The organism is Pseudocolwellia agarivorans (genome assembly GCF_002000085.1).
Lineage (GTDB): Bacteria > Pseudomonadota > Gammaproteobacteria > Enterobacterales > Alteromonadaceae > Pseudocolwellia > Pseudocolwellia agarivorans.
The window spans coordinates 1-57,671 of the sequence record NZ_MUZU01000006.1; the positions used below are offsets into that span (position 1 = coordinate 1).

49 protein-coding genes and 1 pseudogene are annotated in these 57,671 nt (G+C 35.9%); 19 read left to right on the forward strand and 31 right to left on the reverse strand.

Annotation, left to right across the window (positions count from 1 at the left end; genetic code table 11):
- Nucleotides 1–325: 325 nt before the first annotated feature.
- The 4 genes from B0X80_RS10605 to B0X80_RS10620 all read right to left on the reverse strand — a co-directional run bounded on the left by B0X80_RS10605 (nucleotide 326) and on the right by B0X80_RS10620 (nucleotide 6,047).
- Nucleotides 326–2,017, reverse strand: a complete 1,692-nt coding sequence (locus tag B0X80_RS10605; RefSeq protein ID WP_217697144.1) for an arylsulfatase — start codon at nucleotides 2,015–2,017, stop codon at nucleotides 326–328.
- A gap of 342 nt (nucleotides 2,018–2,359) precedes the next feature.
- Complete coding sequence (locus tag B0X80_RS10610; RefSeq protein WP_077340150.1) at nucleotides 2,360–3,754, reverse strand: amino acid permease; 1,395 nt, start codon at nucleotides 3,752–3,754, stop codon at nucleotides 2,360–2,362.
- A gap of 88 nt (nucleotides 3,755–3,842) precedes the next feature.
- Nucleotides 3,843–4,679 carry a PDR/VanB family oxidoreductase gene (locus B0X80_RS10615; RefSeq protein ID WP_245825435.1) on the reverse strand — a complete coding sequence of 279 codons (837 nt, stop codon included), beginning with the start codon at nucleotides 4,677–4,679 and terminating at the stop codon, nucleotides 3,843–3,845.
- Nucleotides 4,680–4,922: 243 nt separating this feature from the next.
- Nucleotides 4,923–6,047 carry an aromatic ring-hydroxylating oxygenase subunit alpha gene (locus tag B0X80_RS10620; RefSeq protein ID WP_077340154.1) on the reverse strand — a complete coding sequence of 375 codons (1,125 nt, stop codon included), beginning with the start codon at nucleotides 6,045–6,047 and terminating at the stop codon, nucleotides 4,923–4,925.
- 706 nt (nucleotides 6,048–6,753) lie between these two features.
- Here B0X80_RS10620 and B0X80_RS20445 point away from each other — a divergent pair.
- The gene (locus B0X80_RS20445; RefSeq protein ID WP_175623925.1) at nucleotides 6,754–6,915 is read left to right on the forward strand and encodes a hypothetical protein; all 162 of its coding nucleotides are present in this window, start codon (nucleotides 6,754–6,756) and stop codon (nucleotides 6,913–6,915) included.
- A gap of 244 nt (nucleotides 6,916–7,159) precedes the next feature.
- Here the strand turns inward: B0X80_RS20445 and B0X80_RS10625 are convergent, their stop codons facing one another.
- Nucleotides 7,160–9,400: a TonB-dependent receptor gene (locus B0X80_RS10625; RefSeq protein WP_077340156.1), complete on the reverse strand. Its 2,241-nt coding sequence runs from the start codon at nucleotides 9,398–9,400 to the stop codon at nucleotides 7,160–7,162.
- Nucleotides 9,401–10,059: 659 nt separating this feature from the next.
- On the opposite strand from B0X80_RS10625, the gene B0X80_RS10630 reads away from it, so the two are divergent.
- Complete coding sequence (locus B0X80_RS10630; RefSeq protein ID WP_077340158.1) at nucleotides 10,060–10,611, forward strand: TetR/AcrR family transcriptional regulator; 552 nt, start codon at nucleotides 10,060–10,062, stop codon at nucleotides 10,609–10,611.
- A 223-nt stretch (nucleotides 10,612–10,834) separates the two neighbouring features.
- On the opposite strand, the gene B0X80_RS10635 is transcribed toward B0X80_RS10630, so the two are convergent.
- The 3 genes from B0X80_RS10635 to B0X80_RS10645 all read right to left on the reverse strand — a co-directional run bounded on the left by B0X80_RS10635 (nucleotide 10,835) and on the right by B0X80_RS10645 (nucleotide 12,329).
- A complete protein-coding gene (locus B0X80_RS10635) occupies nucleotides 10,835–11,164 on the reverse strand; it encodes a DMT family transporter (RefSeq protein ID WP_077340160.1) in 330 nt (109 codons plus the stop codon).
- 351 nt (nucleotides 11,165–11,515) lie between these two features.
- Nucleotides 11,516–11,950: an EVE domain-containing protein gene (locus B0X80_RS10640; RefSeq protein ID WP_175623926.1), complete on the reverse strand. Its 435-nt coding sequence runs from the start codon at nucleotides 11,948–11,950 to the stop codon at nucleotides 11,516–11,518.
- A 1-nt stretch (nucleotide 11,951) separates the two neighbouring features.
- Complete coding sequence (locus tag B0X80_RS10645; protein WP_077340164.1) at nucleotides 11,952–12,329, reverse strand: VOC family protein; 378 nt, start codon at nucleotides 12,327–12,329, stop codon at nucleotides 11,952–11,954.
- 59 nt (nucleotides 12,330–12,388) lie between these two features.
- Here B0X80_RS10645 and B0X80_RS10650 point away from each other — a divergent pair, with 59 nt between their 5' ends.
- From B0X80_RS10650 to B0X80_RS10665, 5 genes are all read left to right on the forward strand, one after another.
- The gene (locus B0X80_RS10650; protein ID WP_077340166.1) at nucleotides 12,389–12,823 is read left to right on the forward strand and encodes a MarR family winged helix-turn-helix transcriptional regulator; all 435 of its coding nucleotides are present in this window, start codon (nucleotides 12,389–12,391) and stop codon (nucleotides 12,821–12,823) included.
- Between the two features lie 280 nt (nucleotides 12,824–13,103).
- Nucleotides 13,104–13,823, forward strand: coding sequence for a hypothetical protein (locus tag B0X80_RS10655; protein ID WP_077340168.1), 720 nt, complete (start codon nucleotides 13,104–13,106; stop codon nucleotides 13,821–13,823).
- A 138-nt stretch (nucleotides 13,824–13,961) separates the two neighbouring features.
- On the forward strand, nucleotides 13,962–15,131 hold the full coding sequence (locus B0X80_RS20580; protein WP_245825437.1) for a GGDEF domain-containing protein: 1,170 nt from the start codon (nucleotides 13,962–13,964) through the stop codon (nucleotides 15,129–15,131).
- A 33-nt stretch (nucleotides 15,132–15,164) separates the two neighbouring features.
- Nucleotides 15,165–15,920 carry a putative bifunctional diguanylate cyclase/phosphodiesterase gene (locus tag B0X80_RS20585; RefSeq protein WP_281253011.1) on the forward strand — a complete coding sequence of 252 codons (756 nt, stop codon included), beginning with the start codon at nucleotides 15,165–15,167 and terminating at the stop codon, nucleotides 15,918–15,920.
- A gap of 72 nt (nucleotides 15,921–15,992) precedes the next feature.
- A complete protein-coding gene (locus tag B0X80_RS10665; protein ID WP_077340170.1) occupies nucleotides 15,993–16,781 on the forward strand; it encodes a class I SAM-dependent methyltransferase in 789 nt (262 codons plus the stop codon).
- Between the two features lie 110 nt (nucleotides 16,782–16,891).
- Here the strand turns inward: B0X80_RS10665 and B0X80_RS10670 are convergent, their stop codons facing one another.
- Nucleotides 16,892–17,623, reverse strand: a complete 732-nt coding sequence (locus B0X80_RS10670; protein ID WP_077340172.1) for a PEP-CTERM sorting domain-containing protein — start codon at nucleotides 17,621–17,623, stop codon at nucleotides 16,892–16,894.
- Nucleotides 17,624–17,967: 344 nt separating this feature from the next.
- On the reverse strand, nucleotides 17,968–18,288 hold the full coding sequence (locus B0X80_RS10675; protein ID WP_077340174.1) for a winged helix-turn-helix transcriptional regulator: 321 nt from the start codon (nucleotides 18,286–18,288) through the stop codon (nucleotides 17,968–17,970).
- A gap of 116 nt (nucleotides 18,289–18,404) precedes the next feature.
- Between B0X80_RS10675 and B0X80_RS10680 the strand changes: the two genes are divergently transcribed.
- Nucleotides 18,405–19,520: an oxidoreductase gene (locus tag B0X80_RS10680; protein WP_077340177.1), complete on the forward strand. Its 1,116-nt coding sequence runs from the start codon at nucleotides 18,405–18,407 to the stop codon at nucleotides 19,518–19,520.
- Between the two features lies 1 nt (nucleotide 19,521).
- On the opposite strand, the gene B0X80_RS10685 is transcribed toward B0X80_RS10680, so the two are convergent.
- From B0X80_RS10685 to B0X80_RS10695, 3 genes are all read right to left on the reverse strand, one after another.
- The gene (locus B0X80_RS10685; protein ID WP_077340179.1) at nucleotides 19,522–20,253 is read right to left on the reverse strand and encodes a hypothetical protein; all 732 of its coding nucleotides are present in this window, start codon (nucleotides 20,251–20,253) and stop codon (nucleotides 19,522–19,524) included.
- Between the two features lie 77 nt (nucleotides 20,254–20,330).
- Nucleotides 20,331–20,606, reverse strand: a complete 276-nt coding sequence (locus B0X80_RS10690; RefSeq protein WP_076420378.1) for a hypothetical protein — start codon at nucleotides 20,604–20,606, stop codon at nucleotides 20,331–20,333.
- Between the two features lie 148 nt (nucleotides 20,607–20,754).
- Entirely contained in the window at nucleotides 20,755–21,498 is a 744-nt protein-coding gene (locus B0X80_RS10695) for an AraC family transcriptional regulator (protein WP_077340181.1), read from the reverse strand.
- Between the two features lie 202 nt (nucleotides 21,499–21,700).
- On the opposite strand from B0X80_RS10695, the gene B0X80_RS10700 reads away from it, so the two are divergent.
- The 3 genes from B0X80_RS10700 to B0X80_RS10710 all read left to right on the forward strand — a co-directional run bounded on the left by B0X80_RS10700 (nucleotide 21,701) and on the right by B0X80_RS10710 (nucleotide 26,185).
- Nucleotides 21,701–22,873, forward strand: coding sequence for a Gfo/Idh/MocA family protein (locus tag B0X80_RS10700; RefSeq protein WP_245825438.1), 1,173 nt, complete (start codon nucleotides 21,701–21,703; stop codon nucleotides 22,871–22,873).
- Nucleotides 22,874–22,875: 2 nt separating this feature from the next.
- Complete coding sequence (locus tag B0X80_RS10705; RefSeq protein WP_077340182.1) at nucleotides 22,876–23,931, forward strand: sugar phosphate isomerase/epimerase family protein; 1,056 nt, start codon at nucleotides 22,876–22,878, stop codon at nucleotides 23,929–23,931.
- Between the two features lie 310 nt (nucleotides 23,932–24,241).
- Nucleotides 24,242–26,185 carry a TonB-dependent receptor plug domain-containing protein gene (locus B0X80_RS10710; RefSeq protein ID WP_077340183.1) on the forward strand — a complete coding sequence of 648 codons (1,944 nt, stop codon included), beginning with the start codon at nucleotides 24,242–24,244 and terminating at the stop codon, nucleotides 26,183–26,185.
- Between the two features lie 134 nt (nucleotides 26,186–26,319).
- Here the strand turns inward: B0X80_RS10710 and B0X80_RS10715 are convergent, their stop codons facing one another.
- Entirely contained in the window at nucleotides 26,320–29,754 is a 3,435-nt protein-coding gene (locus B0X80_RS10715) for a ThuA domain-containing protein (RefSeq protein ID WP_077340184.1), read from the reverse strand.
- A gap of 545 nt (nucleotides 29,755–30,299) precedes the next feature.
- Between B0X80_RS10715 and B0X80_RS10720 the strand changes: the two genes are divergently transcribed.
- The 3 genes from B0X80_RS10720 to B0X80_RS10730 all read left to right on the forward strand — a co-directional run bounded on the left by B0X80_RS10720 (nucleotide 30,300) and on the right by B0X80_RS10730 (nucleotide 35,329).
- Complete coding sequence (locus B0X80_RS10720; protein ID WP_077340185.1) at nucleotides 30,300–33,068, forward strand: methyl-accepting chemotaxis protein; 2,769 nt, start codon at nucleotides 30,300–30,302, stop codon at nucleotides 33,066–33,068.
- A gap of 545 nt (nucleotides 33,069–33,613) precedes the next feature.
- Nucleotides 33,614–34,492 (forward strand): LysR family transcriptional regulator, encoded by an 879-nt coding sequence (locus tag B0X80_RS10725; protein WP_175623933.1) that lies wholly within the window; start codon nucleotides 33,614–33,616, stop codon nucleotides 34,490–34,492.
- 105 nt (nucleotides 34,493–34,597) lie between these two features.
- A complete protein-coding gene (locus B0X80_RS10730; RefSeq protein ID WP_076420358.1) occupies nucleotides 34,598–35,329 on the forward strand; it encodes a YebC/PmpR family DNA-binding transcriptional regulator in 732 nt (243 codons plus the stop codon).
- A 110-nt stretch (nucleotides 35,330–35,439) separates the two neighbouring features.
- On the opposite strand, the pseudogene mazG reads toward B0X80_RS10730, so the two are convergent.
- The 3 genes and pseudogenes from mazG to rlmD form a co-directional block, all read right to left on the reverse strand.
- A pseudogene (gene mazG / locus B0X80_RS10735) lies at nucleotides 35,440–36,252 on the reverse strand (nucleoside triphosphate pyrophosphohydrolase).
- Nucleotides 36,253–36,288: 36 nt separating this feature from the next.
- Nucleotides 36,289–38,484: a GTP diphosphokinase gene (relA, locus tag B0X80_RS10740; RefSeq protein ID WP_077340187.1), complete on the reverse strand. Its 2,196-nt coding sequence runs from the start codon at nucleotides 38,482–38,484 to the stop codon at nucleotides 36,289–36,291.
- A 6-nt stretch (nucleotides 38,485–38,490) separates the two neighbouring features.
- Entirely contained in the window at nucleotides 38,491–39,843 is a 1,353-nt protein-coding gene (rlmD, locus tag B0X80_RS10745; RefSeq protein ID WP_077340188.1) for a 23S rRNA (uracil(1939)-C(5))-methyltransferase RlmD, read from the reverse strand.
- A gap of 142 nt (nucleotides 39,844–39,985) precedes the next feature.
- Between rlmD and barA the strand changes: the two genes are divergently transcribed.
- Complete coding sequence (barA, locus tag B0X80_RS10750; RefSeq protein ID WP_077340189.1) at nucleotides 39,986–42,784, forward strand: two-component sensor histidine kinase BarA; 2,799 nt, start codon at nucleotides 39,986–39,988, stop codon at nucleotides 42,782–42,784.
- Nucleotides 42,785–42,797: 13 nt separating this feature from the next.
- Here the strand turns inward: barA and B0X80_RS10755 are convergent, their stop codons facing one another.
- From B0X80_RS10755 to rpoE, 12 genes are all read right to left on the reverse strand, one after another.
- Entirely contained in the window at nucleotides 42,798–43,049 is a 252-nt protein-coding gene (locus tag B0X80_RS10755) for a hypothetical protein (protein WP_175623927.1), read from the reverse strand.
- Nucleotides 43,050–43,259: 210 nt separating this feature from the next.
- Nucleotides 43,260–43,640, reverse strand: coding sequence for a holo-ACP synthase (gene acpS / locus B0X80_RS10760; protein ID WP_077340190.1), 381 nt, complete (start codon nucleotides 43,638–43,640; stop codon nucleotides 43,260–43,262).
- 27 nt (nucleotides 43,641–43,667) lie between these two features.
- A complete protein-coding gene (gene pdxJ / locus B0X80_RS10765) occupies nucleotides 43,668–44,405 on the reverse strand; it encodes a pyridoxine 5'-phosphate synthase (RefSeq protein WP_077340191.1) in 738 nt (245 codons plus the stop codon).
- Between the two features lie 59 nt (nucleotides 44,406–44,464).
- Nucleotides 44,465–45,145 carry a DNA repair protein RecO gene (gene recO, locus B0X80_RS10770; RefSeq protein WP_245825439.1) on the reverse strand — a complete coding sequence of 227 codons (681 nt, stop codon included), beginning with the start codon at nucleotides 45,143–45,145 and terminating at the stop codon, nucleotides 44,465–44,467.
- A gap of 18 nt (nucleotides 45,146–45,163) precedes the next feature.
- Nucleotides 45,164–46,075, reverse strand: coding sequence for a GTPase Era (gene era / locus B0X80_RS10775; protein ID WP_077340192.1), 912 nt, complete (start codon nucleotides 46,073–46,075; stop codon nucleotides 45,164–45,166).
- Nucleotides 46,072–46,758 (reverse strand): ribonuclease III, encoded by a 687-nt coding sequence (gene rnc / locus B0X80_RS10780; RefSeq protein ID WP_425439712.1) that lies wholly within the window; start codon nucleotides 46,756–46,758, stop codon nucleotides 46,072–46,074. Before rnc ends, era begins: the two co-directional genes overlap by 4 nt.
- Entirely contained in the window at nucleotides 46,759–47,679 is a 921-nt protein-coding gene (gene lepB / locus B0X80_RS10785) for a signal peptidase I (protein WP_077340193.1), read from the reverse strand. It abuts the gene before it with no gap.
- A 31-nt stretch (nucleotides 47,680–47,710) separates the two neighbouring features.
- Nucleotides 47,711–49,501 carry a translation elongation factor 4 gene (lepA, locus tag B0X80_RS10790; protein WP_077340195.1) on the reverse strand — a complete coding sequence of 597 codons (1,791 nt, stop codon included), beginning with the start codon at nucleotides 49,499–49,501 and terminating at the stop codon, nucleotides 47,711–47,713.
- A gap of 87 nt (nucleotides 49,502–49,588) precedes the next feature.
- Nucleotides 49,589–50,056, reverse strand: coding sequence for a SoxR reducing system RseC family protein (locus B0X80_RS10795; protein ID WP_077340197.1), 468 nt, complete (start codon nucleotides 50,054–50,056; stop codon nucleotides 49,589–49,591).
- Nucleotides 50,056–51,021 carry a MucB/RseB C-terminal domain-containing protein gene (locus tag B0X80_RS10800; RefSeq protein WP_077340199.1) on the reverse strand — a complete coding sequence of 322 codons (966 nt, stop codon included), beginning with the start codon at nucleotides 51,019–51,021 and terminating at the stop codon, nucleotides 50,056–50,058. Before B0X80_RS10800 ends, B0X80_RS10795 begins: the two co-directional genes overlap by 1 nt.
- On the reverse strand, nucleotides 51,018–51,641 hold the full coding sequence (locus B0X80_RS10805) for a sigma-E factor negative regulatory protein (protein WP_077340201.1): 624 nt from the start codon (nucleotides 51,639–51,641) through the stop codon (nucleotides 51,018–51,020). Before B0X80_RS10805 ends, B0X80_RS10800 begins: the two co-directional genes overlap by 4 nt.
- A gap of 40 nt (nucleotides 51,642–51,681) precedes the next feature.
- The gene (gene rpoE / locus B0X80_RS10810) at nucleotides 51,682–52,260 is read right to left on the reverse strand and encodes an RNA polymerase sigma factor RpoE (RefSeq protein ID WP_076420332.1); all 579 of its coding nucleotides are present in this window, start codon (nucleotides 52,258–52,260) and stop codon (nucleotides 51,682–51,684) included.
- Between the two features lie 216 nt (nucleotides 52,261–52,476).
- Here rpoE and nadB point away from each other — a divergent pair, with 216 nt between their 5' ends.
- The gene (gene nadB, locus B0X80_RS10815; protein ID WP_077340203.1) at nucleotides 52,477–54,078 is read left to right on the forward strand and encodes an L-aspartate oxidase; all 1,602 of its coding nucleotides are present in this window, start codon (nucleotides 52,477–52,479) and stop codon (nucleotides 54,076–54,078) included.
- A gap of 26 nt (nucleotides 54,079–54,104) precedes the next feature.
- Here nadB and B0X80_RS10820 read toward each other — a convergent pair whose 3' ends face one another.
- Nucleotides 54,105–54,515, reverse strand: coding sequence for a hypothetical protein (locus B0X80_RS10820; protein WP_139345310.1), 411 nt, complete (start codon nucleotides 54,513–54,515; stop codon nucleotides 54,105–54,107).
- Nucleotides 54,516–54,561: 46 nt separating this feature from the next.
- Entirely contained in the window at nucleotides 54,562–54,813 is a 252-nt protein-coding gene (locus B0X80_RS10825) for an FAD assembly factor SdhE (RefSeq protein WP_076420326.1), read from the reverse strand.
- 132 nt (nucleotides 54,814–54,945) lie between these two features.
- Here B0X80_RS10825 and ygfZ point away from each other — a divergent pair, with 132 nt between their 5' ends.
- The 3 genes from ygfZ to B0X80_RS10840 all read left to right on the forward strand — a co-directional run bounded on the left by ygfZ (nucleotide 54,946) and on the right by B0X80_RS10840 (nucleotide 57,665).
- The gene (ygfZ, locus tag B0X80_RS10830) at nucleotides 54,946–55,926 is read left to right on the forward strand and encodes a tRNA-modifying protein YgfZ (RefSeq protein ID WP_077340207.1); all 981 of its coding nucleotides are present in this window, start codon (nucleotides 54,946–54,948) and stop codon (nucleotides 55,924–55,926) included.
- Nucleotides 55,927–55,943: 17 nt separating this feature from the next.
- The gene (locus tag B0X80_RS10835) at nucleotides 55,944–56,432 is read left to right on the forward strand and encodes an FKBP-type peptidyl-prolyl cis-trans isomerase (protein WP_077340209.1); all 489 of its coding nucleotides are present in this window, start codon (nucleotides 55,944–55,946) and stop codon (nucleotides 56,430–56,432) included.
- A 600-nt stretch (nucleotides 56,433–57,032) separates the two neighbouring features.
- Nucleotides 57,033–57,665: a hypothetical protein gene (locus tag B0X80_RS10840; protein ID WP_077340211.1), complete on the forward strand. Its 633-nt coding sequence runs from the start codon at nucleotides 57,033–57,035 to the stop codon at nucleotides 57,663–57,665.
- Nucleotides 57,666–57,671 lie beyond the last annotated feature (6 nt).

The window sequence follows — 57,671 nt, forward strand, 5'->3', positions numbered from 1 at the left end:
TAGCACAGGTTGCAAAAACCTCTTCTGTTGCTGGATTAATAACACTCAATAAATTTGATGATGTTACTGATTGACCATTAATAGTCATATTAAAATTTAGCATTGAATTCCCCTTTATCGTTAACAAGGAGAGCAATTAAAGCTCTCCTACTGAACATTTAAAAATACCACTCTAAAACTAAACAACCACAGTCTAAAGACAGAGGATTAAACCATTTCTGCAGACGCATTAATTGCTTTCCTAACACGCTCTAGGGCAAAAGGTATGGTTATACAAAATTAACTCTTACGTATAACCGTCTATGCTGCCTTTAGTTGTAACTTGTTAATCAATCGGTTCAATAACACCATTTTCTTTCACATAGGTACCCCAAAGCTCAAGCATTTCTGCCAATTTTTTAGGATGTTTATCTGCTAGATCCATCATTTCTGTTGGATCATCTGCTAAGTTAAATAACTGCCATTTCTTCACTTTTACTAAAGGCTCTGCGGCAGCTATTGGTGAATAATAAATTTTCCAATCACCTGAGCGTAACGCTCTGTAATCATAGAGTTCCCAACCAGTGTAATTCAGTTTTCGATCAATACTTTTATTACCGTTTATTAGCATGGGTACTAAGGAATCTCCTTGCATTGCTACAACTTTTCTACCTTTGTAGTTACCTGCACCTGGATGTTTAATATTGGCTAATTCCAATAAGGTTGGCATCACGTCTTTTACGCTGACAAAACTTTTATTATTCGTTTGAGCATTAAACTTCTTCGGATAATGAAAAAATGCTGGTGTCCGTAAACCGCCTTCAGATGTATAACCTTTAAACATACGTAATGGTGCGCTACTTGCTCTTGCCCAGTTAGGACCTAGCCATGTATACGAGTCAGCATTACCAAGGTTATCAAATTCATTATTACAGCATTTCTCTAACCACTCGGGCATCCATGGAAAATATGCCGAAATATCATTACCTTCTGGGCCGTTATCTGACATAAAAACAATAACTGTATTATCGTATTGCTTACTTTCTTTTAAATAGGTCACAACCTTACCAATATACTGATCAAGATCATCTACCATAGCCGCATAGATTTCCATCGTTCTTGCTTGACGACGTTGCTCTTCAGGGTCTAACTCTCTCCAAGGTTTCTCACCAAGTAGCTGTGGATAAACGGGAACGTCTTTACTGATAAACCCCAAAGCTTGTAGGTTTTTAATGCGTTGCTCAGTTAAAACATCATAACCTTGATCATATTTACCGCGATATTTTTCAATTGAGGCACGTGGTGCTTGCAACGGCCAGTGAGGCGCTGTGTAGGCTAAATAAGCAAAGAAAGGCTTGCCAGTATCACGTTCATTATCAATATAATTAATCATGGTCTCGGTATAAAATTTAGTGCTGTAAAAATCTTTTGGCAATTTTTCTATTTTCGTTTTGCCTTCACGATAATTTGCTTCACCGTCACCAAATAAGCGCAATTTATTATTAAACGCCCCCGCACCAGCATCCATTAGAGCATAGGATTTTTCAAATCCACGAGCAGTAGGACCATTACTCTCTTCTTGACCTAAATGCCACTTTCCTGTCATGTAAGTACGATAACCGGCATCCTTAAATAATTCAGGTAACGCAGCTACACTAAAATTCAAATAGCCTTCATAACCCGGCTTACCTTCAAATTCAGGCGGAAAACCTTCTTCCATTACGCCCATACCAGCAATATGATTATCTGTACCCGACAACAACATCGCACGCGTTGGAGAGCAAGTTGGGGCTGTATAAAAATGAGTTAAGACAACTCCTTGTTTTGCCAAAGAATCTAGATTAGGTGTGGAGATTTCACTACCGAAAAAACCAAGATCATTAAAACCTAAATCATCTGCAACTATTAGCAATACATTAGGCTGTTTTGGTTCTTGATGTGCATAGGCGTTATTCATAAGGGCTAAGTAAAAGCCACTCATTGCTATTGTTATGGTTACAATTAAATCAGTACATCTATTTAGCCATCTAATTCGCATTATTTTCCCCTTTATTTACTATTAACATTCTGTAGTTATTATTTAAATTTTTTTTCAAACATCCGCACAACACTTACACAAAACATATATTAATCATCGTATTACAATGTAATCTAGTACTATTACAATGATAAAAATACTAATAGAACCCAGCATGTTCAGAGTTTGTTACTAAAACTATCAACACAGCAGAAAGAACAACTATTTTGTATGGTGTTAGTACTTCTATTTTTTAATTTATTCGTATCTGTTGTTATGTTTCATTTTCTCAATTAATTTTCAAATTAAACTAAATGCCTATAAGTGTTTTTTTGTATTGCAAGATCCAATTTATTTAATGCGTTAATCATGTGAAACCGATGAGCTCGTAGTTGGAACTGAAACTGGCTTAAAGAATTCTTCCTTCATGTGAAACTTAACCCAGAGCGCACCTATTACAGTTATTAAAAGCAATAATGTTCCAGTAATACTATAAACTTGTAATGACATTTCAGGAGTAGGTGAGCAATTTATGGCTATATAAGCAAAACCTACAATCCCTAAAACCTGAGGCAATGGGTAAAATGGTGTTTTGAAAGGACGCGATATTTCTGGTTTTCTACAACGTAAAACGATTACATTAATGTGAGCGATGATGTATGCAATAAACCAAGATACAGAAGCGGCTATTAATAGGAGCATGATACTGTCAATTTCACTCTGCATGAATGCCAGAGGTACTGAAATTGATAGGCTTAAGAATAAAATTCCCACCCAAGGGGCGCCATATTTATTTAATTTTTTAAACTGAGGAAACACCTGACGGTTTTTCGCCATGCCATAAAGCATATGAGGTATTGACGCCATTACAGCATTTACGCTACTTGCGCATGCTGTAATGGCAATAGCTGCAATCAGTGCACTACTTCCTTCTCCGAATACTGTTTTAGCTAATAATGCATGCGGAGCTGTAGATTCTAGTATTTGCTGAGCAGGTAATACGTGTAAAGCGCTGTACCCTAATATTAAATAGAGTACAAAAATGAATGATAATCCAATCAGCATTGATTTAGGTATATCACGATTAGGTTTTTCAGCTTCTTCAACTAAAGGGCATACAAATTCAGCACCTACCATGCACCAAATAGATAGAGCAATCACAGAGAAGACTCCTAGCCCCATAGGATTGAAATTAGAAAAGTCAGTAATATTTAATGAGCCTTCTACAGGTGTTGTAGTTGTTAATGCAGAATATGCAAGAAATGAAATTGCAAGTATCATTACGATTACGATCAAACTCTGTAATCTAGCGAACATATCTATTCCGAAGCAGTTCATAATCGCAAAGGTGGCTAAAGTCATGTAGCCCAAAAATAGCGGTGAGAAAGCTCCTGGGTATAATTCATTCATTAGAGTATCTAACAGAAAGATCTCCGCTCCAATTCCTAGCATTGGAGGAATGACATATGCCGAGAAAACAGCAACTATAGCGGGAAGGTTTCCTATTGCAGCTTCAGTGTAAGTAGCGAGCCCCCCAGCTCTGGGGAACATTAGAGCGAGTTCTGAGAAACTCATAACATATGTTAACGCTAGGAGATAAGCGCAGCCTAGAGCAATAATAAATCCTGACTCGCTTATCGCTGCAGTTTGTAATAATGGTACAAACCCGGATTGCGCTATAATCAGTCCTATTGCCACTGAGAATAACGAGAAAAAACCCAGTTTAGATGACACTTTTGTTGTTTTACCCATGCTCATTAATACACCTTTATTATTGTTTTTTATAGGGAATATATTTACTAGACAGCTAAAATATTATTATTTACTTACTCAGTATCACTGGCTTTTACATATCAATAATTAACTCCCCTCCTTTTTCAGTTCTCGAAACACATGCACACATCATGTCACCATCTTCTATTTCTTCTTTTGTAAGAAATGAATCTCTATGATCAATATCGCCGGAAATAACTGGAATTAAACAAGTGCCACATACACCTTCACAACATGATGTTGGTATATCAATGCCTAGTTTTTCTAATGCATTAATTAGGGTTTCATCTTCGGCTACTTCACAAGTGGTGTCTGTACTGGCTAATCTCACACGAAATGGATAATTAACTTGATCGTTTATTTTTTTTGCTTGAAAAGCTTCTAAGTGAATTTGTCTTTCTGGAATATACTGACTCCCCAGCTCAACTACCGTATCCATAAAAGAGCTAGGTCCACAGGTATACACATTAGTGCCTGAATCAACTCCCTTCAATATAGCTTCTAAAGGTGAGTGAATTTCACCTCTATTAGCAACCAAATGGAGAAAAAAGTAATCTTTAAAGGGGGGCTGTGACAGTAGTTCAACAAATGCAGCTTGAGCTTTTGATCTGGTAAAATAATGAAGCTGATAAGGTTTTTTTTCCATCACACACTGGTATGCCATACTTAATAACGGAGTTATTCCTATACCTGCCCCGATAAGAATATGGTGGTCAGCATCATTAGATAACTTAAAATGACAACGAGCATCACTAATCTTGATGAAATCACCTACCTCTACATTCTCATGCATTGATTTGGATCCACCTCTAGATGCATCTTCTTTTTTAATTGCAATAGATAAAAACTCATTAGTTTGTGGATCACCACACAGTGAATACTGGCGAATTTCCCCCGAAGGTGTTTCCACATCGATATGAGAACCAGCCTCATAAGAAGCAAATTTTTCACCATTTACATTTTTAAATTCAAATGTTCGAATTAGATCTGTTTCATCGATTATTCGATTTACGATAACGTTTTTCATAGTAAACTCTTAAATTCAAATCTTCGGACTAGTTCTGTTTCACAACTATCCAATTGACGGTAATACATTTCATAATAAACTCTTAAATACTAATGCGAGATGTGGATGTCTCTCGTACGTACTTATTTATTCAGCCTCTAATACTGCAAGGATTTTACGATGAAAATGGTGTACGGCATGTTCACTCAAATAGCTGCGCTGTGGGTTTACAACAAATCGTCCATCCTTAAAACCTTTGGACTTAAGTCCACGCTGAACGTTTTCAACAAGTCCAATATCTTCTTCAGTTAGAACATTTACCACCCAGTCAATTTCAGCACGCGTTTCTTCCGTTATCTCAGCTGAAGGCATATAAAACTCAAAAATATCGAGGCATGTTTCAGTATCAATAGGTATAGCGATAAACAACATGAGTTCATTATCACGACCAGGGAAAAAGTTTATAGTCATGTTTGGCCATAATTGAGCTCCTGCAAAACTTTCATTTACCGTTTGCTCAGCTTCATTTGAATTCGGATCGGGAAACCCTGGACCTTGATGCCAAGACCAGTTGTCATATGGCGTAGTGCTATAACCCTCCATATCAACAAGTTCACAAAATCTTTTATGTGTAGATTTGCAGTGATAACACTCTAAGTAGTTATCCATCATGCACTTCCAATTAGCTTTAACTTCTCGAGTGGCACGGTGAGCTAGAACAAGTTCTTCTGGATGTGGTACATAAGAGAGAATTTTCTCTTTTAAACCATCAACTTGCCCTGCGAGTGGTTCAGCGTCGTTATCTAAGTTTACAAACACCAACCCACAGAATTCTTCAACTCTCACTGATGTAAGACAAACTGAAGAAGTAGAAAAATTGGCCAGCTCGTTCAAACCAGGTCCCGATCTTAGTTGGCCATTCAGCCCGTAAGACCAACTATGTGCAGGACAAGTAATAGCAAGTGCACGTCCCTCTCCTTCTAGAAGCGTATGTGCACGATGTTGGCATACATTGTAATAAGCGCTAATTGAATTCGCATTTTCCTTAATAATGATGATGCTTTGATCGTGTACATCAACAGTGATGTAGTCTCCACGTTTTGAAAGTTTGCTAATGTGGCCAGCATATACCCATGACTTGAAGAAAATTTTCTCGATCTCTGCATCGAAAACGCTTTGAGTGGTGTAGTACTCCTTTGGAAGACAGTAGCTATTATTCGGGTCCTCTGTAACTCGATGCACAGGGAGTTCGCTTTGCTGCTTTAAATTCATATAAATCACTCTTCTATTTTGTTAATAAGTTCAGTCGACGCCCAGATAGAATTTATAAACGATATTTTCAAGTTAACATTCATAGTGAGATTATCTTGATTTACATCAAAGATTATTTTCTTCATACGAATATACTGTACCGTCTGGACGGTTTACATTATATACAGAATAAACTGACTATGTAAACTACTTTCGCTTTGGCACTCCTAGATGCCTAAAACTAATCTCAATCAGTATCTATCGATAATTTTTTTCAAAGACAAAAGTGATTCAATAAGCTAATCAGCTACCTTTTCAGATAAAGATTTGATGCATTAGTTTTTTAAAAGGCATGGTAAAACGGTGTAATTAATTTCACAAAAAACATAGCTATCATGCCAGGAATAACATTTATAGATGCTCTGCGGGTGAAAGTTATTATTGCTTATTCATCATACAGGTCGGATTTATAACAAACATGAACACAGGAAAATGTTTAAAGATATCTTCTAGGATTACCCTGAGTGTGATGTACCTGATTACTTATGGATTGTAGTGCTGTTTATAGGTATTAATCTAAAAAGGAGCTTTAATAAAGTTACTAAGCTACTCAATACAAAACCAAGTATGGCGTGACAATTTTTTGATGGTAATATCGTCAAAATCCACCACCAAGTACAGTGCCGCATTAAAATGTATTTAGCGCTAGATCACTATAACTTATACAATGTTGAATATTACAAGTGGTAAATCTATTCATGACCAAATAAAAAAAGAACAGCGACACCAAGAAAAAAATGCCAAGGAAAGTAATGCTAATATCGATTTGCATTTAATTGGAGGCGCTTTTACAGAAGGAAACATTATTGATACACATGCATCATGGTAAATTGCAATACATCAACGGTTTACTTTAAACAGTTGTTTAATATAGCTACCAATAAATACGAGGAGTATGTATTCAAGTATAAATACTGTTCATCAATGGAATATGAAGCGCTAACAGCGTAAAAATAAATGTGGTCGTTTTATTGGGGAAGATTACATATTAAACTGCTCATGCTTGCTTATATCAAACATGAGCAGTAAATAAAGTATCATCGCCCTATACTAAAAATAGAGCATTGTTAGCACTACCAATTATATGAAGCAGTAATGCCGACCCAACGAGGTGATTCATACTGACGTACAACAAATCCGCCAACATCTAAGCTATAAACTGCATTTTCAGCATTAGTTATATTTTTAATCCATAAACGAACACCCCAATCTCCTTCCTTAGCGTTATAATTAATACTGGCATTTGCTCGACCATAAGCTTCTTGTAAAGAAGAAGCAGAGTTGTGCCCTTCTATATACTGTTTATCATTATAAACACCATCAAGTTGGACTGAGAACTCTCCCTCTAATGCTTCCCAGTAGTAACGAAATAGGTAGTTGGCACTGTATCTAGGAGCATTTGGAAACTCTGCTCCTTCTACAATACTACCGGGTATTGCACCTAAAACTTCATCAACTTCCGAATCAATAACAGAAAGACCAAGTAAAATATCCCAGTTATCCGTTGGTGTTAGTGTCAATTCAATTTCCCCACCAATACTTGTTGCGTCAGAATTAGAAATTTGAGGTACAAAGCTTACTAATGAAAAAGTCTGGTAGTCTTCATAATCATAATAAAAGGCGGTTGCATTTAAACGAGCATCATCATCCCAAAATGACGTTTTAATGCCAAGTTCATACGAATGTAAAGTTTCAGCCTTATGCTTGAAATTTTCAATTTTAACATTAGAGTTAGGTGACCAGTTACCTCCTTTAATCCCGCGGTTATAAGACAAAAAGACCAATGTATCATCTAACTGCCAATTTAACTGTAAACGCGCAGCATAATCACCGTAATCAATTTCAGGAACACCTGCATACTCTCCTACTGCTTCATTATCTAAATCAAAAAGAACAGTACCATCTGGTAGATTTAAAGCGCCCGCTCGAGCACGGTTAACAAACTCAAAATCCTTATCGTCTTCAGACCAGCGATATCCTGCAATAACAGTAAGCGAGTCATTTAAATCATATTCAGCTTGACCAAAAATAGACCAATTGGTTGAATTTAATTTGCTAGCACCTTCAAAATAAGCACCTGCTGGCCCACCATTACCATTAGTAACTGCATTACTGTCTGTAGCACTTTGTGCTTCTAAGTCTATCTTCAGAAAATACATACCTAATTGCCAACGAAAATCATCATTCGTATCCGATAACCTTAACTCTTGTGATACTTGTTGATATTGAGCATCAGTATAAAAGGCAAAGGGAACAACACCACCACCTGAATCTTCTCTGTTTGACTTATCCATATCTAACCAATTAGTGATAGATGACAGCTCTAAGTCATTAGAAAATATAGTATCAATTGTTGCAGTGACACTAGTCATTTCTCGATCTAACCCCGTATCAATTCCAGCAACCGATTTATCTGAACCAGCGTGCTTAAAAACATCACCAGTAAGCGGGTTACTTGCATCAATTTCACCACCTAGGCCATTTTCATCTAAGCCAGTTAAATAAACGACATAAGCCCCCACTGGAACATCGTTATCTTTTGAGTACGAAGCCGTTAGCGATATGGTGGTATCATTAGTGGCATCAATTTGTAAATTGCCTCTTAAAGAATAAGCATCAGCTCCCATAGAATCACTAACCGCGTTAATTTCTGGACTATTTGGTCCCAATGTACCAGCAGGAATAGAGCCTGCTTGTAAATATCCATCTGATGTTTCCCAGCGGCCCGCTATACGCCCCCTAACAGAATCACTCAATGCTCCACCAACTGCACCGTCAACACTGTAGCTACCAAACTCGGATATTTCAGTACTCATATAACCATTAAAGTCTTCATCACTAGCTTTTTTAGTAACAAAATGAATTAAGCCACCAGTAGCATTTCGCCCAAACAAAGTACCTTGAGGGCCACGTAAAACTTCTGTGCGCTCTAAGTCATACATTTGCCCACCAATAGCATTCATACTGCCAACATATACATCATCAAAGTATGCAGCTACTGGCGCTTCTAAGTTATCAGTAAAATTATTTTGTGATATACCACGTAAATTAAAAACGGTGAAGGCCGGACTAAAACTTTGTATTTGTAAGCCAGGAATTTGTTGAGTAATTTCTTGTGTACTATCTAACCCCAACGCATCCATCTGGTCACCAGAAAGTGCCGTAACTGAAACACCTACTGCCTGTATGCTTTGCGAGCGTTTTTGCGCAGTAACTTCAATCACTTCAAGTGCAGTGGCTTGCGCTAAACCTGAATATAAAATGCTTGAGATTGATAAACAAAGTAATGTTTTTTTAGTAAAATTAATTTTCATGTTACTCCCCGATTATTATCATAAATAAAACTTTGCCGATATTAATATTTGTTTTATGTTCGACTAGTTTCAGTTAAATATTTATAAACTTCAGACTCAAAATATAAATTCAGTCAACGCCCAGATGGAATTTACAAACGGCCTTTAAAAATTAACATTCACAATTAGATTTTATTGATCTACATCAAAAACAGTTTTTTTATATAAGCTACTATACCGTCTGGACGGTTTATATTATTAACAGAATAAACTTACCATGTAAATTACTTTCGCTTGTGCACACCTAGATTCTTATGTCTAGACTCTATCTGAGTTTGTCAAAAATAATTCAATACTCTATTTACCTTTTGTTTTTAAAGAACAAGTTTATTGTTTGTTTTATAGACGGGGTTTATAAAAATAATAAAGATTTTCTAACTAAATCAACTCGCTTTATAGCTTTAGTAGTCTAAGATAAAAGTGCTAAAAAACTGTAATTGAGAAACTATTTCGTATAGTATTTAGGGCTGCTGAAAGAGAGGGATCCTAAGTAATTGGGTTTATATAGAGTATTTATATCAATGCTGCTCCTTTACTTACCTTGCTACAATTTAACTAACCATTAGGCTTGTTACTAAAGTTCCCTGTAACACACAAGCCAACACAAAGAGAATTTAAACTTGTCTAAGACTAGTACTTACGTATCTATTATCAAAGCTGCTGAAAACGTCATTAAAGAGAAAGGATTGGCTAAACTAACACTCCAGCTTGTTGCTGAAACAGCGGGGATTAGTAAAGGAGGACTGCTTTACCACTTTCCAAGTAAAAATGCCCTCATTGAAGGGATGTTGGAATACTCTCTAACTACATTTGAAAAATTTATTGAGCAATATACAAAAGATGATATCGAGCCGGGCTCTTGGGCACGCGGATTCATTTTGGGGACTTTTTCTGCTTCTGGCTCGCTTACAGAAGAAGTGACTAGCGCGGCAGCTTTAGTTGCAAGTTCAGGCTTAAACCCATCTCTAATGAAACCTTATATCGAAATGCAAAAAAAATGGTTACCAGCACTTCTACTTGACGGTTTAGATAAACAAACAGCGCTCATCATACGAATGGGAGTAGATGGCCTATGGTTAAACGAAGCTTTAGGTGTACAAGCGCTTGGTAAAGAAGAGCGACAGTCTTATATTGACTACCTAATTACTTTGACTAGGGTTTCACAGCCGTAAATTAGTCCATTTCTTGTAAGCTCTATATCGTTATCGTTAATTAACGATAACGATATGCTCCGCACTCAAAAACCTCTATATGTGTTTGCCGTAAACCTTTTTTATGACTCACCGATATCGCGAAGTAGATGATATTGCAAATTGCCAGACACATTAGCGCTCGCTAAACAACTAAAAAACACTTTGTCTATTAATAGAGATAGTGCTCATATATGTTATATTTTTAATGACTCACTGTTTTTGAAAATATATTAATAACGATAACACCAGAAAAAATTAAAAGCATACCTATAATTGCTGGAAAATCAGGTACTTGTTTATATAATACTGCACTTATTGAAGCAATTAAGACAATTCCCATACCAGCCCAAATGGCATAAGCAATACCTACAGGAATAGTTTTAAGAACTAAAGATAAGAAATAGAAGGTAGCTGCATAACCAATTACACAAATAGTGCTTGAGATTGGATGAGCAAAACCATCAGACGCTTTAAGTGCCAACGTCGCTATAACTTCAGAGACAATTGCTATCGCTAAATACCAGTACCCCATACTCAACCCTTTAAAAATATAGCTCCCAAATAATGGGCAAATGATAATATTGGCTAAAATAAGTGATATAGGGGTAAAAAACAACTGTTATTTGTTCTAGTTAATTGCTTGTATTACTGGGTATAAATTGAAGATTCTTTGTTTTTTGGCGCTAGAGACTATTGATATTTACAAAGCTTTTCAAATTATTGTTTTATCGCTGTAGGTTATTATTAACAAAGATAATTTGAAAGAAATTTTAAACTCCTGTATCCCTAATTCAAATCCGGATCGAAGCATCATTTATTATCATTCTTTAATTTAAGAAAATAACTTCATAAATAATGCAGTCCAACAGATTCTAAATCAGCCTTACAACGATACCGACACTCCCATTCTAGCGGCTATTTTTCTAAAGTCTGCTTCAATTAATTTTCGCTTTGCGCCACGCATAACAATCCCCCAACTTCCACCCCGCCCTTTTGTTAATTCCAGCTCTTCAAGCAGCGGTCTAATAGAAGCAGGAGTTACATTAAGTAGATAATCAACGTTAACACGGTGTGGATGAAATCCCATTGATTGATCTACTTGATACGGTTTGTCTGAAGTTATTTGACCAATTGTTGTAAACGCCTGTACAGGATCACCACCGTCAATCTTTTCTCGTGGTGAATAATAAACAATCCAATCACCTTTATTAAGACCACTCACCGCAGATTTTTTGCCATGCCCAAGCTGTGCAAAGCCATTATCACGGCCTGCCAGCGCATGTTGTGCGCAAGCAACTCCCATCCAATAATTAGTCATTTTAAATCGTATTATCCATTGCCGTATGAACTGTGATTGTGTAACCAAATGGATCGCGGAATGCAAAATATCGCCCAAATGGACCATCTTTGGGAGAAAAAACAATTTCTACCTGATCAGCAATAAGCTCAACATGCAGAGCATCAGCATCATCACAAGAAAACCAAAGTGCAACACCAGCACCAAGAAAATCTTTCGCGTCTGAGAGATCAGACAAAGGTTTACGAACGGCAAAGGGCACCGGTTTACTGTCAAATACCACAGCTCCTGGAGGTCCCTGAATAATATTCAGACCAAGCTTGCCATGATAGAAGTCTTTTGCGGCTTCCAGATCGTCTGCCTGAATACCAACAAAGTCTATACCTGTGAGATACGCCATACTTTTCTCCAAATGTAAGTTATAATATCAGCTACCTGATACATTATAAGGAACCTGATATGATTAAGCAATACAGTCTTGACAGGTCTTTGGGTTATAACCTAAAAAGAACCCAACACCGATTACGCCGTCGAATGGACGAAACACTGAAAGCTTGTGGCCTGTCTACGGCACAAAATGCAGTACTTTCTGCGCTAATGGCTCAACCAGACATGACAAATGCAGATCTCGCAAACGCAGCATTTATCACTCCTCAGTCAATGCAATCAGTTTTAGCAGGTTTGGAAAAAGCTGGATATGTTGTCAGAAGGCAAGATGAACAACACGGACGCCGCCAACTCGCCCGATTAACGCCAAGTGGTGAAGCTTTAGCATTGCAAGGTAGACAAACAATTGTAGATATAGAAACTGCTCTTACTAAAGCCACTGCCCCACTTTCAGAAGATGAAGCGTTAGCTCTACTTTATCGACTCCAAGAAGCACTGGATGATTAGCACATAAATCGAAGGTACATTAAACACCTAGTCAAAAATAATTTATACCAAATTGAACCCTGTAATCAGTAGGTCGCCAACTCGGTTTAACCACTAGCAGTCGGCATCAGGCATTCCGAAAGGAAGAAACGAAACCTTAACAATAATGTTAAGGTTTTTTTCGTCTAGAATTTCTGAATATACTCATTACAAATAAATATAATGGCAAGCAGACAATTTGAGATACTCATTCTTTGATATACCTTTACCGTCTCAAACAAAAATATAAGCAAGGTAAACCATGCAACAACACTTACAAACATTGATCAACTTATTGCAAAAGAACGACCTTAAAGCCTTGCTTCAACATTATGTAGATTCGAGTGAAACCGAGAACACGACACAATTAGCTTTTATGTTTCAACAAGGGGAAATAAAACACGCTAATTTTGATTATTATCAGCAATTGGCGACAGGCTTTATTGAAACCAAAGGTTTATCGAATTCGCTTATTACCAAAATAAAAACAAGCAGCACGTTAAACTTTTTCACGCCAGCGTTACAAATAAGCGATAACTTTAAAAAAACAGATCAGCAACAGCGTAATGTTCTGCATTACTTATTTACGAACAATAAAGTGCTCTCTACTCGCAGTCAGCCGCCCTTTAATTATTTACGCTCTATGATGTTGTTTGGTAGTAATAACGCTTTACGTGATGGGTTGTGCCAACGTGATAAGCAAAACCTAACTCCTATTGAAGCTTATTTATTTACCAATAAAAATTTAACACCGTTAGCCACTCACGAACTTACCGCTTTATTGGCTTTAATAGAAATTGAAGGTAAGCAACAAGCCGTAGATCAAACCAACTACTCTCTTTTCATACCGACTATAGGTGATATTTTTCAAGAGCAGGCGTTAGTCGTTACTCATGAATTACAACGTATTGTTTTAATTGCCACTTATTATGCTGTATCTACTTCGCAGGTTTTTAATGATATTAACTCAATAAAAAAATAGCCTGAAATTGATTATCGATTCAGTATTATCTACATCATATTTATTTAGTTTTATTTAAAAATCAATCGCTACGATAAAAGCAGGTTATTAATATTTAGTCTATTCTTATATAAATATCTAAATCAAAAGTATCTGCATTTGTTAATTAAAAATAATTCAAAATTAAACAAGCGCATGCAGCAAGATGCTGCCGTATTATTGTATGGCAATGCTGTTGCGGGTATTTTTGTAAGCTTATTAACCTCAACTTTTCTTGTTTTTGCGTTTACTTACCCTCAGGTTGATCCCCTTAAAAAAGTCTGGTGGTGGGGAATGCTCACATTGCTTACTTTAAGGTTTTTAGATGTTTTATGGTGGAAAATAAAATTAGAAAACACTGAGTTTGATGGCCAAAAATCAATTACTCACTTTACAATTGGCGCTAATATTACGGCAATTATGTGGGCAATTTATTTAGTTTATTGCACAACACAACATAATGATGTTCAGCTAACAACAACTATTATTGCAATTGCCGCTATGGCTGGAGGTTCTGCTACTGTTCTTGCTGGCCATAAATTTACCGCTATGTTTTATCCTTGCGTGCTGCTTGCTCCAGGTTCAATAGGTTTACTATTATCACAAGAATCATCACTTCAATTACTAGGTATTTTGGGCTTATCTTTCGCTTTAGTGATGTTTATTATTTCAAGAAAGTCTGCCAACTTTACAAGCCATACGTTATTTTTAAAAAATGAGAACTCGGTACTCATTCATAGTATGGAAGAGAAGGTTAAACACCGTACACAAAAGATTTATGAGCTTTCAAACCTTGATCCCCTTACCCATTTATTTAATAGAACAGCTTTTTTAGAGAAGTTAAAATTTGTTACGGAAAACTCTACGACACCTTTTGCATTATTGTTCATTGATTTAGATGGTTTTAAAAAAATAAATGATTCAATAGGACATAAAGCTGGCGATGTTATTTTAAGAAAAACAGCAGAACGTCTTAATCAATTTACGCAAGATAAACAACTTTTATGTCGCTGGGGTGGCGATGAGTTTTTAATTGTATTTGCAAACACTGATGAAGCCACCGCAATTGAAAAATCTAAACAGTTAATCACTCTTCTTTCAGAGCCCCATAGTACTGAAAATAGCGTTTTGTCTGTAGGTGCAACTATTGGCATAGCACTATATCCACATCACGCTACTACAGAAGAACGCTTGATCCAATTAGCTGATATGGCTATGTATTATCAGAAAAAACAAATGCGTTCGACTGTAGGTGTATTTTCTCAGCAAATAGAAAAATTATTTGCCTAAGAATTACATTTAAAAAATGGTTTAACAAAGGCTATCGAAAACCAACAATTAAGGCTGGTATTCCAACCTATAATATTTTCTAAAAGTCTTAAAGTATCTGCTTTTGAAGCACTTATTCGCTGGAAGTATGAAGATGAAGATATTCCTCCTGAAGCTTTTATTCCTATAGCAGAGCAATACGGTTTAATTCATGAGATTGGTGCATGGGTCTTAAAAAAGGCCTGCGAACAAGCAAAGCAATGGAGTACCGAACAAGACATTGCTGTTTGCGTAAATGTTTCGGTTATACAGCTACACGATGAAAACTTTATAAGCATAGTACATAGCACGCTTTTAAAGAGCTCTCTGCCGGCAAAGTTATTACATATTGAAATTACCGAATCTGTTTTCGCTTCAGACTTAACCCTTATATCAAACCAAATTAAGTCCCTCCAAGCGATGGGAATTAAAGTTTCTATTGATGACTTTGGTACCGGGTACTCTTCACTATCAGCTATGCAAGACTTAGCTGTAAACATAGTAAAAATAGATCGCTCATTCGTAAATAAAATAGACAGCAATGGTAAAGCAATTATATCTGCCGTTATGCATATAGCATCAGCATTAAACTTTTTAGTGGTTGCTGAAGGCGTAGAAACGAAAGAACAAGCTCAAGCTTTATTGCTATTAGGTGTCCATTACTTTCAAGGTTTTTATTACTCTAAACCGATAGAAATAGAAAACATTCCACGTTATTTAGAAAACAACTTAACCCCACATAATAACGATAATTTAAATAACTCAACGTAATTATCTGCAACAGCACTCGATTATCACTTACAATAAGCATTACAGTAACGTTTTTATACAACTTAATACTCTATGTACATCAATCCAGCTTGGCGCATATTAACCATAGGAGACGGAGATTTATCGTTTTCTTATTCTTTATTAAAAAATTATTGTCCAAAAGCGTTAACAGCGACTATTTTTGATGACTATGCCTCGCTAACAGCTAAATACGGCGAAGAGCATTTTCAGCAATTACAGGCTCAAGGATGCGAAGTACTTACAGGTTTTGATGTAACTAACAAGCAAACATGGGAACAACTAAACAAACAACAATTTGATGTGGTTATTTTTCAATTTCCGCTAATTCCTGCATTCAACTCCGTTGAAGATTATCAGCAACAGTGTGTTAACGTGAGTATGAATACCTTACATCGTCGTTTACTTCGCCAGTATTTATTACATTGTTTTAATGAGTTTTTAGATAGTAATGGCGCGCAACTCGCTTTTATTACGTCAAAAGATGTAAAGCCCTATAGACAATGGAATATTGAGCAAGCATTAACGCTAAATACCGATATTAATTACCTTGGCTATATGCCCTTTGAAATAGAAAACTTTCCTGGCTATAAAATAAGAAATGTTGACCGAGATAAACACGTGAAAGACACACAAGGTATTACTCATGTATTTAGTCGCCTAATAGCTACAGAGCTTGATAACAAACTAACTATGCCCAAGTACCTAAGTAAACATTATTGTAGTGGCTGTCGAATTGGCCCATTTCATACAGAACAAGATAGAACAAACCATATTGCTAGTAAAAGGCATCAACAAATGGCATTGTTTGAACAGCAGTGGCTGAGGGATATTGAACGGTAGCATACTTCGCGCTACTCAAGTTTCATTTGAATACTAAAATTTATTTAAAAAAAAGCACCAAAATGATGTTTGGTGCTTTGTGTAAAACGACTATTTAAAAGTAAATGACATTATTTTTGTAATTTACGTGTTGTTAAAACAAATACACCTAATGCAAAAATAACAAGTGTTGACGGCTCTGGGACTGAAACCTGAAGTGAATTTGATGCAAATAGAATATCATCGTAACCTATATCATCATTACCATCAGCACTAAAGTCAAAGGCTATAGAACCAAATTTTGAGCCATCATCGGTTTTAACCCCCATGAAAAACGTACCTAAGTTTTGGAAGTTTAAACCTTCTGCAACACCAGATAAAGAACCTAAAAGTGAACCAGTACCATTAACCCCTGAAAAAACTGAAATAGTAAAGTCACCTCCTGTCCAAACATCAAATGTACCTATACCTGCAGCAAAGGCTCCACTTGTAAAACTTAATGTTAAAACGCCAGTGTTATTTATCTCTAAATATTTTGAACTTTGATGAACACCTTCACCAGGAATAGCACCAGTAGTATTCCCATCAATAACACCAGCACCATCTTTAATGGTTTGATTATTAGATCCAGTAGAGGTAATTGATATGCCATCAGAACCAAGATATAAACCTGAATCTAGTAAACCAAGTGCATGTGAGTCAAAGTTTACATTATTATTAATTTGATACCCATCAGCTAATACGTCAGAAGTCCAATTTACCGAATTACTTGAAGAATCTGATGTATAAAAAACTAATCCCGCACTTGCCATATTCGCAAATGATGTAACAGATAAAATTAATACGACTTTTAAAAATTTCATATATTCCCCCTTTAGTTACCTTTTATGATTTACACTTATTTTTAAACTAATGGTTGCAACCATTTTAATTTAATGGCAACAAATATTAAGCCAATAACAAAAAACACTTTGCTTTCATCAACTTAAAAGTTTACCAAAGATTTCAACGTTACTTTTTGTAAAAAAACGTGACATTAGCTTCTTCTCCAAATAAAGACATATATACCAATAACACTCAGTACATTAATCTTAATTCGAGATAATATATTTCCAATCGGTTGATTTAAAATAAATAAAAGATGATAAATCCAAATAATACCTACATTGTTTCTTATGTTAAAATTAATAACTTTTGTATTCAGAACTCACAACGCTCTCAAATATCTATCCCCCCATTTTTCTAATGCTCTAACAACAGGTTCAAGCGTATTACCTAGGTCTGTTAAAGAGTATTCTACTTTTGGGGGAACTTGAGGATACACTTCGCGATGCACAATGCCATTTGCCTCTAAATCACGTAATTGTTTCGTTAACATACGTTGCGTTATATCAGGAATAAGACGCATAAGTTCATTAAAACGGCGCGTATCAGAACATAGATAAAACAAAATCATCCCTTTCCATTTACCACCAATAAGATCCAATGCAGTTTCAGTTGGACAAGCATCTTTTAATATTTTAGGCATAATTTACCTCATTACAGTATACAAAATGTATGTATAGCACAAAAATGTGCATTCTTATAAAAAAGAAACCATTACGTTAAGCTAATCAAACTCATCAATCACAGAGATTAACGTCAATGCTTAACAAAACATTAATTTTAGAAAACACAGCAATTAAACAACTAGCACTTAAAAACAAAACCGTTGTTGCTCCCATGACTCGCGTTAGTACGAAGGGCGATGGCATACCCACCCAACAAATGGAAAAATATTATCAACGTTATGCCAAAGGTGGTTTCGGGCTAATAATAACGGAAGGTACATACACTGATCGATCGTTTTCACAGTCGTATCCGAACCAACCGGGTATTACAAATGATGAACAGCAAAAAGGCTGGGAAAATATAACTCATTCAACTCATGCAGCTGGTGGAAAAATTATAATGCAACTAATGCATGCAGGAGCTTTGTCTCAACATTTATCGAATACGCGCGGCCCATCGTCTATTCAACCGACAAGACTAATGTTAGAAGGTTACAGTAAAAAACAAGGGCATTATCCTTTACCGCAAGCGATGAATTTATCTGAAATTGATGAGGTAATTAATGGCTTTTGTAATGCAGCTATGCGTGCAGAGAAAGCAGGTTTTGATGGAATAGAAATTCATGCCGCCAATGGTTATTTACTTGACCAGTTTTTAACTGACTATACCAATGAACGAGAAGATAAATATGGCGGAAGTTTAGAAAACAGGTGCCGTTTAACCGTTGAAATTATTACATCGATTAAAAAAGTAGTATCCAAAAACTTTATTATTGGTGTTCGTATTTCACAAGGGAAAGTAAACGACTTTAATTACACTTGGCCTAACGGACTCAACGACGGAGAGATTATTTTTACTGCTTTAAAAAATGCGGGTGTCGATTACATTCATATGGCAAGTGAAGGAAAAGGCTTTAATCATGGATGCCTTACTCGAAATGGCGAAAGTTTACCTAAATTAGCCAAAGAACTTACAGGGTTAACCATTATAGCGAATGGGGGTTTAGATAACCCGAACGAAGCTAACCGTATTATTCAAGATAAACATGCAGATTTAGTGGCATTAGGCACTGGAGCTTTGGCTAATTTTGATTGGCCAACTCGATTAAAAAACAATATTACCATAACTCCTTTTAACCCTAACATGTTTGCTGAAGGCGTAACCATTGAAGAACAATTTAAATGGGAAGAAAGTACAAATGCCGAGTAAATCACTCAAACGCTACTTGCATATAACGATTAACTTTATCGTTAGTTAATCGTTGTGGTGATATTTTATCAACTATCTCAAGCGCTTGATAAAATTTACTTAAACCTACTTTGTCATCAAGCGGCATAATTTCAAAAGCATTGGTATTTATCACCTCTTTTAATAAAGAAAGTGAACTCGTTAAAGACTCTTTAAATTCAGGTGATTTTTTTGCTTCTTCTACATCAATTAAAATTGTTTTTGCCTGCGATAATGCACTTTTTAAGGCGGTAAGTGTTTCACTTTCTTCTTCTGGTTCTTCATCATTGTCTGCATTTGTCACTGCTTTTACATCGATCGCATCTAAACGTTCTAAAAAATTACCAATAAAGGAGGCTATATTTTGGCTAGATACGTCTTTGGATGCTGCTAATTCTTCATCAGACAATTCGGTATGAGTTAAATTGGCATATTCTTCTTTAGAAATTAAGCCTAGCTGATAAACACGCTCTTTTAATGAGTCTACGTCATCAAAGTTTAAGCCTCCTTGTCCAAAAAACTCATTGCTTAATGAGCTGATCTTTTGCGACCGTGAACTTAAATACAAGTTTGAGCTATTACTTGATGTGTTTTGAACACTAGCTGAAGTGTCTTCTTTATGTGCAGCAACGATTTCATCAACTTCACTTGTATTAGAAGGTATCGCTGAACCAGTATTAAATAAACTGTTAAATAAATTAATATTGTTGATCATAGGTTTTCAACAAAAAATTGACATGTGCAAACCTAAAGCAAATACCATTCCTTAGTGGAATTTAATCTTCGCTAGGTTTACCTTGTTTCGTCTTGAGCACCGTTTTCACGTTCAGAATTTAGAAATATGTCTGCGTACTGATTAAATTCGTCTTGCTGCATATCGAATACAACATTTTTAGCAACACGTTTTTCATACCCTTGAGGATATTCAATTGCATGTTTAGAGTCAGACATTTTTAGGTAAATATCGTGCAATATATCGTCTACATCACATTCTTGATGCACAAGACCACGTATATATTTACGTAACGCTTGAGAAAGTAAAGGGATAGATGATAATGAAGTTTTCATAAACAAAGCGTTAGTTCGAAGAACTCATAATTAGATTAGGCGCGAAGTCTAACGACTTATGATGACAATTTTATGAAGAGATATGACCATCATCTTTAATTAATCTCTTAAAGAGAAAAAAAGGTTTATTTCTGAAGAATCATAAACCTTAAACCTTCATATTCATGGATTGATTTTGGTTTCTTACTTCTGAAGGTTGTTCATCAAACAGCAGCCTAAATTGTTTACTAAAATAGCTGTGTTCGATAAAACCTGATTGATAAGCCACTTCCGAAATAGGCAATTGAGTTTCTACCAATAACCGCCTTGCATGCTCTAAACGTGTTTGATTAATAAATTGTTTCGGTGTTTTCATCAAATATTTTTTGAAGCGTCGCTCAAGTGCGCTTACCGATAAATGTGCTACGTCAGCTAGTTGCTGAATTTTTATATCAGACTTAAAGTTTTCTTTAATAAAATTAACCGGAGCGTTAATGGCTTGAACATCAGACAAAACTTGCGAATTTTTTTCTAAATGACGAGTTATCCCGTACGAACCAGTGATATTACCTTGCTCATCAAATATAGGGCGTTTAGAGGTTAAAAACCAAGCGATATTGCCTTTTTGGTCTGAGTTAAGCTCAACCCTATCGGTAATAAGCTCTCCGTCCATGACTTTTTTATCGTCAGTAATAAATTGCTTAGCAATATGAGGAGGGAAAAAGTCGTAGTCTGTTTTTCCCAGTGCTTGTTCTAAATTTTTTACACCTACTTGCTCTAAATAGACAGTATTTGCATACTCTATTTGGCTATGTATATCTTTTATCCAGAACAAAACATCTGGCAGCAAATTAAACATTTGAAGTATTTGCTGTTTTTCTGTGGGCTTTATAGATTGTTGCTCTGACGACATATTATTTTCTATAGAATTCACTAATTGCACATACTAACAGTAGTTACAAAGATAGTCTAAACGCCGAAATTATTACATTAAAAACCGATTTCATACTACCGCTATTTTCTATAATTTTAATAGACTTAATTAAATTTTTTACATTTAACATTTTTTGATAGTAATAAATAGAAATGTTAATTCATTACTCGTTGGAGTTGGAATGGTAAATAGTTCAAATAGAAAAATACGAATGGGTATGATTGGCGGCGGTGAAGGTGCTTTTATTGGCGCGGTTCATCGAATTGCTGCTTTTATGGATGGTAAAATAGACCTCGTTTGTGGGGCATTTAGTTCAAGCCCTGAAAAGAGTTTATCTTCTGGGCTAAGTTTACATATTGCAGCAGACCGCTGTTATTCAAATTACCAACAAATGTTTGAACTAGAGTCTCAACGTCCAGCAGAAGAAAAAGTCGACTTTTTTGCTATTGTTACCCCAAATCACTTGCATTACCCTATCGCTAAAATGGCGATGGAATATGGCTTCCACGTGCTTTCAGATAAACCTGCCACCCTCGACTTAGCCGAAGCCTTATCGTTAAGTAAAGTGGTTGAAAAAACAGGTCGCCTTTACGGTTTAACCCACACATATAATGGTTACCCTTTAGTTAAACAGGCCCGTCACTTAGTTGCTACAGGTAAACTAGGCGCGGTACGTAAAATAGTCGTTGAATACAGCCAAGGTTGGTTAGCTTCGAAAGACGATGAAGGTAGCAAACAAGCCAGTTGGCGTTTAAATGCTAAGCAGTCTGGTATTAGTTGTTGTATGGGCGATATCGGTGTACATGCGGCTAATTTAGCTGAATATGTATCAGGTTTACAAATCACTCAACTTTGTTCAGATTTAAATTCAGTCGTTGACGGTAGAACTCTCGATGATGACGGCACCGTATTATTACGATTTGATAATGGCTGTAAAGGTGTATTAATGGCGAGCCAAATAGCCGTAGGTGAAGAAAACAATTTACGCCTACGTATTTATGGCGAACATGCCAGTATAGATTGGTCTCAGCAAGAGCCTAATAGCTTATGGTTACGCAGTAATACTGAACCCACACAACTTATTCGTACAGGTGTAGGTGAACTTTGTCCAGCAGCTCAACAAGCGATACGTACACCAGCGGGTCACCCTGAAGGTTACTTAGAGGCTTTCGCGAATATTTACATGAACTTTACTCGTCAAATTACTGCATTTAATGCAGGTGAAGTATGCGATAACGAAAGTTTTGACGTACCCGGAATACATGAAGCAATACGAGGTATGGCATTTATTAGTAACGCCGTATCAGCCAGTAATGAAGACACTAAATGGTCTGACTTTAGTATAGAGGAATAATAATGAAACAAATAAAAGGCCCTGCTATATTTCTTGCACAATTTGCAGGTAATGAATCACCGTTTAATAATTTTACTGAAATTTGCCAATGGGCCAGTGGTTTAGGCTTTAAAGGCATACAAATCCCAAGTTGGGATGGGCGATTATTTGACTTACTAAAAGCAGCTGAGAGCCAAGTTTATTGCGATGAAATTACCGGCATAGCGGCCGAACATGGCTTAGTGATTACAGAACTTTCAACTCATTTACAAGGTCAGTTAGTGGCAGTAAACCCTGCCTACGATCAAATGTTTGATAGCTTTGCTCCTGATGAAGTAAAAAATAACCCAGCCGCTCGCACACAATGGGCTGTTAACCAAATGATGGCAGCAGCAAAAGCGAGTCAAAGATTAGGCTTACAAGGCCATGCTAGTTTTTCAGGTGCTTTGCTGTGGCACACTATGTATCCGTGGCCACAACGCCCTCAAGGATTAGTAGAACAAGGGTTTAAAGAACTTGCTGGCCGTTGGTTACCGATATTAAATGCGTTTGATGACGCCGGTGTTGATGTTTGTTATGAATTGCACCCGGGAGAAGATTTACATGACGGTGTAACCTTTGAACGCTTTTTAGAAGCAACAGGTAATCATCCTAGAGCAAACATTTTGTATGATCCGAGTCACTTTGTGCTGCAACAGCTAGATTACCTAGCTTTTATCGATATTTATCACGAACGTATTAAAGCGTTTCATGTAAAGGATGCTGAATTTAATCCTTCAGGTCGAAGTGGTGTTTACGGTGGCTACCAAAGCTGGATAGACAGACCTGGACGCTTTAGATCGTTAGGCGATGGCCAAGTAGATTTTAATGGTATATTTAGTAAGCTGACTCAACATGGCTTTGATGGCTGGGCAGTAATTGAATGGGAATGCTGTATTAAACATCCTTTAGATGGCGCGCGCGAAGGTGTAGATTTTGTTAATAAACATTTAATTCGCCCTACTGAAAGAGCCTTTGACGATTTTGCAGGCATGGGGGCTGATGAAGTACTTAACAATAAAATTCTTGGTATTAAATAATAAGTTATGACTTAATAACAGCCATAACGTTTACCAAATGCTTGTATAACAAAAGCATTTGGTAAGCACCTACTCTTAACCTTATTATACCGAAACTTAGCTCTATTGTTTTAGCTGAACCCTTTTTCTTCATGAAATGTTTACACTATAACTATCATTAAATTTTAAATTATTTATAAAACCAGTAAATTGTATGTAAAATACAAACGTACTTGATCACATTTAATAACCATTAAGGTCTTAAAGGATATTTTATACTTATTCAATTAACTATTGAGATTGGTATTTACCGCTATCCGCAAAATTCATTATGAAAAACAACATTCTTCCACAACATTTTTTTAGCACATTACGAAACACTTTATTAGCCGACTTTAAATTAAAAGCAACCACTTTATGTTTAGCGCTACCTCTTTGTCATAACAGTTTAGCCCAAGCAAACGATATAGAAACCCTTACCGTTATTGGTACGCATATCTCTAATGCAAGCTCATCAGAACATATTCCCAATGTTTCAATAAGTGCAGATGAAATAGCCGCACTTACACCTAACAGCTTTGCTGATATTTTACGTGGTGTTCCCGGGATTGATATCACAGAACAAGGTGGCGCAGCCGGATTAACCTTTTTGTCAATTAGAGGCAGTGAAGCGAATTTCGTTGTTATTCTTGTTGATGGTGTAAAGGTAAATGACCCTACAAATAGTCGTGGCGGTGCGTTCGACTTAGGTACTATCGATCCTGAAATGGTTGAAAGCGTTAATGTTTATTATGGTGGCTATTCAACCGTACAAGGTAGCGATGCACTTGCTGGTATTGTTAGCATAAAAACCAAAAAACACGCAGCAGATAAAATAGGTAGTGTAAGCCTTTCTGCGGGCTCTAATAGTGTTACCGTGGGAAGCATTCATTTAGGTAGTGAAATTGCTGATATTGCTGATTTCAACTTGTTAGCATCTTATCAAAATAATGACGATAGTCACTTTGGAGATGCGTTTCATCGCTCAGCTATAAATGCTTCATTAAGTTCAATTAATAATGACACTACACTGTGGAATATTGGCCTATTTTACGTTGATGGACAGGGAGAAACTTTTCCAGAAGACAGCGGTGGAGATCGTCTGGCTGCTATCCCTTTACAAGAAACAAGAGAGTTTACACAAACAAATACTAACGCGAATATACAGCACAACCTTACCGATACATTTAATCTTAAGTTCAATGCCGCTACAACTAAACGCGAAGAAACCTCGATAAACCCTGGTATCGCAGAAGGCAAACTTGATGCAGTGCCGGCAATTGATGTTGACTCTCATTACAAAAGAACCGACTTTAGCTTAACGGCAAATTACGCCTATTCAAATAAAATTCAAATGGCTTTAGGGGCATCTATAGCCGATGAAGATGGCGGAATGGACAGCGTTATTGATTTTGGTTTTCCTCTACCTGCCGTTTATACTTTGTCTCGACACAATGAAGCTGTTTTTGCTGAAACCACGTTAGCTCCATTAACTGAACTTAATATAACAGCGGGTATTCGTCATGATAAAGCTGATGATATTTCGGTAACCACTCATCGTGTACTGAGTCGCTATCAAATCTCAACAGCTCACTCTTTTACAGCTCAATACAGTGAGGGTTTTAAGTTACCTAGCTTTTTCGCTATAGGACACCCTTTAGTAGGTAACCCAGACCTTAAACCCGAGCTTAGTGAGAATTATGAAATTGGGCTAGATAGCGCGTTTAATCAAAATAAGTTAACTACTCGTTTTAATCTTTATCAAAATACGTACAAAAATTTAGTGGATTTTGATCCTGAAACATTTACAAATGTTAACCGTTCAAAAGTACGTGCTAAAGGTGCTGAATTTGCACTAAATATTAAATTGAATGAAGATTTATATGCTAAAGCAAATATTGGCTATGCTAAATTAGACACCTTCGATACAGAAATAAAACTCCGTAGAAGACCTAAATTAAAAGGTGGTTTTCAGTTAGATTATAAACCACTTAACAATGTGTCACTCTTATCTCGCATTACCTTTAATGGTAGTTACTATGATAGTTCTGTGCCTACAGGAACGGTTGAAATGGCCGGTTTTGCACGCGTCGATCTTGCCTTACGTTGGAAAATTGATAAATCCCTTACCTTTGCATTTAGCGCCAATAATATATTGGACAACAGTTATGAAGAATCGGTAGGGTTTAGTAACAGAGGACCTGTTTTAACGGCTAAATTAACAAAAAGCTTATAATACCCATTTGAATCATAAAGTGATCAACTTGGTATATACCCGCCATAAACAAAGTATGAAAAAAGGTCAGTGAATCTGCATTCACTGACCTTTTTAGTTTTTACTCAATGGTTACTTAATGACAATAAATTACTCTAGTTCAAAAAAGTAAATGAAACTAAGTTAGCAGTAAGCTTATCTTTATTGGCGCCTTCAGCTTTCACGACCAAAAAGAGCGGTATTTTTTGTTTTATAGGATCAAAGGTTAAAGTTAACCTTTGATCATCACCTCGCTTCATCCCTGCATAATTAAACTTATCTTGCGCAATAACCTTACCTGATACACTACCAACTCGTAATTCAAATACTGCATTTTCAGATAACTCTGGTTTATATTGTTGTAACAATGTTATGCCTGTTACTTGGTTAAGATCGTATTCACCTAATGGGATCGCAATATTATTACCAGACACCAAGATTGTTTTAACTTTAGCGCGAGTTAACTCTGTTCCTTCTACCTGACCTGCAGCTTTGAATACTGTTTCCGCTTTAAGAACAGGAGAAATAAACGTATGTGTTTGTTGCTTTTCAATAGCTGAAAGTTCTTGATTACCATTATCCGTATAGCTAGCTTTTAAAATATAAGCCCCCTCTTCTGTAACTTTAGGTAATCGACCCGTTAAGGGTAAACTCGGAGCTTTTGACTTAAGTAATAATATATATTGAGCAAGCGTTCCTCGTACTTCTTCAGATAAAAAGTCGTGCGCCGGCATTTGATGATCCCCCCATCTCCCCGTGCTACCTGCTGCTATAGTTTTCTTCAAATACGCGATAGGATCTTTTAATGACGCATATTTATCTGCTACTTTTTGGAACGAGGGCCCTACGGAAGCCTCTTTTTCTTGATGACACCCTGTACATAAGTTTTTCTTAGTAGCAGCGCGACCCGGACCAAAAGGATCATTAGCTAAATGTCCTACGGCTTTTTCAACTTTTCCTACCTCTACTTTATTAAAAGTAATATTAACTCTTTCAAAGTTTTCTGACGTTTGAGTAATTTTGCCATCTTCTAGGTCATCAATATTTACACGATATTTTGGCGATGCTTGGTTAGGCCAAATAAAACTATGATTATCTTCTACCGTAATACTAATTACAGGTTGTGCATTACCGACTTCTAACAGTTTATAAACATGATGACTTTCACCTTTATGATCGGTTACCGACAACTGCATACCAAAGCGCCCTTTTTCAGTTAAATCAAATGTAACATCACGTCCTGTGACGGCTTTAACATGAGTATAATCGGCTTGTTCTGGGCTTTGCTCTATATTTAAGCTAGCGACTTTCCATATATACGTTAGGGGATCGTTATCAGGATCCGTAGAGTTTTTTGCAGAAGCTGTAACAGCAAAGGGTACAACCCCTTGCGTATTTTCAATACTAATTTTAGCGTTAGGTTTTCTATTACCTGCACCGGTATAAAATACTTTTGATAATTTGGCATCGATATTCCCTGTATGCCATTTAGAGCCGTACTCTAGTATATAAAGTTCACCTTTATTGCTAAATTTTAAGTCAATAGGAGCAATAAATTCAGCATCAGGAACAAACTCTTCAATTTTGTATATATCACCATTTTGGTCACTAAAAACAACCTTGATCCAACGGCGCATAAAGTCTGAAATAAATAACCCACCGTCGTAATAACTAGGTAAAGCTTTATCTCCTTGTTTAGTGCGATAAACCCCTGCAACCAAAGCATTACGAGAACCTGCGCCTAATTCAGGGAAAACATCAGAATTACTATAGGGATACCAAATATAAGCAGGTTGTGCGGCAGGTAAACTTTTTGCACCTGTATTTCTAGGTGAGTTATTCATGGGGAAAAGAGGATTATTCCACTTTCCTGGTTGTTGCGCTTCGTAATCAAACTGACGATAAGCTTTATTATTGCCAATAAATGAAGGCCAACCAAAATTACCGGCCTGTGTAACTTTGTTTATTTCATCGAATCCTTTAGAACCATATTTTTCATTATATCCTTTAGCATCGGGGCCTACGTCACCGTAATATAAAGTTTGCTCTTTATCATCAAACGCTATGGTATAAGGATTACGTGTCCCCATGACATAAATTTCAGGCTTACCTATGCTTGAATTAGCAAATAAATTCCCTTTAGGGATAGTATACGAACCATCTTTTTGAGGAGTAATGCGTAAAATTTTACCACGAAAGTCTTGTGTATTTCCGGCAGAGCGGTAGGCGTCGTGAGCAACTCTACCCTCTCTAAAATCAGAAGGTCCAACACCATGAGATTCAAACGGATTAGAATTATCACCTAAAGCAATAAATAAATTGCCCTTAGCATCAAACTCCATATTACCACCAGTGTGACAACAATTACCTTCACTCGGAGCATCAAACATATCTATACGGCTTGCCTGATCTATTTGACCCTCTTTAAGTGTGAAACGAGACACTCGTTGTGTTAAATCTTTATCAGAACCAGTTAATGAGGAGTTATACATAAAATAGATATGTTGGTTTATATCAAAATTAGGATCCAACGCGAGTGCCAATAAACCAAACTCACCAAAACCATCAGGTGAATACACATCAATTTTACCAACTTCAGTCATAGTATTTGTAGACAATACAACACGTTTTACTTGCCCTTTACGCTCAACATAAAAAAGCGTATTACCATCTTGAGTAATGTCTAAACTTACAGGCTCATCCAGCCCTTCAAATAAAACGTCTTTAGCAAAACGATTAGGTTCAGGTCTCGACTTTGCATAATTACGTTCATTATTACCTATAGCGTATTCAACCCCCCCTAATAAATGTTCCATATAGATAGGATCACTAAAGTTACTGGCATTATGACCTACCCCTGTATAAAAAGAGCGGCCGCCATCAAACTCATGATACCAAGCAATAGGATGATAAACGCCATGCCCGCCACCATTATACGTACCTTCATCAACGCTAATTAAATCTATTCTGCGATCAGATAAGCTTTTAAAGTCGTACCATTCGTCTGCAACACTAAAAAAATCTGGAAGCTTAGCCGTTGAAGGGTGATCTTTTCTCAGCACTTTAAGTTTTGCTGTTTGTACATTTGACGGTACACCCGGATGCCCTTTAAAAACAGCCCCCACGAGACGCCTATACCAAAACCAATCACCGCCCGATTCAGTATCAGTTGCAGAATGAATACCTACAAATCCACCACCTGCTTGTATATAACGTTCCATAGCAACTTGTTGCTGCTTATTAAGAATATCACCTGTGGTATTTAAGAAAATTAAGGCTGAGAAAGCGGAAAGCTCTGCATCATTAAAAATAGAAGCATCTTCTGTAGCTATTACCTGCATCCCTTTATTACTAAGTGCTTGTGTTATTTTTTCAGTACCTAGTTCAATTGATTTATGTCTCCAACCTTTAGTTTTGCTAAAAATTAAAACTTTTTCTGTTGCTTGAATACTTTCTGGTTGTGTTGAATTTTCATGATCCGCACAACCACTAAAAATAGTGGCTAAAAGTAGAATAAAAAAATTAATGACAAAATGGGGGGATGAACTCATATAGATAGTACCCTACAAAAACTAGATAATTTGATAAATATAAAGAAAATAGACCTGCATGACCTATAAATACTCTATAAACACTTACAGCTAATAATAAGTTACACGATACATTATTAAATTAGCATTATGCCAAAGAGTTTATAAAATTAGCTCGAATAACAATAATACGAAATCGCCTTATTTTGTAAGAAAATCGGCGCTTTAATAGATAAAAAAAAAATTCTCTAAACACGTTATAAACAAAAGAATAAACCTTGTTCTGTTCATTCTTGAGGCCTATTCAACACTTTACTTCTTATGCCATAAATCAATTGAACAAATCATCAAGATATAGTCAAAACAACCACAACCTTTATTAAAAAAAAATGATTTGTTTATTTAATACCTAATATATTCATCAACACTAAAAGATAAAATTCATAATAAACAAACATTAAGCGTTGTTTTATTATTTTCCTGTTATAATTAATAAAAATTTAAATCGTTATGCACTATTATTTAATAAGTATTAAAAGTGTTTAACTCCCCTGCGAGATATTAATATGTTCAAAATGGAAAATTTGAAAACCAAAATCATGTTACTTTTGGTGGCTATTGGTCTTATCCCTGCTCTTATTATCAGTATTATCACAACAATTAATAACTCTGAAGATGTATCAAGTAAAGTCTACAACCAACTCACTGCGATTAATCAAATAAAAAAACAGTCCATTGAAACCTACTTTACAGAAAGAAAAGGCGATATGTCTGTACTCGTTGAAATCGCAAGCACCATGAAAAAACAATCTTTTATGAAGTTGTCTGCAATTAACTCAATAAAAAAAGCACAGTTGCATGATTACTTAGCTAATAACAATACCCAGCTAGAATTACTTTCTAAACAAAACGAATTACACAAACATATAAATACACTATCAAACAGCTTTTCAAATAAAGGGCAGTGGAAAACATTGCTGGATCAATATGACACTTCATACAAACCACTGTTAAATTATTTTGGTTGGTATGACTTTTTTATTCTCAATAACGAAGGTACGGTTATTTATTCCGTCACTAGAGAAAGTGATTTAGGCCAAAACATTCCGAAAGACTTAAACGACAGTTCATTTTATCAAGCCTTTACATTAGCTCAGCAAAGTAATTCTACAGATATCCAATTTGCTGATTTCAAGCCTTATAGGCCAAGTAATAACGATCCCGCTGCATTTACTGTAAAACCTGTAACCGTTAAAGGTAAACGCATAGGTTATATAGCTTTTCAACAACCTATAGAAAAAATTAATCACATTTTAGGTAACCGTGAAGGAATGGGAGAAACAGGCGAGTCTTATTTGGTCGGCACAGATAATCTTATGCGTTCTGACTCTTACCTTAATCCTAAAGATTATTCCGTTAGAGCTTCTTTTGCTTCAAATAATAAAGTAGAAACAACAGCAGCAATAAATGCGTTAAAGGGTAAAAAAGATACGCAAATAATCAGCGATTATAATAATAACCCCGTAGTGAGTAGTTGGGACTATTTAGAAGTAGCCAACGGTGTTAGATGGGCTATTATTTCTGAAGTTGACGTAGCTGAAGCATTTAACCCCAACACAATTAAAAACGAAGAATTTTATAAAAATTATATAGAGCAATATGGTTACTATGATTTATTTCTTATAGATACCCAAGGTTATATTTTTTACAGCGTAGCTAAAGAAGCTGATTATCAAACGAATATTTTAACAGGAAAATATTCGTCATCAAATTTAGGTCATTTAATTAAACAAATACAAAACAGTGGGCAATACGGCTTTATTGATTATACTCCTTACGCTCCAAGTAATAACGAACCCGCAGCTTTCATTGGGCAACCAATATTAGACCCTAACGGAAAAACGTCCCTCTATATTGCCTTGCAGTTACCTCTTGAAGGAATACAAAATATTATGGGCGTAAGAGAAGGCATGGGAGATAGCGGAGAAAGTTACCTAGTGGGTATGGACTTTAAAATGAGAAGTAATTCATTTTTGGATCCTGAAGGTCACTCAGTTAAAGCGAGCTTTGCAGGCACTATTGAAAAAAATGGTGTTGATACCCAAGCAGCAAGAGATGCTTTAGCTGGCAAGAAAGGCACTAATATTATCACCGATTATAATGGCAATCCGGTGCTCTCGTCTTTTGACCGGATAGATTTCGACAACTTCAGTTGGGCTATTTTGTCTGAAATAGACGAGCCAGAAGCCTTTGCTTCTATTAATAAAAATACAAATTTCATGATAATCCTCATGGTGGTATTTGTGGTTGTTATCGCGTTTGTGGGTATATTGTTTGCAGGTAAAATAGCATCTCCCATTATCGTGGTATCTGAAGCTGCACAACGTGTTGCCAAAGGTGATTTAACGATTAAAGTGGCTAAAACATCTAATGACGAGGTCGGTCATTTACAAGTGGCCATTCAACAAATGATTAATAATTTAGCCAGTATTGTTAAAAATATAGAAATGGTCTCTTTACAACAATCAAGTACTTCAGAAGAGTTAGCAACTATTACTACTCAAACGAGCCAAACACTATCGGTTCAAAGTGTTGCATCAGATCAACTTAAAACAGCGATGGAAGAAATGGGCACCACGGTAAACGATGTCGCGGCAAGTGCATCTACCACATCCTCAGCTGTACATGAGATTCAAAATAAAGTTGCAGATAGCTCAACTAAAATAAGTGACACCTACAACGCTATTTTATCTATGACAGATAAAATACAAGACTCCGAACAAAGTGTTCAAAAAGTACGAGCAGACTTTAGTCAAGTTGTTACCGTACTCGATGTTATTAAAGGGATTGCAGATCAAACGAATCTTTTAGCCCTAAATGCAGCCATAGAAGCCGCTCGAGCAGGCGAACAAGGTAGAGGTTTTGCCGTGGTTGCAGACGAAGTAAGACAGCTTGCCCAACGCACCCAAGACTCAACCAAAGAAATTAATGATATGGTAAATACGATCATGGATGGTGCTAATTCTTCGGTTGAAGTAATGGCTAATAGCGTTATTCAAGCAAATACAGTTAAAACACATGCGCAGGAAGTTAATGAGCTTAATAAAGTCATTAACGACGAAATGAATCAGATAAACGATTTAAGTACACAAATAGCTACGGCTGCTGAGGAACAATCGGTTGTTGTGAAAATTATTTTAGAAAGCGTAGAAACACTTAATATAGGTGTAACGGAAACCAGTACGGCTACAGAGCATATTGCTGAATCGAGTGTCGAGTTAGCCAAACTAGCCACTGACTTAGAAAGAGAAGTATCCGTTTTTAAAATTACTTAAATATTACATCAGTAGCATACCCTCCCCTTAAGCTTTGTTATAAGTTACTTTATAGCAAAGCTTTTTATCTCTTCCCTCAAAATCACTAGGTAATAAAACACCTTAAACCAAGCGCGTATTATTTTAGATGAAGTTATAGGTGAATAAAATTCATTCATCAGGTGATTTCTTAACACTTGTCACATGTGTCAAGTATTTCTAGAATGAACTTGTTTTTAAATCTCCCCGATTGATGAAACATATGTTTGTTGTTTTGGACGCCTTATGGCGTCCTTTTTTTTATCTTCCATATTTCATATCAAATTAATTCATTGCGACTTACCCCTCCTTATTATTCTAATAAGAACAATGTATACACGCTATAAAAACAACCATTATGGTGCACACCAATGCACCACAAAAGAACATTACATTAAAAATTATGATATTAGCTAAAGAAAAAAAATTAAACGATTGTTTTAAAAGGTAAAATAAAAACTGACTAGCAGGTCTAATTATTGCTTTACTGTTCGTGACGTAACTACCTTGTTGTAAATGATATGCCGATTCAAACACCTATTAGAGGCCTAAGGTCTTTTTGTATTGCCGCTAAATGTTTAAGTTTTAAACATGCAGCCTCACAACTTTTTTTAACACCTTCTGCAGTAAGTCACCAAATAAAACAGCTTGAAGAGCAATTGGGCATCACTTTATTTAAGCGCCAAACGCGTGCAATTGAGCTAACTTCTGCAGGAAAGCAATTTTACCAATCCGTGAGCCCTTTAATCACGCAACTTGAATCAACGATCTCTGACTTTACAAATAGTCAGCAAAATAAAACGATAGTTATTAGCTTGCCTGAGTTTTTTGCCAGTGAACTTTTTATTCCAAGGTTAAGTGAGTGGGCAGAAGAAAACCCGACTATTAACTTACAATTAGAAACTGTAAAATCAGGTTCTAAACCTTCTCAAGTAGCTGACTTGTCGATAGTTTTGGCTAATGGAAAACCAAACGCTAGCGTTGTTCATGATCTATTTCCTATCCGATATGCACCCGCATGTAATAGAGCATTATATAAAAAATGGAAAGATAGTGGTTTTGATGCTCTTAAATCTATTCCATTAATATTACATCGTTCACGACCTTGGTCTTGGCATCAATGGGCTGAAAAAGTAGGTATAAGCGACTTCGATCCGAAACAAATAATACAATTTGACAGCATGTTTGGTGTTGCCCGAGCAGCCCAACAAGGCATGGGAATAGCGCTAATCCCACTCCCTATGAGCGATGCATGGTTTAATGAAGGTTTATTGGTAAAATTATTTGACGATGAATTGGTCACTAATGATCGCTATTACTTAGTTCAGCATGAAAATTTAGATAATAAACCTGAACTTGAGATTTTTGCAAACTGGGTTAAAACAACATTTTTAAACCAAAATTAACATAAATTATTCATCAATTTTCGGCCATACACTAGTCAAAACCAGCCTTTCACTGGTAGAATCTAGGTAAAATTTATTGTAGATAAATAAAGAGACCGACTAAAAATGGGAAGAGCTTACCAAAACCGTAAATTATCAATGGCTAAAACTCAGGGCGCCAAAACGAAAGTTTATTCAAAATACGGTAAAGAAATTTACGTATGTGCTAAAAACGGCAGTACAGATCCTGACAGTAACTTATCTCTTCGTCGTTTAATTGAAAAAGCCAAAAAAGACCAAGTACCTACTCATGTTATTGATAAAGCTATTGAAAAAGCTAAAGGTACTGGTGGCGAAGACTATAGTGAATCTCGTTACGAAGGTTACGGCCCAGGTGGCTGTATGGTCATTATTGACTGCCTAACCGATAACGGTAACAGAACGATTAAAGATGTTCGTCAGTGTTTTACTAAAACAAATTCTAAAATAGGATCTTCGGGCACCGTGTCTCACATGTTTGCCCACCAAGCTGTTTTTGCTTTTAAAGGTGAAGATGACGAGTCTGTTTTTGAAAACTTATTAATGGCTGAAATAGACGTAACTGACGTTGAACTTGAAGACGGTATCATTACTGTATTTGCTCCACATACAGAGTTCTTCAAAATTAAAACAGCGTTTGCCGATAGCATGCCTGAATATGACTTAGAAGTTGAAGAAATTACCTTTGTTCCTCAGACTTATACAGAATTAACAGATGCCGATGACATTGCTAATTTTGAGAAGTTTATGGCAATGTTAGATGATTGTGATGACGTACAAAACGTTTATCACAATGCTGAGCTACCTACAGAAGAATAACGTAAAGCGAATAAAAAAAAGCATCTACTTATTTATGAGTTAGATGCTTTTTTTATGTTTATTACTTTGTAAAGTATACAGGAGGAGTATATCGTTAACTCGAACTGAGATTACTTACTTTCTTCTTGTTTCACTTCTTGCCAATACACTTCAAGCTCATCGAGTTTATGATCAGTAAATGCTTTAGATGATTGATTTACTTTACTTTCAACAGATTGAAATCGTTTAGTAAACTTTTTATTCGCTTTACGTAATATGGTTTCAGGGTCTTGTTTGGCATGACGACACAAGTTAACTACCGCAAACAATAAATCCCCTAATTCTTCGCTCAAGGCTGCTTCATCACGATGAAGCTCAGCTTTAACCTCTTCCACTTCTTCTTCAATTTTAGCAAAAACATCATCAACATTATCCCAATCAAAACCTACATGTTAACACCGTTTTTGTATTTTGGCTGCTTGTGATAATGCTGGTAAGTTTTTAGGAATATCGGCGAGTATGCTTAAACGCTCTTCATCATTTTTTGTGTTATTTTTCAGCTCTCGCTCTTTAGCTTTTTCATTTTCCCAGTTAGCTTTAATCTCAGCATCTGTACTTAATGATGCGTCTGAGAACACATGCGGATGACGCCTAATAAGTTTTTCGCAAACAGCTTCTACTACATCATCAAAACCAAATAGTTTTTCTTCTTCACCCAATTGACTATAAAAAATCACTTGAAACAGTAAATCACCTAATTCTTTTTTTAGTTCAACATAATCTTGCTGTTCAATCGCATCAGCAACTTCGTAAGCTTCTTCAATAGTATGAGAAACAATAGACGAAAAAGTTTGTTTAATATCCCACGGGCAACCGTTTTCAGGATCACGTAGCTGGGCCATAATCCATCGAAGTTTTTCAATAGACGATTTATCGTTTAGCATCTTATTTCCAATATTCTGTACATTTATCAATGTGCTCTAAACACGTTTAGCGCTAATAATGTCATCTAACTGTAGTAACTTATCAATCAACCTTGTTAAGATTTCATTGTTGGTTAACTCAAGCTTCAATAGCATTGATGTAGTATGTTTTACATTATCTGAATGTGTATCCATACCGACTATACTGACTCTTTCGTTCGCTATAATAGTTGAAATATCTCGTACAAGTCCTTGCCTGTCACTTGCTATCACTTGAACCGTTACCTGATAACTTGCTTTCTGCTCATCGCCCCACTGTACTTCAATTTCACGCTCGGGTTGTAAATCAAGCGCATTAGCAAGTTGGTCACAATCCATCCGGTGAACAGAGATACCTCGCCCTTGTGTTATAAAGCCTAAAATATTATCTCCCGGTACAGGATGACAACACTTAGCCATATGTGTCATTAAATTACCAACACCAGAAACGGTAACCCCATTTGAATCAGCTTTTAGCTTTTGCGATGGGTTGGGCTCTTTAACTAAAGATTGAGGATCTATTTCTTCAAAAGGTTTTAATTCGTTTTCTTTTTGTAGAAAGAAATTAACTACTTGTTGTAATCGAGCACCGCCAGATCCAATAGCTCCATATAAATCTTCTACGCTGGTCACATTAAAGCGGTCGAATGCTTGTGAAAAATCAACTTGTGTTAAATTGTTTTTATTTAACTCTGCATCGAGTAACTCTTTACCTGCGGCAATATTTTTATCTTTATCTGCAAATTTAAAAAAATGCTGAACTTTAGACCGTGCTCGTGCAGTATGTAAATAATGTAAATTAGGATTTAACCAGTCTCGACTAGGCGTTGCGCTTTTACTACGAAGAATTTCAACTTGATCACCTGTTTTTAGTTTATGTGTAAAAGGAACAATACGACCAAAAACTTTCGCTCCAATACAGGTATGCCCTACATTAGAGTGAATATAATAAGCGAAATCTAATGGGGTAGAATTAACCGGTAAATCAATAACTTCGCCGCTTGGGGTAAATACATAGATACGATCTTCAAACACTTGGCTTCGTAACTCGTCAATCAATTCACCACTTTCGGTTACATCTTCTTGCCATTGTAATATTTTTCTTAACCAGCTAATTTTATCGTCAAAGCCGGTTGTTTTACCTGAAGCAGTGCCTTCTTTGTAACGCCAATGAGCCGCAACACCTAATTCAGCATCATCATCCATTTGTTGCGTTCTTATTTGTATCTCAACCGACTTGCCTTCTGGCCCTAATATTACCGTATGAATTGACTGATAACCGTTGGCTTTTGGTGTGGCAACATAGTCATCAAATTCGCTCGATAAATGCTTCCAATTCGTATGAACAACACCTAAAGCGCTATAACAATCTTGTAATCTCTCTACAATGATCCTTACGGCTCTTACGTCAAAAAGCTGCTCAAAGTCTAAAGACTTTTGTTGCATTTTTTTCCAAATACTAAAAATGTGTTTTGGTCGACCAAACACTTCTCCTCTCACCTCTAGTTTTTTTAGCTGAGAAGATAGGTTTTCAACAAAATCTACCATGTATTGTTCACGGTCTAATCTTTTTTCATCTAACAGCTTGGCAATTTTTTTATAAGTATTCGGGTGTAAATATCTAAAAGATAAATCTTCTAGTTCCCATTTTAATTGCCCTATACCTAAGCGATTAGCTAAAGGAGCATAAATATTAACAATTTCTTTGGCGGTTAATACTTTGGTTTCTTCATCAAGGTTTTTAACTAAACGTAAATGGCATAAGCGTTCAGATAACTTAATTACGACTGCACGTACATCATCAACCATGGCCAATAGCATTTTACGTACGTTATCTATGTGTGTACCTGAAACTTGATCGCTACGCCTTTTTTGCAAAATTTTAATGGCATCCATTTGGTTAACGCCATGGCATAAATTGAAAACTGACTTATTAAAGTTTTCTTCTATAAAGCTAAGTTCAATACAATCATATTCGTATAATGGACATAAAAAAGCGGCACAAAGTGAATCTTTATCAAGATTAAGAGCAGCAAGAATTTCAACCATTTCTCTAGACTTAATTAGACACTCTTCTTGATCATTAAAGAAAGTATGTACTTCTTTCCATAAAGCCTCTAGTGCTCTTTGCTTAGGGCCAGTTAGCTCAAGTGTTTTTAGCCATAGCTCAAAAGTTGGCATTGATGTTTGATGTGAACGACGAACAGAAACCATAAAATCCTACTTTTTAAACAATACCATTGTCTCAATGTGCTTAGTTTGTGCAAACATATCCATAATGGCTATTTTCTCTATAGTATATCCATTATTGATAAGTAATTGACTGTCTTTAGCTAACGTTGCTGGGTCGCAACTCACATAAACAATATGTGAAATATCCAAATCTATTAACTGAACTAAAGCCTCGTATGCTCCGGCTCTAGCAGGATCTAATAAAACTTTCGAATATTTTTTATGTGCCCAAGCTTGATTACCCCAGTTGCTATTTAAATCAGCTTGAAAAAATTCGGTATTATCAAGCTTACTCATTTGGGCGTTATAGGTAGCTTTATCGACCATGGTTTGTAAACCCTCAATACCCACAACACTTTTAACTTTTCTCGCTATAGGTAAACTGAAATTTCCTAAACCACAAAATAAATCCAATACCTGATCATCTTCTTGTAAATCTAACCAATTTAACGCTTGCATGATCATTTGATTATTAACGTGATGATTAACCTGTATAAAGTCTTTAGGTTCAAAATAAATATTAATAACCGATTCCGAAGCATGATTTTGAGATATTCCACTCTGCTCACTTATTTGATAAAACAAAGGTGTAACAGGTGTTAGTGGCGTAACCTCTTTTCCGTTATCAATGTATACTCGCCATTGATGTTGCTCTGCAATGTTCTTCCATAACGTTTTATCTTGCTCATTAAGCGGAATAAGTTGCCTTACTATTATGCTTATATGTTGCGTATAAATAATTTCGACATGCCCAATAGATTTTACTAAGCTTAGCGATTTGATCAGGGATGTAAGTATTGTAAACACATGCTTGATAGGTTCAACCAATACAATACATTCTTTTAGTTGTACTAAGTTATTACTCGCTTTTTGCCTAAAGCCCACAATAGGTTCGCCTAACTTATTATATTGCACACCTATGCGCGCTTTTCTTCTATAGTGCAGTGCATCGCTAGTGATACTTTCTTGCCAAGGCAAATTGGTATTAATGTTATTTCGCGAAAATAAATCGATAAGCTTTTGTTGTTTAAAAGCTAAATGTTCTTGAAACGATAAGTGCTGTAAATCACAACCACCGCAAGTTTTAAAATGCTTACAAGGTGGTTTTACACGATGTTCACTTGAGTTAACTAGCTCAATAACATTCGCTTTATAAAATTTACTTTTAGCCTCGACAATTTTAGCCGTAACCTTTTCTTTAGGTAATGTACTTGCAATAAAAATAGGCTTATTTTTATATTCTCCTACACCTATGCCATTATGATCAAGCCTATCAATTAACACTGATATAACTTGTCCTGTAGGTTGTTTTTTAGTGCTGGGGTTAAAAAAATTAGCCATGTTTTTATCTTTATTGAGTTGCCATCGATCCAACGCTACAAATTTACGTGTGTATATGACATGATATGAAAAGAATATTTGTATATTACAAACAAATACAAATGAATATAAACTCGTAATTCTACACTAAGTTAAGAGATTCATGCATAAAATTAGTCTTAAAGACTGGGTCATATTACTCACTATCATTCCTACGACTTTAATCTGCTTATGTGTAGCGGCTTATTTTTCTTTTAGTCGTTATAATGAATTAGATGACTTTTTAACAACTCAGGCTCAAAGTATTATTGAGCCTTTAGCTATAGCTAGCACTGAACCTTTATTAAATGAACAACGCGAAAAGTTGCGTCACCTCATTAGCTTCTCACATCGTAGCCAATCTTCCATCGTTAAAAGTATTGCTTTATTTACTCAAGATAATCAAATATTTGTCACTAGTTCATATCATGGTGATACTAACTTAATGAGACTAAAACCTGGAGAAAGCATTCCAGAGAAAACATCAAAAGTAGAATACGATGACTATGTTATTTTTAGAGCGCCTATTATTGATGAATTCAATTCATTAAATAATAAAATAACGCCTATTGGTTATGTAGCGATTCAAATAGATAAAAGTAAAATTCAATTTAATCAACAAAGTGAAGTACTTATTGCTTTTTCTATTGTTTTATTTGGCGTATTAATTAATTTTATTTTTGCATCGCAACTTATTAAGAACATCACCAGCCCTATTTTATCTATGGTACAAATGGTAGATAGAATAAGAGAAGGTAAACTTGAAAGCCGTGTTAGTGGGCAGTTAATTGGCGAACTAAACTTTCTTAAAAATGGTGTAAATTCAATGGCTCAATCGTTAGTTGATTTTAATGATGAGATGCAACGACACATTGATCAAGCCACTATCGACTTACGAGAAAGTTTAGAGCAATTCGAAATACAAAACGTTGAATTAAATATTGCTAAACGCAAAGCTCAAGATGCTAATAAAGTAAAATCTGAATTTTTAGCTAACATGAGTCATGAATTAAGAACTCCCCTTAACGGTGTTATTGGTTTTACTCGACAAGTACTTAAAACCCCCCTTACCGATACCCAAAGAGATTACTTATACACAATCGAGCGTTCTGCAGCTAACTTACTTTCTATCATCAACGATATTTTAGACTTCTCTAAATTAGACGCTGGAAAAATGGTACTCGAAAAAATACCTTATTCATTAAGGGAAGCGACTGAGGAAGCATTAACCCTATTAGCACCAAGCGCTCATCAAAAAAATATTGAACTCTCCTTCAATATTACGTCTTCGGTACCTGATTCTCTTATTGGCGATGCTATGCGTGTTAAACAAATTATTATTAACTTAGCCAGTAACGCTATAAAATTTACTGAAAAAGGCTCTGTAAATATTGATATAAAATGCGAACAAAATGATCAAAAAATAGCAACATTAAAAGTGAACATTGTTGATACCGGTGTTGGCATAAAAAGCCAGCAACAAGAGGCCCTTTTTGAAGCATTTGGCCAAGCAGATAAAAGTATTACACGCTTATATGGCGGTACAGGTTTAGGCTTAGTTATTTCCCAACGTTTAGTTTCTGAAATGCATGGAAAAATAGGATTTTCTAGTGAAGAAGGTAAAGGTTCAACCTTCTGGTTTACTTTCCAATCTGAAGTGACGCCTATACCACTTATATCGCAATTACAGACCACATCGTTAGCCAATAGAAAAGTCTTATACTTTGAACCACATATGCACAGCAGAATGGCAACCACCCAAATAATGACAGATTGGGGAATGGAAGTTTCACATGTTACGAGTGTTGAACAGATTATTGCCGCATTGTCACAACAACATAATTACGATCATATATTAATAGGCCACGATATTAGCCCTATAGCTTTAGATGGGCTTAAAGATTCTATCAGTCAATGTAATAAAAATGCCGTGACTATTCACCTGGCTATCAACAGTAACTCACCACACATATATGAATCATTGATAGCCAGTGGGGCAACAAATTGCATTAGCAAACCCATTACACCGATAAAATTAAGTAAAGCTTTCACTGATAAAGAAAATAAACCAGTAGATACAAAAATAACTCACACGCTTCATAATACACTTCCTATTAAAGTGTTAGCTGTTGATGATAATGAAGCTAATTTAAAACTCATTAAAACATTATTACTTGAGCAAGTTGCTGAAGTGATAACGGCAACTAACGGATTAGAAGCTGTAGAGTTATGTAAAATAGAAAAATATGCCCTAATATTTATGGACATACAAATGCCAGTAATGGATGGTATTTCAGCATTAACTGCCATTAGAGCTAAAACCTTTAATGACTCTACGCCTATTATTGCAGTAACGGCCCACGCTCTACATGGTGAAAAAGACAAGCTAATTGAACAAGGGTTTAATTTTTATATGTCTAAACCCTTGGATGAATCGATGTTAAGCCATGCTATTTATGAATATTGCGATATGGCTAAGTTCAACGAACATAAACCTAATAACCCAGAAATAGCCCTACCAGAAGTATCAAGTAGCTTATACACAACAGCAATTATAGATTGGTCTTTGGCATTAAAAAGAGCAGGAAACAAAGAAGAACTAGCAAAAGAAATGCTACTTGGGTTAACCAAAAGCCTGCCTGAAGCAAAGGTACATATTACAGAAGCAATGACCTCACAAGATTTAGAACAATTAAAGGCCTTAATTCATAAACTCAATGGTGCTTGCTGCTATTCTGGAGTGCCAAATTTAAGTAAAGTGACTCACCAAATTGAAACATATCTTAAACAAGGAATGGGGGTTGAGGAGCTAGAACCTGAGTTCTTTGAGTTTTTTGAGCATCTAGACAATGTCATTAAAGTGGCACCTCAAGTATTAAGTTCACTTAATGTGCCTACTGCAAAATTAAATATTCAACTATAAAAAAATAAATAAGTTATTTAGACCTTAATTTTATTTTAGCTGTTGTATTAATTTCTCCATCTGGAGTTATAGTTGCGATACCTCCGTTACATTGTAATACCGCTATATCCTGACCTTTCACATGCCTAATAAATAACAACTCATATCCAAACTTACCTAAACTACTCGCAGAAAACTTTTGCGCTAATGTTAATTTAGACCACCAAACAGGTGCCTTTGCGGATTCGTTACGTCGCTCAGTAATAGGAGACTTCTTTTCTTCCATAATCACCTCCGCTATCCCTAAATAAAATCTAATTGTATTAAGTATAGACTTTAAATATAAAATTGTTAAAGAATATCGTTAAAAAATGTAAACAAAAGCCTCTTTAAAATGTACAAATAAGACCTTTATAATCAATAGATTAAAAATTAAATTAAAACACCACATAAATTAACAATTTAATAACGCATTAATAACAAGCGATATTATTTATTAAACGGAAAGCACAACAAAGGCTGTTGCGTAATGAACTTCGTCTGACAAAGTAATGTGCCATTTATTAGCACCTAAATACTCTGCTATTTCTAAAGCTTTATCCGTTAATTGTAAAATAGGTTGCCCAGAGGCTAACGATTGAATCTCGATATGTTGGAAAGATACCCCTTTTGCGATACCTGTACCTAATGCCTTAGATAAAGCTTCTTTACCTGCCCATCGTTTGGCCAAATAACGTTCAGGTTGTTTTAATGTAGAGTAGCGTTTGTATTCCGTGTCAGTAAGTACCCTTAAAGCAAGGCGCTCTCTCATTTTTTCCGACATTGCAGTAATTCTATTAATTTCTACAATGTCGGTTCCGATTCCAATAACTGACATACTCCACTACCCTAACAATATGATATTTTATTTTATTCCACGCGCTTCAAGCATAAGGCGTTTCATATCGCGGATCGCTTTATCTAGTCCATCAATTACCGCACGGGCAATAATACTATGACCAATATTTAATTCGATAATTTCAGGAATAGCGGCAATAGGCTTAACATTAAAATAATTTAACCCGTGCCCTGCATTTACTTTCAAACCTTTGCTATGGGCGTATTTAATCCCTTTGGTTAAGCGTTCTAACTCGGCCAATTGCTCTTCTTCGTTAACAGCATCAGCATATTTACCTGTATGAATTTCAATATACGGAGCTTTAGTCGCAATCGCTGCATCTATTTGCTTTATATCGGCATCAATAAACAAGCTGGTTTGTGTACCTACTGCAGATAAACGATTCACGGCTTGCGTAATTTTGTCAAGCTGCCCAACAACATCTAAACCGCCTTCGGTTGTTAATTCTTCACGTTTTTCAGGTACTAAACAACAAAAAACAGGTTTAACATCACAAGCAATATCAAGCATTTCATCCGTTACGGCCATTTCTAAGTTCATACGAGTATTTAGCGTTTGCTTAAGTACATGAATATCTCTATCTTGAATATGACGTCGGTCTTCACGTAAATGAACCGTAATACCGTCTGCACCAGCATGTTCTGCAACCGTTGCAGCATAGACAGGATCAGGGAAGTTTGTGCCTCTAGCTTGTCGTAACGTTGCTATGTGGTCAACATTAACGCCTAATAAAATATCATTCATAATTAACTCTTATTTTTACTGTTTGTATAATTAATGTGTTTTTAGGTTGTTAAGAACGGTTATCGAGTAAATAATTTTCTGCTATTTAGCGGCTTGCCACCTAATAGGTTATTGATCACTTGTCTCATTAATAACTTAAATGTTCTCAATACTTGTTCATCTTCTATATTTTGCTGAGCAATAGCTAAAAGATGTTCTTTACTATATTTAGGTAACGTAAGCTTACTAATAGCAGGAATAAAGCCTTCGTCAAGTACGTAATAATAGAATGGTTCTGGTGACTCAAATACGTTACTAAAATCAAAACTTTGGCCTAGCTCATCCAACAATATCATTTCAAAATTTCTAAGTATTTTCTCTATTGATGTTTGTTCTGCTAATGCCTTTAAACTTTGCTTATATTGATGAAAAAGTTCAGGGCATTCAATGTGTTCACCAAGTAATTTAACTAATAATTCATTAAGATAAAAACCACTAAAAACATAGTTCCCTTTAAGATCAAACGAGCGTTGATTGGTTTCTATACGACTTAAATTTTTAAGTTGTCCTTTACCCTTTAGAACTATTTGTAAAGGCAAAAAAGGCTGCAACAGCCCTTTTTTATTAGATTTTTGTGTTTTACCTGTATAAACAATAGCGGAAACTTTACCACTTTGCTCAGTTAACAAATCAACAATTAGTTGGTTATCTTTGAAGGGTCTACTGTGAAGAACAAAAGCTTGTTGCTCAAATATTTCCATTGTATTTAATACAGATCGTTAACCTGAGTAATCATCGCCATAACCTAAGCTTCGTAGTGCACGTTCATCATCAGCCCAGCCAGTCTTCACTTTTACCCAAGTTTCTAAAAACACTTGCTGACCAAATAAAGCTTCCATATCTCTACGAGCTTCTTGACCTATTGTTTTTAACCTTGCGCCTTTATTTCCAATAACCATTCTTTTTTGCGTTTCGCGTTCAACAAGAATAAGAGCATTAATGTGATAAACACCTTTTTCGTCCATTTTAAACTGCTCTATTTCAACAGTGGTTGAATAAGGTAGTTCGTCACCAGTGAAACGAATAAGTTTTTCTCTAATAATTTCTGACGCCATAAATCGGCTTGAACGATCGGTAATGTAATCTTCAGGGAACCAAAAATCACCTTCAGGTAAAGCGCTCATGCATAAATCATGAATTTTATCGACATTATCACCTTTACTGGCAGAAATAGGGATAATGTCTTGGAACGTATGTCGAGTACCTAATTTTTGTAAATGAGGTAATAGATCTTCTTTGTTTTGTACGTTATCAATTTTATTAACGACTAAAACACAAGGTGCGCCACTTTTTTTAATTTTACTGAGTACAAGCTCGTCATCTGTGGTCCAATGCGTCCCTTCCACAAGAAACACAATAAGCTCTACTTCAGCGATAGAACTACTTGCAGCTCGGTTCATTAAGCGGTTAATAGCACGTTTTTCATCTGTGTGTAAGCCTGGTGTATCAACGAGAACGGCTTGGCTATTTTCTTCAGTTAAAATACCTAATATACGATGACGTGTCGTTTGAGGCTTTTTAGAAGTAATACTAATTTTTTGCCCTAGCAAACTGTTAAGTAATGTAGATTTACCCACATTAGGACGCCCAACAATAGCAATTAGCCCACAATGTTTTATTTCTGTTGTCATTTTTGAATTAAATCCAGTACTTGTTGAGCTGCTGATTGTTCAGCCTTACGTCGGCTAGTGCCTTTAGCAACAACTTCGGTGTTAATAACACTTGTAATGCATTTAACCGTAAATTGTTGATTATGTGATTGCCCGGTAATTTCTAATACTTCGTATTCAGGCAAATCGATTTTTCTGCCTTGTAAGTATTCTTGTAAACGTGTTTTAGGATCTTTTTGTCCGTTACCTGGTTTTATATTAGTTAAACGCTCACTAAACCATTCAAGTATTAACGTTTTACATCTTTGCTGATCTGAATCTAAGTAAACCGCGCCTATTATAGCTTCAACAGCGTCTTCAAGAATTGAGTCACGTTTATGACCACCACTTTTTAACTCGCCAGCACCTAATATTAAATGCTCACCTAATTTAAAGTTTCGTCCAAGCTCAGCAAGGGTTACACCTTTAACTAAGCTAGATCTCATTCGTGTTAAATCGCCTTCATCATGTTTTGGAAATTGATGAAATAAAGCTTCTGCTATAACAAAACCTAAAATAGAATCGCCCAAAAACTCTAAGCGTTCATTATGTAAACCTTTAGCACTTCGATGAGTTAATGCTTGCAGTAACAAGCTTTGATCATTAAAAGTGTAACCAATACGTTTAGACAAGGCAGCAAGGGCATGAGGTGTATTTTTGATCAATTAATTTATTCCACCTAAACGTTCAAACCTAACCCCAGTTGGTATCCAATGAGGTAAAATACTGTCAGCAGCTCTATCAAAGGTAAAACTCATCCAAATAGCTACCGCTTCACCGACTAAGTTTTCTTCTGGTACAAAGCCCCAAAAGCGACCATCTAAACTATTATCTCGGTTGTCGCCCATAACAAAGTACTGACCTTCAGGAACAACAAATTCATCACGTTGAGTACCTGCTTGTTTGTAATAATGCTCTGTGCGAGCTGTAATACCATTATTAATCAGTATATCGTGAGTTTTATTTGGCATTTCAGAGGTGTAACGACTTAACCCGTATGAGCCATCTGGCGTTGAATCTTCAGGTTTAAATGTTTGAACAACTTGCTCAAAATCAGAACAGGCTTTATCCGCAGGTTTACACACTTGCTTAATGTATAACGACTTATTACGGTAAATAATACGATCGCCCGGTAAACCTATAACACGTTTAATATAATCTACTTGCGGATCAACAGGGTATTTAAATACCACAACATCACCACGTTCTGGTAAACCAATTTCAACAAACTTTTTACGTGCAACAGGGTCGCGTAATCCATAGTTAAATTTATTCACAAGAATAAAGTCACCATCAAGTAATGTTGGCATCATAGAGCCTGACGGTATTTGAAAAGGTTCGTATAAGAAAGAACGTAATATCAAAACAAAAGCAATAACTGGAAAAATCTGAACCGCTGTATCAACCATTGCAGAAGGTTCAGTTAATGATGCTTCAAGTTCAGATGTTAATTCACCTTCACATTGCGCTTTAGTATTTGCTAGTTTTAATTGGCGCTGAGGCGCTAAATAAAACTTATCTGCTAGCCAAATTATTCCAGTTACTAAGGTAACAATAACTAAAAATATTGAAAAATAAACTGCCATAGGGATTCCATTTTGTCCTGTTAAATTGAAACTAGTTTTCTAGTTTCAATACTGATAAAAATGCTTCTTGCGGTATTTCAACATTACCTACCTGTTTCATACGTTTTTTACCGTCTTTTTGTTTCTGTAATAATTTCTTCTTACGAGAAATATCACCACCGTAACATTTTGCTGTTACGTTTTTACGTAATTGTTTTACTGTAGTACGTGCAATAACGTTATTACCAATTGCTGCTTGAATCGCAATATCAAACATTTGTCTGTGAATAAGTTCTTTAAGCTTTTCAACTAACATACGACCACGAGCAATTGAATGAGATCTATGCGTGATCATTGCTAACGCATCTACACGATCGCCGTTAATCATTACATCTACTCGAACCATGTCTGCAGGCTCAAAACGTACAAAGTTATAATCTAAAGACGCATAACCACGACTGGTAGATTTTAACTTATCAAAAAAGTCCATTACCACTTCAGCCATAGGTAACTCGTAAGTTACAGCAACTTGGTTACCATGATAAATAATGTCTTTTTGCACACCACGTTTTTCGATACATAAGGTAATAACGTTACCTAAATGTTCTTGTGGCACTAAAATATTAGCCTGAACGATAGGTTCACGAATTTCTTCAATATTATTGATTGGTGGTAAATCACTTGGATTATCAATCGATAATACATCGCCATTAGTACACGCAATTTCATAATTAACGGTAGGTGCTGTTGTGATAAGGTCTAGGTTGTATTCACGCTCTAAACGCTCTTGGACAATCTCCATATGAAGCATGCCAAGGAAACCTATACGGAAACCAAAACCTAATGCTGATGAATTTTCCGGTTCAAAAAGTAACGAGGCATCGTTTAAGCTTAACTTATTTAGCGCATCACGGAAGTTTTCATACTCTTCTGAACTTACAGGAAAAATACCGGCATAAACTTGCGGCTGTACTTTTTTAAAACCAGGAAGTTGTTTAGCTGCTTCTTTCTTAGAAATAGTGATGGTATCACCAACCGGCGCACCATGAATTTCTTTAATACCAGCGATAATAAAGCCAACCTCACCGGTTCTAAGAATGCCAGTATCTGTCTGCTTAGGTGTGAAAATCCCCACTTTGTCGATAAGATGTGTTTGTCCTGTAGACATAACCACCATTTTATCGCCTTTTTTAACTTCGCCATTCATAATACGAACTAAAGACACAACACCTTGGTAGTTATCAAACCATGAATCGATAATAAGCGCTTGTAACGGAGCATCTCTTTCACCAACAGGTGGTGGAATATTAGCAACAATCGTTTCTAAAACATCTTCAATACCAATACCAGTTTTTGCTGAACATTGCACAGCACCTGTAGCATCAATACCAATAATATCTTCTATTTCTTCTGAAACACGATCAGGGTCAGCTTGCGGTAAATCAATTTTATTTAAGATTGGAATAACTTCTAATTCCATCTCAATAGCCGTATAACAGTTAGCAACCGTTTGAGCTTCAACACCTTGTCCGGCATCTACAACCAACAAAGCACCTTCACAAGATGCTAATGAACGTGATACTTCATATGAAAAATCAACATGGCCTGGAGTATCGATAAAGTTAAGCTGATAAATTTCACCATCTTTAGCTTTATAATCTAAAGTCACACTTTGCGCTTTAATCGTAATGCCACGTTCGCGTTCAATGTCCATTGAATCAAGAACCTGTGCTGACATTTCACGATCTTGTAAACCGCCACAATGCTGGATCAGACGATCGGAAAGAGTTGATTTACCATGGTCGATATGGGCTATTATCGAAAAGTTTCGGATATTTTTCATAGATGGAGGTTCAAGTATAACTATTATAAAATTAACAATAGCGGGATTTTAGCGAATTTAGTGAACGGGGGCTATCTTTATACTCAATTAACTTTCAGTTACGGGAATTTTTTCTGTAAGAATACGTAAAATTTTAGGTGTTAATTTCGCTTTATTTGTAGGAGAAGATTGTTTCTTTTTTGCGAGAACATAACCTAAATAACCACCTAATACAGAAAGTATCACGCCAAAAAGCTCATGAGGAAATAACGCATTATTGATAAAATACTGCCCTACTCCTGCAAAAAAAATAAGTCCAAACAACGGAAATAAATACACTTGCCAAGCACTTTGCAGTAAACAGTCATCAGAAAGACCAAGTATAACAGTATCTCCAACCTTCACGGGTAAGTCACTCTGCAACACTAACGAAAGCTTTTTAGTAGGAAAGGCCTTAGCAACCTGCCCACTTCCACAGTTATCAACTTGCTGACATCCTGAACAAGCTGATTTAACTTCACTGGTTACAGAAACCTGATGGTTTTCAACATGAACAACAGTAGCAAGTTCTTCCATTAGGGTCTCTTAGCACCAGACAACAAACTAACCGAATCAGCAATAGCTTGTGCTGTCATTGAAGGTATTTTTCCGACAATGCTAACTTCAACACCTTTAACAACTTGGCTATATACCCCAGTAGCCCCATTCATTACAAATTCAGGTTCACGTTGATTTACAGGGCTTTTATTAATATATACCGACACATCAACTAAGCCATCAGAAAATAACATAAATTCTGTAGCTTGTTTCGTAATAGAAAGACGATGATAATTAGATCTTACATTTTCAAAACCACTTGGTAACCAGTTAACTTTCCACTGTAAATCACTATCAATAATACCTTTAGGAACATCGACCACATGAGGTAAGTCAGTTACTTGAAGTTGTTTTAACGGTTCGGGTAAGTCTTTCGAAAACTCTAAATGTGTAAACTGTACTTGCTCTAAAACAATGCCTTCTCTCGTAATAACAGACATTTTCAGCAACATATTAGATTCTTGATCTAACCACAAACGATAACCAAATCGGTTTTTATCTTTAGATACAATACGTATAATTTGCGCAGGGCGGCCTAACACACGACTTTTACCTAATGAAATAAAGTTATAGCTTTTCTCTAAAGAGCTAATATCACCACTAAATATTGAAGGGATAGGTCCACTAACTTGATATGTTTCTACAGAATAAGGAGGCAATTCAGGTTCGATGTAGCTAACCACGCCATCTTTTCTTAGTACGTCACGACGAGGCCCGTTAAGTAAAGATAATATTTCTAACTCTTTACCCGTGTCGTCGACTCCATGAAACCAATGATAAGGTTCAGCATGATTATTTTTAATAACCACAAATGAAGTACTAAAATTACGCGTTTTTAAAGATTGAGATAGAGCATTAAGCCAAGTTGAAGCTTGTTGCTCTACTTCTGCGGCTATTGTTGAAAATCCAGTACTCAACAAAAGTACGCAAATTAATGTTCTCATTTAGGCAAGCTTTCAACCTTATGTTCAGGAGTTGTTTCAATTGCAGGCTCTACCACTTCATTTACTTCAGAATTTGTAGCTGCAGTTAATTTAATTTGTTGTTTGTGATCTAACAATAAAGCCTGTAAACGACGTTGTTGTTCGATATAAGCTTGCTTTTGAGACATTTTTGAAGGCTGTTGATAATTAAAACTAACAGGTTCAGCAATACCTATAAATGGGCTTGTTTGAATATTTTGAATAGGTGCTACTTCGTCAGTTTGTACAACATTATTTTGTTGAACACCTAACACCATTAATCCAGCAGCTGAGGCTGCAATAGCTACTTGGCCCAAAGGCTTAACAAAACTTACAATACGTGCTTTAAAAGAATTTTGTTTTTTAACTGTATTTTTAGGAGCTAATACAGTGGGTTCATTGTCAATTGCAGCAGCAATTTTGGCAGACAAATCTAATTGTAATGTTTGAGGTACATCGTTTCTCATGATGTCACCCATCAATTGATAACGTCCCCAAGTATCAGACAATTCACTATCTTTGATAATTTCATCAAAAGACTCATCTTGTTGTATGTAATTATCTACACAAGAAGAAACTGTCTCAAACTTATTTTCACTCATACATGCACCTTAAAATTAGCGTTGTAACTAAATTAGTTACTTAACTTTGAAGTAATGGTCGTATTTTTTTATCTACAGCATCACGTGCTCTAAATATTCTAGAACGTACTGTACCAACAGGACATTCCATAATTACGGCTATTTCTTCGTAACTTAATCCTTCAAGCTCCCTTAAATTTATCGCTGTGCGTAAATCTTCAGGTAACTGCTCAATTGTATTAAATACTACTTTTTTAATTTCGTTCGTTAATAATAATTTTTCAGGGGATGCGTTTTCTCTTAAAGCATCACCACTATCATAAATCTCTGCATCTTCAATTTCAACATCTGAACCTGGTGGTTTACGTCCAGTTGCTACTAAGTGATTTTTAGCACAATTTACGGCTATTCTATAAAGCCAAGTATAAAAAGCGCTATCACCTCTAAAATTAGGTAATGCTCGATACGCTTTAATAAAGGCTTCTTGCACAATATCAGGCACATCACTTTGATTTTTTACATATCGGGAAACTAAATTTGCTACCTTATGCTGGTATTTAGATACCAAAAGGTTAAAAGCATTTTTATCACCACTCTGTACGCGTTCAACTAATTGTTGGTCAACGTTTTGTTCACCCATCCGAGCCCTTTCCTCTAAATAATACTTAACTTCTTTAACATCTGGCTCATGACAAACGCATTAATTAGGACTGCCCTAATATGAAAAAGTTCGAAAAAAAATAATAAATGTAACAATAAATTAAAGAATAGCGCTATAAGCCTTTATTTTTACTGTTATAGACAATGAATAAAAGTTAATATCTTAAGTCATATAGTACATCAATATTGAAATATTATGAACAAACAACATAACTGTGACGTATTAATTATCGGAAGTGGCGCAGCAGGTTTATCTCTTGCTTTACATTTATCCAAAAATGCTGACGTTGTAGTACTAAGCAAATCACGAGTAAATGCAGGTTCTACCTACTACGCGCAAGGTGGAGTGGCCGCGGTATTTGATGAAAATGATAATATAGACTCTCATGTAGCAGATACTTTAGTTGCTGGTGCAGGGTTATGTGATGAAGATGTTGTTCGTTATACCGCTGAAAATGCTAAAGAATGCATGGAATGGCTTATTGGCCAAGGAGTCAATTTTGATAAAGAAGAATCAACAAATACTGATATAAAGTACCACTTGACTCGTGAAGGCGGTCATAGCCACCGTAGAATTTTGCATTCAGCCGACGCTACAGGCAAAGCTATTCAAACCACGTTAGTTGATCAAATCAAAAACAATAACAGAATACGCTTATTCGAACGTTACAATGCAATCGATTTGATCACCAAAACAAATGAAGGTAAAAAATCTGAATGTATTGGCGCTTATATTTGGAATAGAAATACAGAAAAAGTTGAGAGTATTGCAGCTCAAAAAATCATTTTAGCCACAGGTGGTGCAAGTAAAGTATACCAATACACATCTAACCCAGATGTTGCGAGTGGCGACGGTATTGCCATGGCTTGGCGAGCAGGCTGTAGAGTAGCAAACATGGAATTTAACCAATTCCACCCTACGTGTTTATTTCATGCAGAAGCAGGAACGTTCTTATTAACAGAAGCTCTTCGCGGTGAAGGCGCATTGTTACGACGTCCTGATGGTAGTCGTTTTATGCCCAGTTTTGATGAGCGAGCAGAGTTAGCACCAAGAGATATAGTTGCACGAGCAATTGATTACGAGATGAAACGCTTAGGTGCAGATTGTATGTATTTAGACATTAGTCATAGGCCTGATGATTTTATCAAACAACACTTTCCTACTATTTACCAAAAAATACTCAAACTTGGTATTGATATAACTAAGCAACCTATTCCTATTGTACCTGCTGCTCATTATACCTGCGGTGGAGTAATGATAGATAAACAAGGTAAAACCGATCTCAACAACCTATATGCAATAGGAGAAGTTGCTTATACCGGTTTACATGGCGCGAATAGGCTAGCAAGTAACTCTTTATTAGAATGCTTAGTGTTTGCACGTGGCGCAGCGCAAGATATAGAAGCAACTCTAAAAAGAGAAGTTAAATACTTCGCACTTCCAGCTTGGGATGACAGCCGAGTAACCGACTCAGATGAAGAAGTTGTTATTCAACATAACTGGCATGAACTACGACTATTTATGTGGGATTACGTGGGCATTGTAAGAACAACTAAACGATTAGAGCGCGCTTTACATCGTGTTGAATTACTACAACGTGAAATAGACGAGTATTACCAAAATTTTAGAGTAAGCAATAATTTATTAGAATTACGTAACTTAGTACAAGTCGCTGAACTTATAATAAAAAGTGCGATGGAACGTAAAGAAAGCCGCGGCCTGCACTACACATTAGATTACCCAGAATTGAGCAACGAAATAAAAACAACGGTATTAATACCAACTCAGGTTATTTAGCCAGTAAAAATGCTCCGAATTTGCTATCACAGCTCGTTAGCATGAAAGGTATTTCGTTTGATCATTCGACACAGTTGAGAATAATGATAATCAGAAACACTGCTTTTAAAAATAAAGTGGGTTTCTGATTTTTTTCTACCGTTTGGCTTATTATTCTCCTCACCCGTTAAACACAACCAACAACCTAATATGCCTATTCGGCTATTTAATTGCATTTTATATACCTTGCCCTCTAATTCAACAAAGCCATCAGGTAGTAAAATAAATTCTTGGAGGAAATACTGAGGGCTTCCCCTCAACTTAGAAAAAGACGCGCTAAAAAAGCCAACAACAACTATAAAAAGTATCATAGCTGTTGTAGCAAATAACTGAATTAAAGCAGGGTTAAACTCAAATAATAAAACACTCGTTAATATTACAACAAGTAAATAAATCACAGAAAAAATAATAACTCTAGGTAACAACGACGAGTATATTTTTATCTTAAAGCTTAACGCGTTTGAGTATAAGTTGGACCAAGGAGTTGAGTTCACTGTCTTCACACTTTTCATGTCCCATAAACCAAGCAAACAACTCAGGATCTTGGCAAACGAGTAAACGTTCAAAAATAGCTTTATCTTCTTCACAAAGTTCGTCGTAAGCCTCATCTACAAAAGGTAAAAACAAAAGATCAAGCTCTAACATTCCACGACGACAAGCCCATCGTAACCTTGGTTTATTATCAATAAGGGTCATACAGCACCTGTAAAATTCAAAGTAAAATAAAGAATATCCGCCTATTCTAACAATTTAGTTCATATAAGCTTGTATTTTTTTTAATTGGCCTTACTTATTAACTAATGTTTTTCGCAAAAAATGCCACACATCATGACTATAAAAATAGATCAATCTTTACCCTCTTTTGAACAACTCCCTCGTGTTTTTGCTATTACCCTTGACGACTTCGCCGCAATATCACTAATAGGCGAAGAGCAAAACAAATACCTACAAGGGCAAGTCACTTGTGATGTAAATAGCGCTAACGAAAATAGCTTACTTAATGGCTCTCATTGCGATGCTAAAGGCAAAGTATTTTCAGCTTTCCGTTTTATTATGCGTAACAAAGCCAACTTATTAATACAGCCAAAAGCAACATTAGCCGCATCACTTGCCGAACTAAAAAAGTTTGGTGTATTTGCTAAAGTCACTATTGAAGCAGTTGAAAACCTAGCGTATTTAGCCGTTTGCGGGCAAGAAGCTAAAACAACATTAGCTCAACATTTTTCAACCTTACCGTGCGAAAGCTCTCCTGTTGAAACTATAGATTCTACAACGCTTGTTTATATTGAAGGAAAAACACCTCGATATATAATCATTAACGAAGCAGACAAAATCTCAGCGCTTGCCAGCAAACTTAATATAACCACCTATGCTCATGCGGTTTGGAACTTACTTGAAATTAACGAAGGATTTCCTACATTAAACGAATCTTCAATTTCAGCTTACGTACCACAAATGTTAAACTTGCAGGCAGTCAATGCCATTAGCTTTACCAAAGGCTGTTACTTAGGCCAAGAAACCGTTGCAAGAATGCAATACCTTGGTAAAAACAAACGCGCGTTATACAGCTTAAAAGGCAATGGCGACACAGTAATTAACGCCGACAGCATTATTGAAAAACAACTGGGCGAAAACTGGCGCAAAGCAGGCGACCTACTAACAAGTTATACTGCCGACAATGGTGACTATTACCTGCAAGCCGTATTAGCAAGCGACACCGACGAAACGACAAACCTTCGCATTAAAGACGCGAATGAAGCATCATTACATATACAACCTTTACCCTACACTTTAACTACTCAGGACTGATTTAATCAGACATTATTATGAAAATTACTGCAAACAAAGTCGCCGTTATCCATTACGCTGTATCAAATGGTGAAGATACATTAATTGATAGCTCATACGATCACGAACCACTATCTATCATTCATGGTACAGGTTACTTAATTCCTGGATTAGAAAATGCGTTAGAAGGACATGAAGTAGGTGATAAATTTGAAGTAACAGTATCTCCTGAAGAAGGTTACGGCGAACGTTTTGACGACTACGTACAAACAGTACCAAAAGAAATGTTTGCTGAAATTGATGATCTAGAAGTTGGCGCACAACTACGTGCAACAACTGACGACGGCGAACAAACCGTTATAGTAGTTGATATGACAGACGACACCATTACCGTTGATGGAAACCACCCATTAGCCGGTATTGAATTAAAATTTGAAGTTGAAGTATTAGAAGTAAGAGATGCAACGGAAGACGAGCTAACTCATGGACACGTTCATGGTGAAGGCGGTTGTGGCCATACTCACTAATCAACTGATTTATTAGATGTTGTAACCAACCTAATCAGAAATATAAATCCCGCTATTTAATGGTTTAAATAGCGGGATTTTTTGTTTTTAGGATTTGATGAATTTTTGTTTTAACTTGTAGCAATGAGTATCTTTTAAGACAACGGGAATACTATTTATATCATTCATCATAGTAAACGTAGAATAATCTGCTTAGCCACCAAAGTCGTCGTTCACATTTGAAATACTAACGATCACTTTGTGCGCTAAGAAGACATTAGAATTTAATTTTTTGCCATATATTTTCTAATCAATTGATATACTGATTCTTGCTCTGATATAGTAATTTAAGGATAATAATTCGTGGATGTCCCATTTTGTTAGGAGTTGATAACTGGGCAAACTCACTAGGAGGCGTTAACGATGAATATTTTGTGACGACCAAATTCGATTATTCGATTCATCCGATAGGCACGAAGGGGGACTTAGCTGTTTAGATGGTCTAAATCTAGTTCGCACAAGACTACATGAGCAAAAGTCACCTATAAGGTTGGTAGGATTATCGGGGGTTGTAAAATCATGAAATAAAAATAGGTTTTTGAAAAACAAAAGGAATTAAAATTGAACGATAAATTATTAGAAGAAATAAAAGATGAAGTTTTCAAATACTACAATCAGAGTAAAGAAAAAAAATCACTAAATCAAAATATAGACGATACGTTAGAGTCAATTTCAAAAGTTACAGGTTTATCAATAGAAGAAATAAAACCTATAGCTGATGATGTTCACAGCAACTATATTACGAATAAAAACAAAAAAAGAAATAAACTTATTTTACTTTTTTCTTCTTTTATATTAGTTGTGATATTAATTTCTAGTTTCTTTTACTTTTCTAAAAAAAGTCCTGTAAAAATTGTTAGTGCTACAACCTATATTACAGACAAAATCACAGGAAAAAACAAGCCTAATAAAGTGATTGAAACTGTAAATATAGATCAAACGATTTATGGCTATGTAAAATGGGATTTTGAAAAAAATAAAAACGAGTATCAATCTCAATTAAAAATAACAGATAGCAAAGGCAGAGTAGCGAGGGTTTGTATGCACGACACAAAACAACAAAGTTACTCTATGGTCTGGTCATGCTCGTATAAGTTTAAAAAAGGACTTGATTCTGTTGGAACTTGGAAATTTGAAGCGTTTATTGATGGTAAAAAAACAAGTGAAACATTTTTTACTGTTAAAAATATTTAATATTGG

Bases quoted from the DNA above. Each gene is read 5' to 3' on its own strand.
- B0X80_RS10675 (WP_077340174.1), bottom strand. From the start codon at position 18,288: ATGCCTAAAATATTAAAAGATGCTTGTCCAACTGAAACTGCATTGGAT.
- B0X80_RS10805 (WP_077340201.1), bottom strand. From the start codon at position 51,641: ATGAGTGAAAATAAGTTTGAGACAGTTTCTTCTTGTGTAGATAATTAC.
- B0X80_RS10605 (WP_217697144.1), bottom strand. From the start codon at position 2,017: ATGCGAATTAGATGGCTAAATAGATGTACTGATTTAATTGTAACCATA.
- B0X80_RS10680 (WP_077340177.1), top strand. From the start codon at position 18,405: ATGCTTAACAAAACATTAATTTTAGAAAACACAGCAATTAAACAACTA.
- rpoE (WP_076420332.1), bottom strand. From the start codon at position 52,260: ATGGGTGAACAAAACGTTGACCAACAATTAGTTGAACGCGTACAGAGT.
- B0X80_RS10700 (WP_245825438.1), top strand. From the start codon at position 21,701: ATGGTAAATAGTTCAAATAGAAAAATACGAATGGGTATGATTGGCGGC.
- B0X80_RS10635 (WP_077340160.1), bottom strand. From the start codon at position 11,164: ATGGGGTACTGGTATTTAGCGATAGCAATTGTCTCTGAAGTTATAGCG.
- B0X80_RS10620 (WP_077340154.1), bottom strand. From the start codon at position 6,047: ATGAATTTAAAGCAGCAAAGCGAACTCCCTGTGCATCGAGTTACAGAG.
- rlmD (WP_077340188.1), bottom strand. From the start codon at position 39,843: ATGGCTAATTTTTTTAACCCCAGCACTAAAAAACAACCTACAGGACAA.
- B0X80_RS10640 (WP_175623926.1), bottom strand. From the start codon at position 11,950: ATGACTAATTATTGGATGGGAGTTGCTTGCGCACAACATGCGCTGGCA.
- lepB (WP_077340193.1), bottom strand. From the start codon at position 47,679: ATGGCAGTTTATTTTTCAATATTTTTAGTTATTGTTACCTTAGTAACT.
- B0X80_RS10645 (WP_077340164.1), bottom strand. From the start codon at position 12,329: ATGGCGTATCTCACAGGTATAGACTTTGTTGGTATTCAGGCAGACGAT.
- recO (WP_245825439.1), bottom strand. From the start codon at position 45,145: ATGGAAATATTTGAGCAACAAGCTTTTGTTCTTCACAGTAGACCCTTC.
- B0X80_RS10730 (WP_076420358.1), top strand. From the start codon at position 34,598: ATGGGAAGAGCTTACCAAAACCGTAAATTATCAATGGCTAAAACTCAG.
- B0X80_RS10710 (WP_077340183.1), top strand. From the start codon at position 24,242: ATGAAAAACAACATTCTTCCACAACATTTTTTTAGCACATTACGAAAC.
- B0X80_RS10670 (WP_077340172.1), bottom strand. From the start codon at position 17,623: ATGAAATTTTTAAAAGTCGTATTAATTTTATCTGTTACATCATTTGCG.
- B0X80_RS10825 (WP_076420326.1), bottom strand. From the start codon at position 54,813: ATGACCCTTATTGATAATAAACCAAGGTTACGATGGGCTTGTCGTCGT.
- era (WP_077340192.1), bottom strand. From the start codon at position 46,075: ATGACAACAGAAATAAAACATTGTGGGCTAATTGCTATTGTTGGGCGT.
- B0X80_RS10835 (WP_077340209.1), top strand. From the start codon at position 55,944: ATGAAAATTACTGCAAACAAAGTCGCCGTTATCCATTACGCTGTATCA.
- B0X80_RS10665 (WP_077340170.1), top strand. From the start codon at position 15,993: ATGTACATCAATCCAGCTTGGCGCATATTAACCATAGGAGACGGAGAT.
- B0X80_RS20445 (WP_175623925.1), top strand. From the start codon at position 6,754: ATGTTGAATATTACAAGTGGTAAATCTATTCATGACCAAATAAAAAAA.
- B0X80_RS10685 (WP_077340179.1), bottom strand. From the start codon at position 20,253: ATGATCAACAATATTAATTTATTTAACAGTTTATTTAATACTGGTTCA.
- barA (WP_077340189.1), top strand. From the start codon at position 39,986: ATGCATAAAATTAGTCTTAAAGACTGGGTCATATTACTCACTATCATT.
- B0X80_RS10795 (WP_077340197.1), bottom strand. From the start codon at position 50,056: ATGGAAGAACTTGCTACTGTTGTTCATGTTGAAAACCATCAGGTTTCT.
- lepA (WP_077340195.1), bottom strand. From the start codon at position 49,501: ATGAAAAATATCCGAAACTTTTCGATAATAGCCCATATCGACCATGGT.
- B0X80_RS10715 (WP_077340184.1), bottom strand. From the start codon at position 29,754: ATGAGTTCATCCCCCCATTTTGTCATTAATTTTTTTATTCTACTTTTA.
- B0X80_RS10610 (WP_077340150.1), bottom strand. From the start codon at position 3,754: ATGAGCATGGGTAAAACAACAAAAGTGTCATCTAAACTGGGTTTTTTC.
- B0X80_RS10655 (WP_077340168.1), top strand. From the start codon at position 13,104: ATGCAACAACACTTACAAACATTGATCAACTTATTGCAAAAGAACGAC.
- B0X80_RS10695 (WP_077340181.1), bottom strand. From the start codon at position 21,498: ATGTCGTCAGAGCAACAATCTATAAAGCCCACAGAAAAACAGCAAATA.
- ygfZ (WP_077340207.1), top strand. From the start codon at position 54,946: ATGACTATAAAAATAGATCAATCTTTACCCTCTTTTGAACAACTCCCT.
- relA (WP_077340187.1), bottom strand. From the start codon at position 38,484: ATGGTTTCTGTTCGTCGTTCACATCAAACATCAATGCCAACTTTTGAG.
- nadB (WP_077340203.1), top strand. From the start codon at position 52,477: ATGAACAAACAACATAACTGTGACGTATTAATTATCGGAAGTGGCGCA.
- B0X80_RS10755 (WP_175623927.1), bottom strand. From the start codon at position 43,049: ATGGAAGAAAAGAAGTCTCCTATTACTGAGCGACGTAACGAATCCGCA.
- B0X80_RS10625 (WP_077340156.1), bottom strand. From the start codon at position 9,400: ATGAAAATTAATTTTACTAAAAAAACATTACTTTGTTTATCAATCTCA.
- B0X80_RS10720 (WP_077340185.1), top strand. From the start codon at position 30,300: ATGTTCAAAATGGAAAATTTGAAAACCAAAATCATGTTACTTTTGGTG.
- B0X80_RS10650 (WP_077340166.1), top strand. From the start codon at position 12,389: ATGATTAAGCAATACAGTCTTGACAGGTCTTTGGGTTATAACCTAAAA.
- B0X80_RS10800 (WP_077340199.1), bottom strand. From the start codon at position 51,021: ATGAGAACATTAATTTGCGTACTTTTGTTGAGTACTGGATTTTCAACA.
- B0X80_RS10690 (WP_076420378.1), bottom strand. From the start codon at position 20,606: ATGAAAACTTCATTATCATCTATCCCTTTACTTTCTCAAGCGTTACGT.
- B0X80_RS10705 (WP_077340182.1), top strand. From the start codon at position 22,876: ATGAAACAAATAAAAGGCCCTGCTATATTTCTTGCACAATTTGCAGGT.
- pdxJ (WP_077340191.1), bottom strand. From the start codon at position 44,405: ATGAATGATATTTTATTAGGCGTTAATGTTGACCACATAGCAACGTTA.
- acpS (WP_077340190.1), bottom strand. From the start codon at position 43,640: ATGTCAGTTATTGGAATCGGAACCGACATTGTAGAAATTAATAGAATT.